We start from the raw sequence: 57671 nt of genomic DNA, 5'->3' as shown, positions 1-57671 counted from the left end.
AGAAAGACACTCAAAATCTGTTCCTTCAAGAGCACGTTTTGCTAAAGTGTTACGAACAACTTTCATCCATACACCAGCTTCACGAGCTTCTTTACGAAGGGCAGTGATTGCGCCAACTGTTACACCACGAGAATCTGCAACAACTGCAGATAGAGCACCATTGGCTGCTTCGTTGACTTCAGCAACTATTGCTTTTTTGCCTTGAAGATTTAAAGCCATGGGTGTTACTCCTGGTTTAATGGGGTTACCGACAATCGGTTTCCCCTGTTCTACTCTTCCCTACCAAAAAGGTAGAGATGCTTTTTACGGCGAGAGCCAGAAGGATTAGGAAAAATCTATCTGGGGTCTACACCGTCTACGTAGGTAAAATTAAGGCCTAAGCCGCCTACGGTCTTGGACGGAAGCCCAATTTATCGCTTTGCCAGAGGCGCACCGAAATTATGGACTTCAACCCGAATTCTTTATTTTGCTAATTAATAAATTAATCAACAAAATGGCGCGAAATTATAGTACAAATTTCGTGCCATGTAAACACTAAATTAAGCAACTACTGTGTTTAAAGTAGCTTGGTCAACAGAAACACCTGCGCCCATTGTTGTAGAGATAGTTACTTTTTTCAAGTAAACACCTTTAGCTTGAGAAGGTTTAGCCTTCTTAAGTGCAACAATTAGAGCTTCAAGGTTTTGTTGAAGTTGCTCAGCTGTGAAATCAACCTTACCAATAGTAGTATGGATGATGCCGTTTTTGTCATTGCGGTAACGCACTTGACCAGCTTTAGCATTTTTAACTGCTTCTGCAACGTTAGGTGTTACAGTACCAGTTTTAGGGTTTGGCATTAGACCACGTGGACCTAAGATTTGACCTAGTTGACCAACAACACGCATAGCGTCTGGAGATGCAACAACAACGTCAAAATCCATCTCGCCTTTTTTAACTAGCTCAGCAAGATCTTCCATACCTACTAATTCAGCACCGGCTTCTTTCGCAGCTTCTGCGTTAGCGCCTTGTGTGAATACTGCAACGCGAACGTCACGACCAGTACCGTTAGGTAGTACAGTTGCACCACGAACGTTTTGGTCAGATTTACGAGCATCGATACCAAGGTTAACAGCAACGTCAACACTTTCTACGAATTTAGCTGTCGCTAACTCTTTTAAAAGAGCAACTGCTTCATTGATTTCGTAATCTTTAGTTACTTCCACTTTTTCGCGGATAGTACGCATACGTTTAGTTAATTTAGCCATTTCTTAGTCCTCTACGTTCAAGCCCATCGCACGCGCAGAACCTGCGATAGTGCGAACCGCTGCGTCCATATCGGCAGCTGTAAGGTCAGTTCGTTTTGTCTCAACAATCTCTTCAAGTTGAGCACGAGTTACTGTGCCTACTTTGTCAGTGTTAGGACGGCCTGAGCCTGACTTGATACCAGCAGCTTTCTTAAGTAAGTAAGCAGCAGGTGGCGTTTTCATGTCGAACGTAAATGAACGGTCACCGTAAACAGAGATCACTACAGGAACTGGAGCGCCTTTTTCGATAGACTCTGTACGTGCGTTAAACGCTTTACAGAATTCCATGATGTTTACACCGTGTTGACCTAGTGCAGGACCTACTGGAGGACTAGGATTAGCCATACCAGCGGCAACTTGTAGCTTGATTAGAGCTTCAACTTTTTTAGCCATTATAAATACCTCATTTGGTGGGTCTTAGCCTTGTGCGCGCGAGGACGCGTACTCTAACGGCTTCCCAGTTTAAAAATTGGTTTCGTACTTTTTGTACTGTAAAAATAAATTTTTACCTTTATACAAAAAGGCCGCTGATTATAAGATAATCAGCGGCCTTTTTCAAGCTTCGTGCCAAAATTTAAAATTTCAGCAGTGAAGCTTTTTTAATCAATTACTTATCTTGTTCAACTTGACCAAATTCAAGTTCAACTGGCGTAGAACGACCAAAAATAAGTACAGATACTTTAACGCGGCTTTTTTCGTAGTCAACTTCTTCAACTACACCACTGAAGTCTGCAAATGGACCGTCAGTTACGCGTACCACTTCACCTGGTTCGAATAATGTAGCAGGCTTAGGTGCTTCAGCATTTTCTTGTAAACGGTTAAGAATACGATCAGCTTCTTTAGAGCTAATTGGCGCTGGACGGTCAGATGTACCGCCAATGAAGCCCATTACACGCTCAGTGCTATTTACTAAGTGCCAGCTAGCGTCATTCATATCCATTTGTACTAGTACGTAGCCTGGAAAGAATTTACGCTCAGATTTACGCTTTTGACCTGCGCGCATCTCAACCACTTCTTCAGTTGGTACTAATATTTCACCAAAGCTCTCTTCAAGACCTTCGATTTTAATGTGTTCAGTTAACGTTTGAGCTACACGCTTTTCATAACCAGAAAATGCTTGTACTACGTACCAACGTAATTTAATTTCTTTGTTCTCATCCGACATGGGATCAGATCTCCAATCCAGTTAAAAAGCCAACAGCGCGGAATAAAATGCCATCTAATCCCCAAAGGATAAGTGCCATAATCACGGTTGCAACCATTACAATTAATGTCGTGTGGGTAGTTTCTTGACGCGTAGGCCAAATAACTTTGCGTACTTCAATTCGCGCTTCTTTAGCAAAAGCAAGGAAAGTACGTCCCTTAAAAGTTTGTGAGGCAATGGCTAATCCGGCCGCTATTGCAACAACAACGCCGATAGCACGTAGTAATACAGACTGATCTGCATACATATGGTTACCAACAACTGCGCCTGCAAGTAGCGCGATTGCTACTAACCACTTCACTGACTCCATCCCGCTTGATGGTGTTTCTACATTCGTGCTCATAATATTATTACCTTAACTACAGACACAACAACCCTACACGCCGGCAGGGTTAATCCATTAAAATCTAAACTTAAAAACAGACTTATTTAAACCGATTTTTAACCCCAGACTTACTCATATTAATGAGTAAATTGGCAGGGGCGGAGAGATTCGAACTCCCAACCGTCGGTTTTGGAGACCGCTGTTCTACCAATTGGAACTACGCCCCTGCAAAGTGGATGCCTATTATACTTACGCAAATCATTTACACAAGCCTAAAAGATACCCGCAATGCAAAATCTCTATAAACAATTAAGTACTTAATATTAAAAAGGCTTAATTCGCCCCTTTAACAAGTGGCACGCCATTATTACCCACAGGAATATAAACCGTTGTATGGTTTGGCGACTCGGCCATTTTTATTTGCGCATTTATGGCTTCATGTTGTAAATAATTAGCCGTAAGCGTAGCGTTAATAATTTTTTGTGCCTGCGCTATACCTTTTGCTTCTTCAACACGTATTTCTGCATCTTTACGCGCAATTTCTTTTTGTGTTTCTTTTTCAGCAAGTAACTGCTGCGCAGCTAGTTTTTTCTCTACCGCATTAGCAACAATATCGGGGTAGTTAATATTACCTACAACCACATTGGCAAGCTTAAAGGGGGTGGTTGATAAATAATTTTGTAAACGCAGTGTGACCTCTTGGGCTATTTTTTCGCGGTTTGTTTTAAGTTCACCACTGTCATATTTCTGCACCGTATCTCTTACGTAAGTTCTGAACGTTTCACGCACAAAACGTTTGTACCAGTTTTCTGCTCCATATTGTTCAACAACGGTTTGCACTGAACCACTTTGAATGGCAATCACAGCATGAAAATCAAATTTTATGTTTAAATCATCATTAGCTAATATTCTAAATGTTTCGGTATACGTATTGGGCCGCATATCTATGTTTACCACTTCATTCCGCAGTAACGACATACCATAATTAGCAGGCCCTATCATGGTGCCTTGGTAACCACCTTCACCAAATACTCGTGGTTTTTCGTAAACATAGCCCTCTTCACCCGCTGGCGTACTTGGGTTAGTGCATGCGGTTAATCCAAACCCAATTACACCAACAACAAAGGCACCTTTAACTAAATTATTAACCAAACTTTGCATCCCTGAATTTCTTGCTCTCATTATTTGTCCTTTATTTCTCTAATACTTTATATACATCGCTTAATAGGCTTGAAGCACCAAACCTAAATGTGGTGGCTTGAAGGTAGTCATCGCTCATTATTGAACGGGCTAGTGCTAAATATTCACTGGCATCCGCCACCGTTTTAACACCGCCGGCAGCTTTAAAACCAACACGTTTACCTGAATTTTTAATGGTTGTTAACATTACCTTAGTTGACTCAAGCGTCGCATTTATAGCGACTTTGCCTGTACTCGTTTTTACAAAATCAGCGCCGCCTTTAATAGCCAGTTCGGTCGCTTGAGCAATCAACGACTCTGTTTTTAGCTCGCCGCTTTCTAAAATTACTTTTAGCTGAGCTTTAGTGCCGCACGCTTTTTTACTTTCACTTATGTACTTAAGCGTGGCTTGCGTATCCCCTGCCGTTAATTTTTTATAGGGGATAACAAGGTCGATTTCATCTGCGCCGCGCTCAATGGCTATGAGTGTTTCGTTTATCACATCGCTCAGCAGGGCGTCACCCGTTGGAAAGTTAGTCACCGTTGCTACTTTAACGTGGCTAAGCTCTCGTGCAGCAAGCGCTATTTTTGCATCGTCTACAAAATCACTATACACACACACCGCAGCTGGCGTGCCTAGTGCAGGCCTAATACTATTGATCAGAGCTTGAATGTCATTTGTAGTGTCGCTGGTGTTTAAGCTAGTTAAATCCATAAGCTCTACTGCGAGTAATGCGTCTTGTTGTTTTGTCATACGGACTCCCTTGCCCTGCTTGGGTAAAATTAATATGCCTCATATTAACAAATTAAAAAAAACTCGCTATAGCTCATAACCAAACACTCTAAGCTTATTATTTTACTTGTAACTAGTCGCAATCCCTTGTTAACTCAGTCTTAGGCTTAAAACCGCTACCCAATATAACTTTTGGTTATATCAACTTGGTTTTAATTATTTTTTACTTACACATAGCCGCTATATTCTGCGCAACAGATTAAAGCGTTTTATAAAATTGTTTAGGGGTGTTACCAACGTGCAATATTTACCTATCTTTACCAAACTCGACAACAAACCTGTATTGGTTGTTGGCGGTGGAGAGGTCGCATTACGCAAGTGTCGCGCGTTTTTAAAAGCCCGTGCTGCAGTAACCTTAGTGGCGCCTTGGTTTTGTGACGAATTGAAAGAACACGCACAACACAACGAAGTGACCCTAATAGACGCTTACTTTGACGAATCACACCTAGACGGAAAAATGCTAGTTATTGCAGCAACCGATCGAGACGAAGTTAACAACACGGTGTTTGAGCTTGCCAATGCTCGCAATGTGTTTGTAAACGTGGTTGATGATCAACCTAAATGTACGTTTATATTTCCTTCTATTGTTGACCGTAACCCTATTACAATTGCTATTTCGAGTGCGGGAACAGCCCCTGTACTGGCGCGCCGTCTACGCGAAAAGTTAGAGACATTAATACCACAACACATTGGCCCACTTGCTACATTGGTGGGTGGCTTTAGAGATAAAGTAAAACAGCGCTTTAAGCACTTTTCTGACCGCCGCCAATTTTGGGAAGGCGTGTTCGACTCATCAGTTGTGAGTAAAGTACAAACCGGCGACACCCAAGGTGCTGAGCAACAACTTGAACAAATGCTAGACGCTAAAGCCGAGCCCGAGGGCGAAGTTTATGTGGTAGGGGCAGGTCCTGGCGACCCAGAACTTTTAACACTTAAAGCACTGCAACTTATGCAACAGGCTGATGTCGTTGTTTACGACTTTTTAGTGTCTGACGAAATTATGGAGCTTGTTCGTCGTGATGCAGACCTAATTTGTGTTGGTAAACGCTTAGGCGATCATAGTGTTGTTCAAGAAGATACTAACCAAATGTTGGTTGACCTAGCTAAACAAGGTAAAAAAGTATGCCGAATTAAAGGAGGAGATCCCTTTATTTATGGCCGCGGCGGTGAAGAAGTACAAGTATTGGCTGCCAACAAGGTAAATTACCAAATAGTACCGGGCATCACAGCTGCAGCAGGGTGTAGTGCGTATGCAGGTATTCCGCTTACGCATCGCGATCATGCCCAAGCTATTCAGTTTGTAACAGGGCACTGTAAAAAAGACGGCCAAGAACTTGATTGGCAATCACTGGCTAAACCAAACCAAACACTTGCTATATATATGGGCGTAATTAAGTCACCACACATTCAAGCAGAACTATTACAGCATGGCCGTAAAGCCGACACGCCAGTTGCCGTGATCGAAAATGGCACGCGCAAAAATCAACGTGTAGTAACAGGCCAATTAGGCGAGCTTGCCGATTTAATTGAACGCAACAGCATTGTATCGCCAGCATTACTTATTATTGGTGAAGTAGCCGCCCTACACTCGCAGCTTGCATGGTTTGGGCAAAACAACCAAACAAGTAGCTATGCGCAACCGTTAACCGATATAGCAAATTAGTAACCAAATTTAATTTTATAACTTTTAATCATTTTAGTAGGACGACTAACAATGGCTTTAACTCATCTTCAGCAACTTGAAGCTGAAAGTATCAAAATCATGCGCGAAGTCGCCGCTGAGTTTGAAAACCCAGTAATGCTTTACTCAATTGGTAAAGACTCGTCGGTACTTTTGCACTTAGCGCGTAAAGCGTTTTACCCTGCAAAAATTCCGTTTCCGTTATTACACGTAGACACCGACTGGAAGTTTCGTGAAATGATTGAATTTCGCGACCGAATAGCAAAAGAGTACGACTTTGACCTACTGGTACACAAAAACCCAGAAGGCTTAGCAATGGGCGTTGGCCCCTTTACTCATGGCTCTGGTAAGCATACCGACATAATGAAAACCCAAGGGTTAAAGCAAGCTCTTAACAAATACGGTTTTGATGCAGCCTTTGGTGGCGCTCGCCGCGACGAAGAAAAATCACGTGCAAAAGAACGTGTGTACTCGTTCCGCGACAAGCACCATCGTTGGGATCCAAAAAACCAACGTCCAGAGCTTTGGAATACTTATAACAGTCAAGTAAACCCAGGTGAAAGCATTCGTGTATTCCCGTTATCTAACTGGACTGAGCTTGATATTTGGCAATACATTTATCAAGAAAACATCGAAATGGTTCCGCTTTACCTAGCTAAAGAGCGCCCTGTAGTTGAACGTGACGGCACACTTATCATGGTTGATGACGAACGTATGCCACTTGAAGAAGATGAAGTACCACAAATGAAATCGGTCCGTTTTCGTACATTAGGCTGTTACCCACTAACCGGCGCCGTTGAATCTACAGCCAGTACACTAACCGAAATTATTGAAGAAATGCTGCTATCTACATCATCAGAACGCGAAGGCCGCGTTATTGACCATGACTCAGCAGGCTCAATGGAGAAGAAAAAACGTGAGGGGTATTTCTAATGTCTAGCCAAAATAACGATACATTTAACGAAGTAAAAGAAATAGGCATAGACGCCTACCTAGCACGTCAACAAGACAAAAGCTTATTGCGCATGCTTACCTGTGGCAGTGTAGACGACGGTAAATCAACACTGATTGGCCGCCTATTACACGACAGCCACCAAATTTATGAAGATCAGCTAGCAGCCCTTCACAAAGACAACGAAAAAGTAGGTAACGCAGGTGAAGATCTTGACCTTGCATTACTAGTAGATGGCCTACAAGCTGAACGCGAGCAAGGCATTACCATTGACGTAGCGTACCGATACTTTTCAACGGCTAAGCGTAAATTTATTATTGCCGACACACCAGGGCACGAGCAATATACACGCAACATGGTAACGGGTGCATCAACAAGCGATGTCGCCATTATTTTGGTTGATGCGCGTTACGGCGTGCAAGTACAAACTAAACGCCATAGCTTTATTTGTGACTCGCTAGGTATTAAACAGTTTGTTGTAGCCATTAATAAAATGGATATCGTTGATTTTGACGAAACCGTTTATGAAAAAATCAAAGCCGATTACCTTAAATTTGCTGAGCAACTAAATGTAACAAACATCAAGTTTGTGCCTATGTCGGCACTTAAAGGCGACAACGTAGTAACGCGCTCTGCACATACACCGTATTACACCGACAAACCACTGCTTGAGCTTTTAGAAGACTCGCCAGCGGCACAAACCGATACCGGTTTTGAAGCACGTTTACCCGTACAATATGTAATACGCCCTAACTTAAACTTTCGTGGTTTTCAGGGCACATTAGCATCGGGCAAGCTACAAGTAGGCGACGCTGTAAAAGTATTACCTTCGGGTAAAACATCAAGCATTAAAGAAATTGTCACTTTTAATGGCAACCTAGACACAGCAGAAGCAGGCCAAGCAATTACTATTACGCTAAACAGTGAAATAGACATTAGCCGCGGCGACGTAATCGTACCGGCAAGTTCAACTGCCGCTGTTACTAATCAGCTTCAGGCTAAAATTGTATGGATGCACGAATCGCCATTAGTGCTAGGTAAAAACTACAACCTAAAACTAGGCAGCAAAAACACATCGGCTGTGGTTAAAAAGATTGACCACACTATTGATGTAAACACGCTTGAACATGGCTCTGCCGATTCATTACAGCTAAACGAAATTGCTATTGTAACGCTTGAGCTAACCGAAACTATTTTGGCCGACGAGTACCACAATAACCACGAAACAGGCTCTTTCATTCTAATTGACCGTTTATCTAACTTAACGGTAGCAGCCGGTATGATTGAACACGTACTACAAAGCGAAAAAAGCAAAAGCGATTTCAGTGAGTTTGAAGTTGAGTTTAATAGCTTAGTACGCAAGCACTTCCCGCATTGGCAAGCGCTTGATATTTCGAAACTGTAAGTTTATTAATGTCTGTTAGGAATAATAAAGCATGGTAGAGCAGCTAGTTTTAACAGGCATAATGCTTACCTTAGTCGGGTGCCTTTTTGGCACCCGCATTAATCCAGCATGGTTATTTGTAAGCGCTATTGGCACCAGCTACTTAGCCGGGCTTATTGACCTTGAAAACATGCTAGTTAACTACGCCAATCCGTCACTTATTACCTTAGTGCTCCTCGTATTAGTGTCGATTGCAATCGAAAAAACCACGTTAATTCAAAAGCTATCCATGTCGTTATCTAAAGGTAGCTTAGTTAAGTCGGTAACAAAGCTGGGGATTTCTACGGCATTTTTATCGTCGTTTACTAATAATACGGCGGTGGTTGCCTCACTCATTACCGCAATAAAAGATAACCCAAACCATTCACCCTCAAAGCTATTATTACCGCTGTCGTACACTGCTATTTTAGGTGGCACCATTACACTCATAGGTACTTCAACAAACCTCATTGTTAACGGCTTTGCGGTAGATGCAGGTATGCAGCCACTGGGCTTTTTCGACTTTACCTTAGTGGGTTTAGGCGCGCTTAGTATTGGCCTTATTACTATTTTGGTGATGCTTAAATACTTGCCTGACAACGGCAAAAGCGATCAGGAAGTTGTTCCTTTTTACCTTGAAGGTAAAGTACAAACAGGCTCAAAATTAATAGGTCGCACAGTAGAAGAAAACGGCCTACGCGATTTAAAAGACTTGTTCCTAGCTGAGATAATTCGTAATAACGAACGCATATGCGCAGTAACGCCTCAGCAAATTATTCAACAAAACGACATTTTATTATTTGTAGGCGACATTAAATCAGTCCCCCTATTAACCCGCTTTGATGGTTTAAAAGTAGTACACGATAACCACGAAAAAGACATAGAACACTTAGTTGAAGTGGTCGTAAGTCAGTCGTCTAAATTTATAGGCAAAACCGTAAAAGAAATACGTTTTCGCGAGCAGTTTCACGCTGCTGTTATTGCTATTCGCCGTGGGCACGACCGCCTTCAAGGCGGCCTTGGCCAAGTACAATTACAAGCAGGCGATTCACTTATTTTGGCACCCGGCAAAAACTTTTACAGCCTACCTAATTTAAAGCGTGAGTTTGTATATATTTCAGGCCTTGATTTACAAACCCACCTTGCGCCCAAACAATCTAATATTGTATTACTCAGCTTTGCGGGTGTATTGGGTTTAAGTATTTTTGGGGTAGTGCCGTTAGTAAAAGGCTTATTGGTATTACTTATTGGCTTAATGCTCAGCGGCACCATAAAGCTAAACGAAATCAAACGCCGATTCCCGCTTGAGTTACTTGTTGTAGTTGGTAGCGCCATTGGGCTTGCAAAATTAATGATAGGCACGGGGCTTGCTGGGCAAATATCGAGTGCGCTATTTATGGTACTTGGCGACTTTGGTCCTTACGGCGCATTTATAGCCATATTTTTAATGACCGTACTATTTACCGAACTTATTACAAATAATGCAGCAGCGGCACTTTCATTTCCGGTTGCTTACTCATTAGCTGTTGGCTTTAATGTAGACCCGCTACCCTTTATTATGGCGGTTGCTTTTGGCGCATCGGCAAGTTTTATATCGCCATTTGGGTATCAAACAAATTTAATGGTGTATAGCGCGGGTAATTATCGCTTAAAAGATTACATTGTTATGGGCTTGCCCCTTTCTATTATTTATTCAATCACGGTATTAACCCTGATCCCGCTGGTATTTCCTTTTTAATACTGGCGCAAACAGCATAAGAGACACATCACTATGGATGAAAATATAGTTTGGCATAACTACGCAACCACTAAAGCACAACGTAGCGAGCAAAAAAAACATAAGCCGGCTATTTTATGGTTTACCGGTTTTTCAGGTTCGGGTAAAAGCACCGTAGCCAACGCACTCGAAGCGGCGCTTAATCAGCAAGGCGTACACACTTACCTGCTCGATGGCGACAACGTACGCCACGGCTTATGTAAAGACCTAGGCTTTAGCGATGAAGACCGCATAGAAAACATTCGCCGTGTAGGCGAAACCGCAAAACTAATGACCGACGCAGGCTTGTTAGTACTTACTGCGTTTATATCGCCTTTTAGAGCTGAACGGGACATGGTGCGCAATTTAGTAGATGACGGAGAGTTTATTGAGGTATTTATAGATACTCCGCTTGACGTATGCGAAAGCCGCGATCCAAAAGGGCTATACAAAAAAGCACGCGCAGGAGAGATAAAACACTTTACTGGCATCGACTCAAACTACGAAGTACCCACAAAGCCTGAAATAATTTTAGATACAAGTAAAAACACCCTAGACCAATCGGTTGCCCAACTGATAACGTATCTAAAACAAACGCATATAATAGGTTAGCCCCAATGAACCAAACCGAACTGCTAGAAGAAACCCTCATCCTTGCCCGCACCGCAGGCAAAGCCATTATGGGGATTTACGAAAAGGACTTTAACGTTGAATACAAAGCCGATGAAAGCCCAGTAACCGACGCCGACTTAGCAGCTCATAAGGTCATTGTAGCGGGGCTACTTCAGCTTACGCCCGACATCCCCATCCTTAGTGAAGAAAACGCCGACATAAGCTGGGCGATTCGCCAAACGTGGAAAAGCTACTGGTTAGTCGATCCAATCGACGGTACCAAAGAGTTCATTAAAAAGAACGGCGAATTTACCGTAAACATTGCCCTAATAGAAAACGGAAAACCGGTACTCGCGGTTGTTGATGCCCCTGCACTTGGCGTATCGTACCTTGCAAGCGATGCCATTGGCGCGTTTAAAGACACGGGCGATGAGCGCATAGAACTTAAAGTAACTACCAAGCCTAACAAAGGTTTAATACGTGTTGTAGGCAGCCGCTCGCACCCATCACCCGATTTAGCCGAATTTGTAAAACGCTTTGATGACGTAGAAATGGTCTCAAAAGGCAGCTCACTAAAACTGTGTTTAGTAGCCGAAGGCAGCGCCGATATTTACCCGCGCTTAGGCCCAACCTGTGAATGGGATACCGGCGCAGGCCATGCAATCGCCGAAATAGCCGGTGCAAAAGTCACTAAGCTTGATGGCAGCCCGCTTATTTATAACACCAAAGATGAGTACTTAAATCCGTATTTTATTGTAAGTGCGATAGAAGAATAAAAGTTAAGAGCTATCAGTTGTCAGCAAGATAAGTGATAGCTTTAGCTCTGTAAATTATCTATAGGTTACCACTACACATCGAGGAAACCATCGTCTAGTATAAAGCGCTTGTTGTATGCTTTAATTAGCAGGCTTATTTCTGTATCTTCGCAACTTTCTTAATAAGTGTTCAGGATCTTCGTCTGAGCCTTTAGCTCTCAAATATTCTTCAGCTACTTCATATTGCGAACGTTTTTTCTTACTAATAGCTTCCATAGATAACGTCATCTCTAAAAATTTAACGTCTTGCTTTTTTGCTTCTCGCCCAGAAAAGTTTCCAATGCCTTTAATGGGCTTTCCATAAAATGATTCTTCAAGATCAACTTTACCAGCTTGTAACATATACACTTCATAAATCTCTGATATTTTTAGAAGTAATTCAGGTGGTGGGTAAATCCCAAATTCCATGAAATATGCAAGTTTACCAAGTGGGTTTTCCGACTCTAAAGGGCGACTGCTTTCTAAATTTAACTCATTATAAAAATGTTTATTAAGGTACTCCCACGCGTCCTCTAATTCATTAATAGTTTGCTTATTAATATCTAGATATTTACTCTTCATAGCCAACCTTTAAAATATTAATGTAAAAATGAGAGCAGCAACTATGCTACCTAAAATATTTAAAGCTAATATACCACTTGGTTGCTCATACCACTTTATTGAATTATTACTCATACTATTCCCCCTTAATTAGTTAAGTAATAATTATTAATTAAATAAACCTAATAAGTAAGGACACTCAAGCTTCTAGATATCCGTTGCCACACCTACTCAGATAAAATCTAAAAAACTATAAAATAAAGTAAGAATTGACGGGAGCTATGGCGTGTTGGGTTTTATTACTTTAGGTCTTGTTTTTAGTTTAGGACGAAAGCCAAAAAGAATGATCTAATCCAATTTACTAAGTACTTACCCCTCATTGCACACTTTTTAAAAGCAACAACCCTTAACGATTTTGCTGGGCGATAAACGCAAGCGAGTGCTGGTTGAATAAGTCTGGGCGTTCCACATTACAAACATGGCCGCAATGGTGAATAGTTTGCAGTACGCTATTTTTATGGCGTTTAACCATTTCTTTAACAGGGCCAAGGAACATATGATCTTCTTTACCCATAATGTAAAGAATGGGGATATCGATGTCTTTTTCTTTGAAATACTGCATTAAGGGGTTTACATCCATGGCTAATTTAAACCATTTTATAAACTCCTTTTGGCACAAACGTTTTGCTTCACGAACAAACAAAAGCCGAGATTCTTTATGGCGCTTTTTGGGCATCATAATAAAAGCAAATAAACGGTATAGCCACATATACGGCAAGAAGTGCTTAAACGTATTACCTAAATAAACCAAGGTATTGCTGCGAGTATTAAAGCGGGTTACCGCGCCACCTAGCACCATGCTAGAAACATATTGCGGCGCAATTTCTGCAATATTGCGAATGAGTATTGTGCCCAATGAAATACCAACAAAGTGTGCGCTGGTGATATTGTTATGGTCTAACACATCAATAATATCTTTAGAGACGTTATTAAACGAATAATTATTATCAACAAAATTTTGTACTAAGTTATTTGATTTACCGTGACCACGAAGATCTAGCAACAATACATTGTATTCTTTTTTATAAGCTTTGAGCTGACGAAACCAAATTGCCGAACTTCCCCCAGCGCCATGGACAAATACAACCCATGTTTGACTGGTTTCGTGCGGAAAAATAGTATGAAAAAGAATGTCTGTGCTCATTGCTGTTAGCGGCCTATTTACTTCATTTGGCATATTCAATTGTAAGAAGTATAACGGAGTTTAATAAAAATCTCTCATTAAGTTCAGAACAATAGCGCCTACTTAACAACTTTTCGGAACATGTTTTAATTTTTAAATAAAAACAAATAAGAACAACCTTTACCAATACTCAACGTATTTGAGGCGCTTGCCCATGAAAATTTAAGTACAGCTTTTTTAGTTTATCGGGAACAAGTGGCCAACCCATTTCAATTCCGATGGGAGTCGCTTTCCAAAACAAGTGCTCAACATAATAGGTATCTATGTATTCAAACTCGGCAGGGCTTGCAGTCTCTAGTTTTAGATTCATATACGACAAATGCTTTAGGCCGTCGGCGTTTTTCTGTTCGTTGAATGCAAACGTTGTTAAATTTGCGAACTCCTCCATGCGAAAAGCGAATTCACATTCTTCGTGTTTATCCATTAACGGTATGACATCTGGAAACTTAGATTGTATATCCTCAATAAATTGTCTTATTTCTTGGTCTGCCATATATTCCCTGTTAATACATAGTCATTCACATGCCGATGTAAAATGTAAGCTAGATAAGGTTTCAGATACTTATATTAAAGCCACAGAAAGCCTTTCAATTTTGCTTTACTTGCCTTTGTTCAAAGCATATATCGCCATTAATAGTGTCTTAGATTGAATAGAATTTTCTAGCTCTTCAGTTTCATCTAGACTAGAGGCAGTAGAAATATAACCTTTAAAAATAACATTATCACCCACCTCAACTACCTCTTTACCTTGAGCTTTTACAAAACTCGTTACCCAAATATTGTTGATAGATGGAGTTTTTAAATCCAACAAGTACAAGTTATTGTTGTTTACTGTAATATGTTCTAATACTGTTCCCCCTAAAGCTGTTGCCTCTCCTTCATATTTTGCGTTTAACTCCCCATTATGAAATGGATTCTCATTAGCTTGATTTGCATACTTTCCAGCAAATGCTTGAATAGGTGTTAAAAACAATAAAATTAATAAATACTTTATCATCGGTTTATTCCTTAGTTGGGGTGTTTCTTGTTATGGGTTATAGATGTAAGTCATAGAGAGAGGCACAACCCTATTATTTATTATTTATTATTTTTTGGTTTGTTAGCGGCCCACAACATCTGTAATCCAATTGTAGTAACTAGATATTCTAGTTTGATAAGCAGTTGTACCATATAAACCGCCTTTAAATGCCGAAATATCTCCAGTTGCAAATTGCCAACTAGACAATCCCACTAGGGAGGGTTCACCGCTTTGATAAATGATAGAGGCGCCCCCGCTATCTCCAGAACCATGCATCCCTTCTAGAGGGAGCGCGTTGTGCGGTGAGTCAAATTTGAATGTCAGCCATTTGCCATTTGCGCTTTCTACAACATTTTGAAATTTATTTGGCTGATATAAATATTTAGTATCTAAATTTTCACCTGATAATCCATTTCCCATAGCACCTTTACCGAATACAGTTATGACTTTGCCTTTTTCGTCAGATTTTGAATAAATTGAAATTGGCTTAATGTCTAAAACAGGGGTGGATAGTTTTATTAAAGCAATATCACTGCTTGATTCCAAAACTTGCATAAGCGGCGCTAAGTCGCCACTAAGTATATTGTTGCTAGGTTTAACATATTCCGGATGGATATATACTTTTTCAATTTCATATTGTTTCGAACCGACGTTTAGCTTAGACCCTGCATAGTCGTGAAAGATAGTATGCGCTACTGTGACTACCCATTTTTCAGCAATAAGGACTCCATGGCCTTCCTGTGGCATATCGACAATATATTCTGGTATTTTTTCAACACGATAACTGTCTATTGGAACATCATGTCTCATGACCACTGCATAGGAACCGATGCAGTAAAAGGCTAATGCTATAAAAATGAAAAGTTTCATATCACTCCACAGTATAAATTGAGTAGGTAACAATTTAACAAAAGAACACTTTCACCATTTTTGTATGAAAACATCCTTATTTTATGAACGCCTATTAATAACAAACCGTGTAAGTGTTTGCCAATTATAAATATTATATTTTAGAGCGTTATTTTGCTGTGCTAGAAATAGTAAAGCGTGTCATTACTACATTTTTAAACACCTTGTGCTGGCTTTGTTTACTTTTACACCGCTGTTTCGTATTCATGACACTTGGGGGCTATTTTAACGCAGTTAATTGCGCCTCTAGGGCGCTAAAAACATGAAAAAGTGGGCCAAAAACTATATCCTTCGGCGCGGTTATTATTATAAATAATGGACGGCACACACACATGACAACACCTTTAGATGCAACGCATTCAAATGCATCAACACACACGCATTCAAGTGCAAATTCAAACGCTAAATCTAAATGGAACCTGCACGATACGCAGTGGACCTTAAGCCTTTTTGGTACCGCCGTTGGTGCGGGTATTTTATTTTTACCTATTAACATTGGTATTGGCGGTTTTTGGCCGCTGATTATTATGGCGTGTTTAGCGTTTCCGATGACCTTTTTAGCCCACCGTGGTTTAGCACGCTTTGTATTATCGTCTAAAAATAAGCATGCCGATTTTACCGATGTAGTTGAAGAACACTTTGGCGTTAATGCTGGGCGATTAATCTCATTGTTATACTTTTTATCTATATTCCCTATTTTGCTTATTTACGGTGTAGGCTTAACCAACACGGTAGACAGCTTTATGGTAAACCAGCTGGGTATGGAATCGCCGCCACGCATAGTGCTTTCGGGTATTTTGGTAGCCGGTATGATAAGCCTAATGATGGGTGGCGAGCGCCTAATGCTGCGCGCGTTTTCTATTTTGGTGTACCCGCTTGTGGGTATTTTGTTTTTTTTATCCTTGTATTTAATCCCTAGCTGGCAAATGCCAGACATGAGCCTACCTGAAGTGGGCAGCTTTGGTAAAACGCTGTGGTTATCTATTCCTATTATTGTGTTTTCGTTTAGCCATGCAGCGGCTATTTCAAGCTTTGTGCATATACAACGCGAACACTATGACGACCTTGCTACACGCAAATCAGAAGCCATTTTAAAGCGCACAAGCTTACTGTTAATTGTGTTTGTATTGCTGTTTGTATTTTCGTGCGTGCTGTCGCTTACAGGTGAGCAGATGGCACAAGCAAAAGCCGATAATGTCTCGGTTTTATCGTACCTTGCTAACATTACCCATAACTCGTTTATTGCGACGCTTGGACCTTTAGTTGCCTTTATTGCCATTACGTCGTCGTTTTTAGGTCACTTTTTAGGAGCCCGCGAAAGCTTTACAGGTTTGGTGACTAAGCAAACACAGCTTGGTGCTAAAACGGTAGATAAAATTGGCGTAGTTATTATGTTTTTTGCAATTTGGTTTTGTGCAGTTAAAAACCCAAGCATACTCGATATGATGGATCAGCTGTCGGGCCCTATTATTGCAATGATATTATTTATCATGCCTATGATTGCAGTTTATAAAGTACCGGCTCTGCATAAGTATCGTAACCGTTTAAGTACTTTGTTTGTGTTAGCGGTAGGTGCGCTTGCGGTATTTGCACTTATTTACAGCATGATTAAATAATATCCCTATTCATGCTGAAGCCCGGCGAGTTAGCTGGGCTTTTTTGTGTGCTGTTTATCTCAAAATGTTTTTTTATGGCTGCCATTAAGGCATGTTATAAATTAACTAGCCTAAAAATAAAACAATTATGCACCTTACAAAACAACTCCTACTTTGCGTGAGCTTACTTACTACGCTTGTTTTAAGTCCCTTAGCTAAGGCCGATGGCGTGCCTGCTATTTTATCGATGAAAGAACGCGCTGCGTTTATAGATAATATAACCGAGCTTAGGGTAAACACATTAATGCCCAGCTTAATGAAGCAACACAACATCGATATGTGGCTGCTTATTAGCCGCGAATACAACGAAGATCCCATATTAAAAACAATGCTGCCAGCAACCTGGTTATCGGCAAGGCGTACCACCATTTTGCTCTTTGCCTTAAATGAACAAGGCAATGTGGATGCTTACGCTATTGCGCCCTATAAAATAGGTAACGTATTTACAAAAGGCTGGGACAAAAAGGCGCAGCCAAACCAGTGGCAAGCACTGAACGATATTATTGAACGCTACAATCCAGATAACATTGCACTCAATACGTCTACCGATTGGGGTCATGCCGACGGCTTAGTGTTAGGCGATTACAATACCTTAATGGCCAACTTACCTAGCGCTTATAAAAATAAAATAATATCGGCCGAGCCGCTGGCAGTTGCCTGGTTAGAACAGCGTATTCCCCAAGAAATAGACATGTATAAACACATTGTTGCTATTGCGCACGCTATTATTGCCGAGGGTTTTTCAAGCAAAGTAATAACGGTGGGCAAAACAACCAGCGACGATTTAGTGTGGTGGTTTAGAGAGCGCGTAAAAGAGTTAAAACTGCAAACATGGTTTCACCCAAGTATTGCAATACAACGCGCCGACAGCCAATCGTTCGATCACGAAGACAGCTTTACTAATGGTTACGCCGATAACGTTATTCAAGCGGGTGACTTACTGCATGTCGATTTTGGTATTACGTACTTACGCTTAAATACCGACACCCAACAACATGCCTATGTTTTAAAGCCTGGCGAAACCAATGCGCCCGCTTACCTTGTTGATGCGCTTAAAAAGGGCAATAAACTCCAAGACATTTTTACCGCTGAATTTAGCGAAGGTAAAACGGGTAATCAGGTATTAAAAGCCGCTCGCGAAAAAGCCATTGCCCAAGGTTTAAAACCCACTATTTATACGCACCCGCTTGGCTATCATGGTCATGCTGCGGGTACCACACTGGGTATGTGGGATTCACAACAGGGTGTACCCGGCGATGGCGACTACCCACTGCATTTAAATACCGCTTACTCTATTGAGCTTAACAATGCCGTGTTTATAAAACCATGGAATAAAGAAATACGCATAATGTTAGAAGAAGACGCTATTTTTGATAAAACCGGCGTGTGGTACTTAAACGGCCGACAAACCGAGTTGTTACTTGTTAAATAACCTAAACTCTGATGTAAGTGATTTATAGGTATATTTATTAACGCATACAAAAACGGCGCTTAATAAGCGCCGTTTTTATTTAACTAACGTGACTATTATTCTGTTTCTGGCAGGTTACGACCATAGAATATTTCTTGCATTTCACGGTTTAGCTTAGAGCGAATCTCTTCTTCTTCATTATCCGATAAATCAGTTGTAGAAAGACCAAACAAGTATGTGTTCAGGTCGGTTTCTTTTAACATCATTTTGGTATGGAACAGGTTTTCTTGATACACGTTTACGTCCATCATTTGGTACGCTTCTTTGGTATCGTCTGTCATGAAGTTTTGAATTGAGTTAATCGCGTGGTCAATATAATGCTTAACGCCGTTTACGTCGCGAGTAAAACCACGAACACGGTAGTCAATCGTTACCACGTCAGACTCTAAACTATGTATTAAGAAGTTTAATGCTTTAAGCGGCGAAATAATACCACACGTAGATACTTCAATATCAGCACGGAATGTACAAATACCATCATCAGGGTGAGCTTCTGGGTATGTGTGTACACAAATATGGCTTTTATCTAGGTGTGCAACCACTGAGTCAGGTAATGGGCCTGGTGCTTCGTCAGCATCGTAATTTTGCTGCTCTTCTACAGGCTCTTCCGAAACCAAAATAGTTACACTGGCGCCCTGTGGTTCATAATCTTGGCGTGCAACATTTAAAATATTGGCACCAATAATATCAACAACTTCACCTAAAATGTCGGTTAGCCTATCTGCACTGTACTGCTCATCGATATATTCAATATATTCTTTACGTTGTTGCTCGGTTTTTGCGTAGCAAATATCGTAAATACTAAAGCTTAAACTTTTGGTTAAATTGTTAAAGCCATGAAGTTTAAGTTTATCGAAGGGTTTGTTCATAATAAACCAACCTATAAATTAGTGAAATCTGCACCTGCAGAATGAAAAGTTCGCGGATTTTATACGAATTTTCCTTATGGAAAAAGCGTTATTTTACCTGTTCTTGCACAACTTCATGGCTATGAGTAATTTCTACTGTTTTATCAAGCATTAATGCTACTGAGCAATACTTTTCAGCAGACAAAGAAACAGCGCGTGCAAGGTGCTTTTCAGACACATTTTTGCCTGTAACAACAAAATGTAAATTGATTTTAGTAAATACGCGAGGAGCAGTTTCGGCGCGTTCGGCACTTAATTGTACTTGAACGTCTGAAAAGTCTTGTTTGGCTTTTTTTAAAATACCCACAACATCAACCGATGAACAACAGCCAACCGACATCAATACCATTTCCATTGGGCTAGGTGCAGCACTGTCGCTACCGGTATCAAATACAACGTTGTGATTAGAATTAGAACGACCTACGAATGTGTCGCCATCAACCCATTTTACATTTGCTTGCATGTTTTTATCTCAAAAATATTTTTCTTGATTGTAAGCAAGTTGGCCGCAGTTGCAAACGAAATGCGATACGCGGCGCTATAAATTGGGGATTAATACTGCTGCGAAACAGCGCTGTCGAAGAGGTTTTTAATTAAGCTTGCAAATTCGTCAATAAACTCATGTTGTTCAACCGTAACTGGCTGTGACGTAATGCTACTAAGCACTTCTTGTAAGTCGTAAACAATGCCATCAACCTCACGCACAATTAAGCTGCGTTGCTCTGTGTTAAGGTTTGTGTGCTGTTCACAAATTAGCATGACGTTTGCGGCAATAACATCTTCTATGAGTTCCATTACCGTTGGAGCGCCTGGTTTTATAACACCTGGCTTCTCAAACAATGCTAAATTTTGAGTTAGATACATGATTAAATCATCGTACCCTTGCCTATCTAAAACCATGATATTTACCACCTAATAATATTACTTACGCTGATTTAAGCAGAAAGCGCGGTTGATTGCTAGCTTTGTGATTTAAGCATACAAAAAAAGCAGCCGAAGCTGCTTTTATACTAATTAAGTATTATTAACTTAATCTATTTTTAAGCCTGGGCTTAATGTTGCTGGCATGGCTACTTTTTCAAGCTCTACTGAAGCTACAGGGTATGCGCAGTAGTCAGCTGCGTAGTACGCGCTTGCTCTGTGATTGCCTGATGCGCCAATACCACCAAATGGTGCAGCGCTAGACGCACCCGTAATTGGGCGGTTCCAGTTAACAATACCGGCACGAATACGACGTAAAAAGTGGTCGTAATCGGCTTCATTATCGCTAAGTAAACCCGCAGATAAACCAAAGCTTGTGTCGTTTGCTTTATCAATTGCGCTGTCAAAGTCGTTAAAGCGGAACACTTTTAAAAGTGGGCCAAAATGCTCTTCGTCTGGGAAGTCGCCAATTGCTGAACACTCAATAATACCTGGTGTTACAAAGCCTGTATTTGCTGTGTGCTCTAGTTCTACAAGGACCTTACCGCCAAGCTCAACAAGCTCGCTTTGTGCTTTAACCATACCTGCTGCTGCCGCTGATGAGATCATTGAACCCATAAATGGCTGATCTTCATCGTCGTAGTTGCCTACTTTAATGGCTTTAGTTGCAGTAATTAGGCGCTCTAATATTGCATCGCCTTTACTACCTGTTGGTAAAAATAACTTACGAGCACAGGTACAACGCTGACCGCTAGAGATAAATGCTGATTGCACAATATCGTGAACAACGGCTTTAGTATCTTCAACATCAGTAATAATAAGCGGGTTATTACCACCCATTTCGAGAGCTAAAATTTTACCCGGCTGGCCTGCAAACTGTTCATGTAAAATATGGCCTGTGCGCGATGAACCGGTAAAGAACAAGCCATCAATGCCTTTATGAGCAGCAAGGGCTTTGCCCGTTTCAACTTCACCTTGTACAAGGTTAATAACGCCTGCTGGTAAACCCGCTTTTTCCCACAATTTAAGGGTAAGCTCAGCCACTTTTGGTGTTAGTTCAGACGGTTTAAATACAACCGTATTACCCGCTAGTAACGCTGGCACAATATGGCCGTTTGGTAAGTGGCCCGGAAAATTATACGGGCCAAATACTGCTACAACACCGTGTGGCTTGTGGCGAATCATCGCGCGGCCCAATGGCATTGCATTTTCAACATCGCCCGTGCGCTCTAAAAATGCTTTTTCAGAAATGGCAATTTTACCAACCATCGCACCCGCTTCAGTGCGTGTTTCCCATAATGGCTTACCTGTTTCTTGTGCAATAGTGATTGCAAGCTCTTCACTGTTTTCTTTTAATTGTACTGCGAATGCTTTTACTATTTCTAAACGCTCAGTAAAGCTTTTATCAGCCCATGCGTAAAACGCTTCACGCGCAGCGCCAACAGCTGCGTCAACTTGCTCTGCAGTGGCTGATGATGCTTGCCAAATAACATCGTTATTTGCTGGGTTTACTGAGTTAAAGTCTGAGCCTTGGCCTTGTGACCATTGACCATTAATAAATTGTGCAGGATGAGTCATATACTTTCTCCTAAATTAAACTGGGGTTGCGCTAACAGTATCGCCCGTTTGTAATTGCAGGGCGTCGGCTACTTGTTGTGATAACACAATGGTTTTAGCGCGTTCGTCGAAACTCATTGATGCAACGGTCGCTCTGAAGTTTTCGAGCTTGTCGTTTGCTAATAACACCATGGTGTCGCCCGTTTGCTCACCAATTTCAACAATAAAGTCGTGTGAGTTACGTACTGTAGCTATATTATCTACTTTTGCTTCAACTGTTGGACCTGCGTCAAAAATATCAACGTAGCCGTTAAACGTGAAGCCTTCGCTTTTTAATAATTCAATCGCTGGGCGAGTATTGTTGTGAACTTGACCGATTACCGCTTGCGCATCTTTACTCAATAAATTGACGTAAATTGGGTATTTAGGCATCAGTTCAGCAATAAATACTTTTTGGCCAATACCCGTTAAGTAATCTGCTGTTGGGAAGTCCATTGAGAAAAAGTGTTCTTCTAACCACTTCCAAAACGGGCTATTGCCGTTTTCATCAGACACACCGCGCATTTCTGCAATAACGGTTTCTGCAAAGCGTGCTTGGTGTTGTTTAATAAACATAAAGCGTGCTTTAGACAGTAGTTTGCCGTTACAGTTTTTGCGATATCCGTCTTTCAAAAATAAGGTGCACAGCTCTGTTGCGCCAGTGTAGTCGTTACATAGCGTTAAAATATCAACCGCTTTGTACACGTCTAGTGTGCGCGAAGAGTGAATCACTTTACTTAAATGGTAATGATAAAACGCATCATCTAAGCCCACAGCAGCTTCTATTGCCGAGGTACCTACTACTTCACCTGTTTCGCTATCTTCAAGAACAAACAAGTAGCCTTCGTCACCGGGTTGTGACGTTTGTTTAGCAAATGAGCTTACTGAATGATCAATCTTCTTTTGTAATAGCTCTTCGTTTAAAGGCAAAGATGTAAAACCATGGCCCGATTCGTGGGCGATTGTCAGTAATGCTGAATAATCATTTTGCTGGATTGGGCGAAGGATCATCATGAGTCCGCTTGCTCCCTTATAAATAACGGTAAATAAAATTCGTAGGGCAAACAATGTTTGCCCTCGGTAAATTGGCTAAAACAGCTTATGCGTTTACTACGCTTGCAACTGCTTTTTCAAAACGTGCCATACCTTCGCGAATATCCGCTTCTGGGATAACAAGAGACGGTGTAAAACGAACAACGTCAGCACCTGCCACTAATGACATTAGACCTTGTTCAGTACCGGCTACTAAAAACTCTTTAGCGCGGCCTTTGTATTGCTCATTCACAACAGCACCAATTAACAAACCTTTACCGCGAATTTCGCTAAATACGTTGTATTTTTCGTTTACCGCTGCAAGAAGTTCGTTAAATAAAGCTGCTTTTTCTTTTACGCCGGCAAGTACGTCGGGTGTGTTAACAGTATCAAATGCGGCTTCGGCAACAGCACATGCAAGCGGGTTACCGCCGTAAGTAGAACCATGAGTACCTACTTTTAGATGCTGTGCAATATCTGTTGTAGTCAACATTGCGCCAATTGGGAAACCACCGCCTAATGCTTTTGCTGAAGTTAAAATATCAGGTACTACATTTAAACCTTGGTATGCGTACAAGTCACCTGTACGGCCAACACCTGTTTGTACTTCATCGAAAATAAGTAGCGCATTGTGTTTAGTACATAAATCGCGAACTTGCTGAGCAAACTCGTCAGTTGGTGAAACAATACCGCCCTCACCTTGCAGTGGTTCCATCATTACGGCACATGTTTGGTCGCTAATTAGCGCTTCAAATGCGGCTAGATCGTTGTAATCACAATGTACGATGTCACCCGGCTTAGGACCAAAACCATCTGAGTATGCCGCTTGGCCACCAACAGTTACAGTAAAGAATGTACGACCGTGGAAACCTTTATTAAATGCGATGATTTGTGATTTTTCTGGGCCAAACTTATCAAGTGCAAAACGACGCGCTAATTTAAGTGCGGCTTCGTTTGCTTCTGCGCCAGAGTTAGCAAAGTAAACTTTTTCACCAAAAGTGGCATCAACCATTTTTTTAGCTAGGCGAAGCGCCGGCTCATTAGTCATAACATTTGATAAATGCCAAATTTTTTCGCCCTGTTCTTTTAATGCACCTACTAAAGCAGGGTGACAGTGGCCAAGACAGTTAACAGCAATACCACCAGCAAAGTCGATAAACTCTTTGCCTTGTTGATCCCATACGCGAGAGCCTTCGCCTCGAACAGGAATTACGCTTGAAGGTGCGTAGTTAGGAACCATTACGTGATCAAATAATTCGCGATTGACTGTCATTTTATTTCCTCTTAATTGTGATCTACACAAAGCATAAATAAGTGTTTGATTAAAATATTAACCAAGCTTTTGAGTACGTTCAGGTGTCTGTTGGGTACAAAAAATTGCTTTGTGGTTCAATTTTCAGACGCCCATTATTTCAGAATTAGTGGTAGCTGTCTCGTTAAAAACTTTCATGTAACCCTTGAAAATAAAGGGCTTAAGATATTATTTCATAGATAGTGAATAACTATTTGCATACCTAAACACACTTATTTTTTATCAACTAACCGCATCAGTAGTGACCTGCATAGGCTTTTACCACTAAATAACTTTACGGATGAATCAGTGGGAATGAATGAATAGTCGTAAAAAAATTAACAAAAAATTTAATTTTTTAGTCAATTTGAATAGCAAGATTGGTAAAATTGCTTGTTTGAAGGGTTTTTAGTTCCGTTTTAGTGAACTGAAAATACGAAAACCACGCTGCCGTTTCGTCGGGCTCAATTAGTTGGTGTTCTTTTAAAATTAAGTACTGGGAGTAACACCGCGCTTTTAACATGACCTGCGTTAACGGTAAGGCACTATCGCCTTTATTTACGCCATTTTGTAGCTGTTCCATCACGCCTTTAAATGGCAAATATTTAAAGGCCATTTTGTCGATGACTCGCGCACTGACCTGAATTGACTTATTGCACAGCAGTGTAGTTAAAAATAAAGGGTCGGGCTTTAGCTCTAATAATGCTGTGTGGAGGTCTTTTTGGTTTTCTTGACGTGCTATTTGTACTTTTCGTTGCCAAACCTGCTCAAAGGTTTTTAAGTACAAACGTACTAACGTAATACGTCCTACATCTAATAACATACCCAAGGTAAATGCGTGTATCTCGTTTACGTCGTTTATTTCTGCAATTTTTTGCGCGGCAATGGCGTTGGCCATTGCGCTGTCTCTGAGCCTACGTTTTAGTAACGAAAAAGGCTCGGTACTATGGGGCATCCAATGGCGAACTGCAAATGTGGGGATCACTAACTGTAAGTTATCAAGCCCTATGTAACGCAGAGCAAGTGCAGGGCTGTCTACTTTTACCGCGGTATTTTTTTTACTACGCTGGTTTCGGTAATACGGGAGGTTAACCAACGTGACCAATTCGCGCCCTAGCCAACTTAAATCGTTTACTAACGGCTCTAAACGGCCAACTGAGGCCGACTTTACAGCTAATATATCTAAAATAGTGGCAACGCTGTCTTCAATCCCTATTGTTGTTTGAATCACTGCGTCCATATCTTCGAGCTGTTTAAATATAGCTGTTTCAATTACTTTATGAAGCTGTTCGCTGGCTTGTGCACGGTACTTATGATGAGCGGTACTTGTTTGCTTACGCTTTTGTTGCGCTGACACTTCAACCTGCAACAAGGTACGCTGCTTCATAGGCTCGCCGTAATCAATATCTAAGGTATGAATAAACCCAATTTGCTGATGCGCAAAACTATGACCCAACAGCAAATCGTGTGCCCGTTGATCAAGTATTTTTGCTGTACGCTGTTGTTGTGCAAGTTCAGTCATAGTGCTCGTTAAATAGTAAGTATTGAATACGTTCAGTGTTATTAGACTAGAAGCGAGTTAAAAAGTTATCAAGCAGCGTTAATCCCTGCTCAGTTAAAATAGCTTCCGGGTGAAACTGCACCCCTTCAATTGCTAACTCTTTGTGTTGCATGCCCATTATTTCGTCAAACTCACCTTGCGGTGTTTGTGTCCACGCTGTTATTTCAAGTTCGTTGGGCAACGACTGCGCTTTAACCACCAGCGAGTGGTAACGACAAACCGTTAACGGATTAGCTAATCCTTTAAAAACACCTTTATTGGTGTGTGTTATGGGAGATGTTTTACCATGCATTACTTTTTTAGCGCGCACCACATCCCCGCCTAACGCTTGGGCAATCGTTTGATGTCCCAAGCAAATCCCTAATATAGGAAATTGGCCTTTTAGGTGTTCAACTACACTTAACGATATACCAGCTTCATTCGGTGAGCAAGGACCCGGAGAGATAACTATATGCTCCGGATTAAGTTGTTTAATTTGCGCAATGCTCAACTCGTCATTACGTTTTACTAATACGTCTTGATCCAATCGCTGAAAGTACTGCACTAAGTTATAGGTAAACGAATCGTAGTTATCGATCATTAATAGCATGTAATTAAGTACTCAATAAAGATAGTTATCGGGAGTATTTAGGCGTGTTGCATTCTAACCCAAGCCGTTATGAGTGTCAGTGATTTGCAGCTAGATAAATAGTAATTCCCTCTTTAGCATGACGTAACACTTACTTACCCTATTAAATTTTTCATGCGAGTGGTTGAATTCCCCTTATTTAAACCCAAGCTCATTAAGTGACAGCTTATTTTGTATAAGCTTATTTTTTACTAAGGAGCGACTATGTTAGGCGAAGACCATTCATTAACAAACGACTTTCCTGAGCACATAAACACGATAAATACGTTGAACAAAAGTGATGCTGACTTTGCAGAAAAAGCCGAGCAGTACAATAAACTAGATAAAGAAATAAGAATATTAGAATTGGACGGTGCGCCTATTAGCGATGAGCAAATGCACCAGCTAAAACACGACCGTTCTGAATTAAAAGATTGGTTGTATCAGCGTTTAATAAACGCACAATAAATATAAAATTCCAAAAACAAAAAAGAGTTCGCCATTTTAAAGTGGTGAACTCTTTGTTTGTCTTCAATGAAACTTTATACGGTGTATAACTAGGTAATACACTCTATAACCAGCGCTCAAATTGCGTTAGCTATATTGCTAGCTGTAATAACTTTAAATCGAGTGCATCTATTAGCTGTTGATTTTTAGCGTCATTCAATGCATCGGCGTGAGGGGCTGAAAAGCACTCAGCGTCATTATCAAAGTAAAGCCCTGTTGAATTACTAAACTCATCGCTTAGTGCAGCGCGGCAAAATATATCGGCACCTAACTTTAAATCGCCGCCATTAAGGCCATATGCGTCTTTAACCATTTTGCTGCCTAGTAGTGACTTAGGGTTAACCGATACCACCAATGGACCATTACCTTTAAGTTTTAAACCCATATGACGCGACCACATTGTAATTGCCAATTTGCTTTGTGCGTATGCTGCGTTATCTGACAAAAAGCTTTGCCCAATCAGTGCATCTAGGTTGACTGTTGCTTGCGCCGCTGACGACACATTAACAATTCGCCCTTGGGTATCAAAAAGCGGTAATAGTAAAGTTGCTAATAAATAAGGCGCTAATGTGTTTACTGCAAATCGTGCATCAAGACCATCTGCAGTTTCAGGGTTGTCGAGCTTAAACACACCTGCATTATTAATAAGTACATCTAGGTGTTTATGCTCGGCTGTAATTTGTTTAGCCAGATTACGCACCTGCGCCATTTCACTCAAATCGGCCACGTAAGTTTGTGTGCTTGCTTGCGGATAATCGTTATTGAGTAAAGTGTGTACTTTATTGAGCTTTTGCGCATTACGCCCGTGAAGAAGAACGGTATGACCTTGCGCTAGCAGCATTTTAGCTGTTTCAAACCCAATGCCATCTGTTGCACCTGTGATTAAAATTTTTTTGTTCATACCTAGCTCCATGTTATGTAATACAGCGCTTACACATTTAACGAATTACGATTGTGAAATAATAGCATTGCCATCTTTGAATGATAATTAGACCGTTGTTGAATCAGTTTATAGAAAATATTAATAAAGTGACGGCGATAGCAGTGAATGTTTTTTAATCATTTATTTGAATTTTGAACAATTCATAACTATTGTTTTTAAACTTCCTTAATAGTAGTATTTATCATATAAATATATTTTCGAGAAAACACATGAAAGTTTTAGTGACTGGCGGCATGGGTTACATAGGTAGCCACACATGTATTGCATTACATGAAGCAGGCATTACACCTGTAATTTACGATAACTTATCTAATGCGAGCCCTCGTGTACTTGATCAACTCGAAAAAATTACAGGTACACGTTTTGAATTTATTTTAGGTGATATTCAAGACGAGCAGCAGTTTAAGCTTGCGCTTAAGCATACTCAGGCTGAGGCTGTATTTCATTTTGCAGCATTAAAAGCAGTAGGTGAATCGACCGAGCAACCACTACGTTACTACCAAAACAATGTATCGGGCACATTAAGCATGCTACAAAACATGCAAGATGAAGGTGTTAATCATATAATTTTCAGCTCATCGGCCACTGTTTATGGCGAGCCAGACTACCTGCCTATTGATGAAAAGCACCCAATACGCGCTACCAATCCTTATGGTTGGACTAAAGTCATGGTAGAACAAGCCATGCAAGATGTATGTAATGCCAACAGCAACTTTATGGGCATAGCACTGCGTTACTTTAACCCAGTAGGCGCACACCCAAGTGGTTTATTGGGCGAAAGCCCAAATGGTATTCCAAATAATTTAATGCCATTTATAGCTCAAACTGCGGTAGGTAAACGTGAGGTCGTTAATATTTTTGGTGACGACTACGATACCGAAGATGGTACTGGCGTGCGCGATTACATTCACGTTTTAGATTTAGCTAAAGGCCATGTAGCGGCATTTATGCAACATAAATCAGATACCGCCTTTCATGCATACAACTTAGGCACAGGCCAAGGTTATTCAGTGCTTGATATGATCAACGCATTTAGCGCATCAGCAGGTAAAGCTATTCCTTATAAAAGCGCACCGCGCCGAGCAGGTGATATTGCCTGCAATTACGCTGATGCCACAAAAGCGCAAACTACCCTTAACTGGCACGCAGAACTAACATTGAGCGACATGACCACCGATACATGGCGCTGGCAAACTAATTACCCAAGTGGGTTGGAGAGTTAATATGGCTTTATTAGAAAGTACTCACAGACGTAAAAACCCGCTAACGGGGCGCTGGGTATTAGTTTCACCGCATCGTAATAACCGCCCATGGTTAGGCGCAACCGAAGCCGTTAACGAAACAGTATTGCCAAAGCATGACGAAAGCTGCCCGCTTTGCCCAAGCAATACACGAGCAAATGGCGACAGCAACCCAGATTACAAATACACCCATGTTTTTAAAAATGACTTTGGCGCACTAACGCCCAATGCCAGCGAACAATCACAAATCGTAGAGTCAGATAGCGATTTATTTATTGCTGATGAAGCAAGCGGCGAATGCCGCGTGATTTGCTTTTCGCCAGAACATAACAAAACATTACCAGAGCTTGAGCACGATGCCCTGCATGCCGTGGTAAAAACGTGGAAAGACAACTATACCGAGCTTGCACAGCAATACGAGTGTGTTCAGGTATTTGAAAACAAAGGCGAGATCATGGGGTGCTCGCAGCCCCACCCGCATGGCCAAGTATGGGCGCATTCGCACCTATCTACCGAAATAGAAGCCGAAGATACTCAGCAGCGTGCTTATTTTGATAAACACGGCACTGCTATGCTTGCCGACTATGTAAAAAAAGAACAAGTCGATAAAACCCGTGTCGTATTTGAGAATGAACACTGGCTTGTTGTGGTGCCTTTTTGGGCAGCATGGCCATTTGAAACCTTACTAGTAACTAAAGATAACATTCAAAACTTTAGCCAGCTTAGTGATGTACAAACCGATTCACTCGCTCAGGCATTAAAAGTATTAACCACTAAATACGACAACGTATTTAACTGCAGCTTCCCGTATTCTATGGGGTGGCATAATGCACCAGCAAATCGTGGCTCTGATGAGCAACACTGGCGCTTACATGCCCATTTTTATCCGCCACTACTTCGCTCTGCCACCGTTAAAAAACATATGGTTGGCTACGAAATGTTAGGCGAAAGTCAGCGCGATTTAAGCGCAGAAACAGCCGCATCTATTTTAAAAGCAGCAAGCACCACACACTATAAAAATACAGCAGGACACACAGATGAAGCTTAATGAATTTCAACACCACTTTTTATCACTGTACGGTGCCCCTGCTCAGGGTATTGCAGCTGCACCAGGACGTGTAAACCTAATCGGTGAGTTTACTGACTACAACGACGGCTTTGTATTTCCGTGCTCATTAGAGTTTCGTACCCAAGTGATGTTTAAAGAGCGCGACGATAATACGATTACCGTGCAGTCACTCAATTACCCAGGCGAGCAAGACAGCTTTAACGTTGACGAACCGATTAGCGAAGGTCAGTCGCAATGGGGAAATTATATTCGCGCCGTTGCATTCGTATTAAAACGCGCAGGCCACACCTTACGCGGTGCTGATTTACTTATTGATAGTAACTTACCGCAAGGTAGTGGTTTATCATCATCGGCAGCATTAGAAGTGGCTGTGGGTGGTATGTTTAACCATATTGCACAGCTTGGTTTAAGCGAAGAAAAAATTGCACTACTAGGCCAAGAAGCTGAAAACGACTTTATGCATTGCCAGTGTGGCATTATGGATCAGCTCATTTCGGCAAAAGGCGAAAACGGCCACGCATTACTAATAGATTGCGAAAATTTGGCAACTAAGTCTGTGAAAGTGCCTGATGACTTAAACATTGTTATTGTAAACTCTAACTACCCACGTAAATTAGTAGACAGCGAATACAATCAACGCCGTATTGATTGCGAACAAGCTGCTGAAAAAATGGGAGTTAAAACACTTCGCCAAGCAACGATGGCTAAACTAGATGCTGTTAAAGCACAACTTAGCAATAACGAATACAAACGTGCGCACCATGTAATTAGCGAAAACGACCGTGTTATCGCCGCAACTACAGCATTGCAAGCCAATGATATGGAGCAACTTCGTGAATTGATGGCTGCATCGCACCAATCACTTAAACACGACTTTGAAGTAACGGTACCCGCAACGGATGGCTTAGTAGAAATATGTAAAGAAGCCATGGGTGAGCGCGGCGCAGTGCGCATGACCGGCGGTGGTTTTGGGGGAGCAATAGTGTGTTTATGCCGCGATGCAGAAGTACCGCTAATTAAAGCCGCCGTTGAAAAACATTACTTTGAACGCTTTAACTTATACGCAGATATTTATGTGTGCTCAGCAGGTTCAGGGTTACAAATAACGTCTTTTTAAAAGTAGGTATCAATATGGCAAAGGTTAACTGGGGTATTATTGGGTGTGGCAATATTGCTCACACCTTTGCTAAAAGCATTGCGCATTGCGCTGATGCTCAGCTTATTGGCGCAGCCTCAACTAGTGAGCAGCGCACAAACGAGTTTGCCGCACATTATTCAATTAAAGGCTATGAGAGCTACCAAGCCCTTATGCAATGCCCAAACATTGATGCTATTTACATTGCAAACACTCACGACCAACACTTTCAAAGCATCGCCCAATGCTTGATGCATAATAAGCACGTACTAAGTGAAAAACCTATTACCGTTAATGCACAGCAGTTAAAAAACTTAACCGCACTGGCCAAGCAAAAAAATTGTTTTTTAATGGAAGGAGTGTGGATGCGCTTTTTACCCGCCATTATAAAATTAGAGCAGCTACTAAGCGAAGCAGCTATTGGTAAAGTACATACCGTGCAGGCCAACTTTAGTTTACCCGGCACCTTTGCCAACACCCACCGCTTAATGAACCCAAATACAGCCGGTGGCGCTTTGCTTGATTTAGGGATTTACCCGCTATCGATTGCTGATGTGGTTTTTAATAAAGCACCTGAAAAAATCAGCTCATTTGTGCATAAGGCAGATACAGGTGTAGATGCGCGAAATATTACCATGCTCGATTATGGTAATGGTCAGTTCGCACAACTTAGCAGCGCACTTGAGCAAAACGGTCCAACCGAAGCATGTATTACCGGTGAACATGGCTTTATACGCATACCTTGGTTTGTAGGTGCAAAAGGTCTTGAGCTTCATATTAATGGGCAAGCTATTCAACATTTTGACTACCCATTTAGTGATGATGAAAACTTTAAATTTGAAATTGATCACGTTACTGAGTGCATACTAAATAAACAAATACAAAGCTCTATATTACCACTGAGCACAAGCTTACGCGTTATGACGATGATGGATAACCTGAGAGCCCAATGGCAGCTTGAATATAGCGCGACAGTCGAATCTCATAACATAAATTTATAAAAATACACGCAACAAGGATACAAAATGACAACAACACACCGTATAAAAACGCTTTCAAAAGCAATGTTATTAGCCACGGCCAGTTTAACTACCGGTGCGGTAATTGCCGAATCAAATAAGCCTGAGCAACTTTATCCGCCAATAACCAGCGAAGTGCTCCCTGAATTAGCAGCTAAAGGCACCTATAAAGTAGGTGTAAAAACCCTAGACTTAGTTAATCCAGCGCAGTTTGATCCCACAACGCAAAGCCAAAAAGATCGCCCTTTAAAAGTTGAAGTGTGGTATCCAGCAGATAGTAAAGCAAACAAACCACTAACCAGCTACACAGATATAACACGCTCAGGCAAACAATTTACCTTACAGGCTGATGCACAGCGTGATGTTGATATAAGTAACGCCGATAACTACCCAGTTGTAGTACTTTCGCACGGTTATACCGGCTACCGCACAATTATGTACTACCTTGGCGAGCACTTAGCCTCGCATGGCTACATAGTTGTTGCGCTTGATCATACAGACTCCACAAACGCCCATGTAGATTTTAAAAACGCGCCCTATGCGGGCTTTTTTAGCACCTTGATTAATCGCTCACGCGATCAGCAATTTGTGATTAATTATTTTAACGAGCAAAGCAACTTTGCAAGCGAGCAAGTGGATCAAACTAGCGCAGGTGTTATTGGCTACTCTATGGGTGGGTTTGGTGCAGTTAATACAATTGGTGGTTGTTATGCCTTTAACGAGCAAACTACAGCCATGTTTACGGGAATGACTGACCCTGCTCAAATTAAACAAGTACAGCAACTACTCAATAGCTGTGCAGGCGGGCAATATCAAAACCCGCAAGTAGACCCTCGTATAAAAACAATGGTGGCTATCGCACCTTGGGGTGGACAACATAACTTATTTAACGCTAAAGCAATGAAAAACATTAAAGTACCTTCACTTTATATTGCAGGCGACTTAGATGATATTTCTGGTTTTGAAGGTATTAAAAACCTTTACAACCAAACTGGCAGCGCCGACAAGTACATGCTTACTTATAAAAATGCCCGCCACAATATTGCACCACACCCAGCCCCTGCTATTGCCCAAAGCAGCAGTGAATTAGACTTAGGTCATTACTACGAGCCATCGTGGTCGTTGCGCACCATTAACGAAATAAATAAGCACTTTGTACTTGCGATGATGGATTGCCACGTAAAAGGCGTAAGCAGCCAGTGTAAATACCTAGACTTACCTCAAAATGGCGATCAAGCCATTGTTGATGGTAAACCGTTACCGCAGTGGTACGGCTTTGATAACCGCTTCTCTTCAGGTATGGATTGGCAACAAAGTAAGCCTCACAGTAAGTAATACCTGATTTAAGCGGCTATAAAACTTGATAGCCGCCTTCGCCTTAAAATATTGCCAAATAAAATAGCTTTTATATTAAAGGGTTAACTACAAAACGAGAATGTTTGTTTTTTAACCGGCTATTTTAAGAAAAAACCATTGCCATTAACCTTCGTTAAAGGCAATCTAGTCATATATAAGATAAGATAAATAACATAAATATCATGTCAAAATACATACTCTCAATTGATCAAGGAACCACAAGTTCTCGGGCCATCTTGTTTACAAAAGATGCAGACGTTTTTGGGTCAGCACAACAAGAATTTTCACAGCATTTTCCAAAAAACGGTTGGGTTGAACATGACCCAAACGATATTTGGCAAACCGTGCTTAGCACAAGCCGTGAAGTGTTATCTAAAAACGACGTGAAGCCTGATGAAATTATTGCTATTGGTATCACCAACCAACGCGAAACAACCTTGGTATGGAACAAAAAAACCGGTAAGCCAGTGTATAACGCCATTGTTTGGCAAGACCGCCGTACCAGTGATTATTGCGAAAGCCTAAGCACTGACGAACTTTGCCAAACGATTAGCGACAAAACAGGCTTATTGCTCGACCCTTATTTTTCTGCAACTAAAGTACGCTGGATTTTAGACAACGTAGAGGGCGCACGTGAACAAGCCGATGCTGGCGAACTGGCCTTTGGTACCGTTGATACTTATTTATTATGGCACCTAACAGGTGGACAAGAGCATCGCACCGATGCCACTAATGCCTCGCGCACCATGTTATTTAATATTCATACACAGCAATGGGATCAAGAGTTACTCGACTTATTTGGTATTCCTGAATCTATGCTTCCACAAGTAATGGATTCAGCAGACGAGTTTGGCTCAACCAGCGAAGATATTTTTGGCGCGCCAATACGCGTATGTGGTATTGCAGGCGATCAGCAAGCTGCGCTTGTTGGTCATGCTTGCTTTGAACAAGGTATGGCTAAAAGCACCTATGGTACGGGCTGTTTTTTAATGTTGAATACGGGCGAAAAAGCCCTTACATCTGAGAACCGCTTACTGACTACGGTTGCTTATAGATTAAATGGCAAACCCACTTACGCCATTGAGGGCAGCATTTTTATGGCGGGTGCCACTATGCAGTGGATTGTTGAAGGCTTAAAACTGTTGAGTCATGCAGGCGAAAGTGAATCACTAGTGAAAGATGTACCACTTGATCATGGGGTATTTTTAGTGCCTTCGTTTACAGGTTTAGGCGCACCCTATTGGGACCCTAACGCACGTGGTGCAATTTTAGGCTTAACCCGCGACTCTGGTATTAGCACTATTGTTGCCGCAGCTTTGCAATCGGTGGGTTATCAAACCAAAGACTTACAAAAAGCAATGGAACGTGATGGACTTCGCCCAAGTGTACTACGCGTAGATGGCGGTATGGTTAAAAATAACTGGGTACTCACCTTTTTATCTAACATTTTAGGTGCAACCGTAGAGCGCCCAACGGTCACCGAAACCACCTCGTTAGGCGTTGCTTATTTAGCCGGCTTACAAGCAGGTATTTACGAGTCAACTGAGCAACTCGCTAAAATGTGGACCTGTGACCGTCGTTTTGAGCCAACAATGAGTGCTGATGAACGTAATGATTTATACGCAAAATGGCAGCACTGTGTAGCGCAAGTTCGGCTATCTAGCGACGATTGCCAACAACAGTAATGTATGCAGCCGCTAATGAAATTTAGCGGCTTTTAAAGCAGGCCTAACGCTATTTAAAGGCGCGTTTTACGCAGTTTGATTTTAAAAAGATCAGGCTAAAAAATTTAAAATCAAAAAGCACGGTTAGCTATTGTCAAACACTGACGGTCGCTTTATGATGATATATGTCTTATTTATATTACAAATAAAAAGGTTAGCTCACAGTGGAATTAGCAGATAACGAATACGACCTACTCGTCGTCGGTGGTGGTGTAAACGGCACAGGAATAGCAGCTGATGCAGCTGGCAGAGGTTTAAAGGTACTTTTGTGTGAACAATCGGACCTTGCTTGTGCGACATCGTCAAATAGTTCTAAGTTAATCCACGGTGGTTTACGTTACCTTGAGCATTATGAATTTAGATTAGTAAAAGAAGCTTTAGCTGAACGAGAAGTGCTGCTTAAAAATGCCCCTCATATTATGTGGCCACTTACTTTTAGATTACCACATCAGTCGCATTTACGCCCTGCATGGATGATCCGCATTGGCTTGTTTATGTACGACAACCTAGCCAAGCGCGAAACACTGGCCGGTTCTCGAGGTATTAAATTTGGCGAAAATAGCGTGCTAGAGCCGTCTATTGTAAAAGGTTTTGAATACTCAGATGGATGGGTTGATGACTCTCGTTTAGTTATTTTAAATGCCCTTTCTGCACAAGAAAAAGGCGCTACCATTGCGACACAAACCAAATGTGTAAACGCTAAACGTGAGCAAAATAAATGGCAGGTAACGCTTGAGCAACAAAATACTAAAAGTAAATACACTGTATCGGCTAAAGGCATTGTTAATGCAGCAGGTCCGTGGGTTGCAAAATTATTTGATGAAGCGCTAATTGAAAAATCACCACAAAATATTCGCCTTGTAAAAGGCAGCCATATTGTAGTGCCTCGCATTCACGACGAGAAAGAAGCCTATATTTTACAAAATAAAGATCAAAGAATTGTATTTGTTATTCCATTTGAAGATGACTATTCGTTAGTTGGCACCACCGATGTAGAGCATAACGGCGCAGCACAAGATGTTAAAATTAGTGATGAAGAAATCGATTACTTAATCGATATTACTAACAGCTACTTTAAAAACCACATTAAACGCGAAGACATAGTTCATACTTTTTCGGGTGTACGCCCGCTATTAGATGACGAATCTATTAATGCGCAAGCCGTAACACGTGACTACAAGCTAGAGCTTTCAAGTGAGGGTAAACACACTCCATTATTAAGCGTATTTGGTGGAAAAATTACCACTTACCGTAAACTGGCAGAAGCCGCTGTTGATAAGTTAGAAGACTTTTATCCACAAATGGGTAAAGCATGGACTAAACACAGCGCATTACCTGGTGGCGACTTTGATAATGTTGAAACACTGACTCAAGAGCTTAAATCTTTATACAACTGGCTACCAGAAGTGACGTTGAAGCGTTTTGTGCGTACGTATGGCACACGTACAAAAATTATTTTAGGTAATGCCACACAGCTCGGTGATTTAGGACATGACTTTGGCCATGGCTTATTTGCTGCTGAAGTTGATTACTTACTAAAACAAGAGTGGGCTGGTAATGCTTACAACATTTTATGGCGTCGCAGTAAACTGGGTTTACGTTTTAGCGATGAGCAAATTACAGTTTTAAATAACTATATTGAAACACGCTGATTAATAAGCTGCTTCATTATCACTATTTCCCGTTTTCCCCTTTATGGTTAACAAGCTATAAAGGGGTTTTTATTATTAACTATTATGCCGACTGGTATAAATAGTTAAACCCACTAAGCGTTGCCGATTTAATATCAAACTCACTACACTGTACCCCTATTTTTGTAAGCGCCTTGGTAAAACACGTGTTAAGTTGCTTAGTACCAATAACCACAACCTGTGTGTTGCTAAGTAGTTGCCATTCACTTGCATAACGTGCTGCGCGTACATCACTGCCTATTAGCACGCCCGATAGGTATGCTTTAGCTTGAACTGGGGTTAGTTCTTTGGACAATTGGCGTGTTCTTACACTAAAAATGCCATGCGCTAAGTTACCGCTATCACTGCCCAAAGTTAAATCGCAGCCTTGTTCAAACGCTTGCCAATCAAATTCACCTTCAGCGCAATCATCAGGAATTAATACGCTTTGATGACATAACAGGTCGTATAACTCACCGGTCATAGCGGTTTTAAAACATATTATTTTACCATTGTTAATTAGTACCCACTTGGTATGTGTGCCAGGTAAACACAGTAAAACTTTACCCGTTTGATACTGCTCGTTTTGTTTTAAAAAACCCAGTATTTGTAATTCTTCACCTCGCATGACATCAATTAGCGTGTTTTGTAACGTGCATTTTGTGCCTGGTAAAGCATTAATGGTGTGCCCTTCACATTCAAAGCTAACAGCAGCATCAAGCAAGCCTTCAGGGTTAATTGGGCACTCTAGATAAGGGGTTTCATGCCAGCCAATCGTTGATGTAATTTGGCCTGCAATATAAATAGGTAGTACACCATATTGCGCTGTCCAAGGTGTAATTGCGTGAATGAGTGTTTGTTGAAAGTGTTGATTAACTTTTACAACGCCAGGCCCGTCACGTTGTTCAATTAGCGTTAACTCACTGCCCTCACCTACTTTACACAAGTAAGCACGTAAATGACTTGTGCCCCAGTCAACGGCTATAAACAAAGTTGAAGTAGTCAAACTTTAAAGTCTCCCACCGTCAATTTTAATGCCTTGCCCGGTGATCATACTGCTTTCATCGGCGGCTAAGAAAAGCGCTAAATTAGCGACGTCGTCTGGCGTTACTAATTTTTTAAGCGCCATAGCTTCCATCCATTTGACTTGCTCTTCCTCGGTGAACCAGCTTGCTAATTGACGCTCGGTTGCAACCCAGCCTGGTAATATGGCATTAACGCGAATACCAAACTCACCATAGTCACGAGCGAGTGCTTTGGTCATACCTATTAAACCCGCTTTGGCGGTTACATAACCTGCCATTTGCGGTTGGCCCATAATGGCATTGATAGAGCTAAAATTAATAATACTGCCAGCACCTTCTTGCTGCATAAACGACATAGCCACTTGAGAGGCAAAAAAAGCAGGATTTAAATTAATTTGTAAACACTGGTCCCAATCTTTAACCGTCACGTCTTCACTGGCTTGACGACGGTCGTTTGCCACATTATTTACAAGTACATTTACGCTACCAAGGGCAGCACACGCATCGACCAGTGACTTTTGCAAATCGTTCGAATCAGTGACATCAACTTGCCTGTACCATAAATTAGCATCGGGTAAATCGCTAATGAGTGCTTGCGCCGCTTCATCATCTATATCAATAAATGCTACTTTGGCTTGCTGTTTAACAAACGACTCAACCATGGCTCTGCCAATGCCTGACGCACCACCAGTGATAAAAATAACCTTGCCAGAAAGACTGTGATATTGAGCTTGAGTGTTCAAAATTAAATTTCCTTGCAGCATGTTTTCAGTTCAACTTAAACCCTTTAAAAACGATTACTTAGAGAAAAAGAGCCAAACCAAGTTGTTATTGCTGTGTTAAAATAATTAGCGATTTAAAAGTTTATACCATATCCTTACGTACATTAATATGATATATGATATATAATTAAGCAATAATGAACTCGGAAATTCGCACGATGAAAACTCAACCTCGCCAAAACTTAACTCACCAACTAACCCATGATTTAGGGTTTGCAATAGTGCGGGGCGTGTATCCTGTAAGCGAAGGGTTACCATCGGAAGCTGATTTATGCATTAAGTACAATGTAAGCCGCAGTGCAACGCGCGAGGCAGTAAAAATGCTCTCTGCTAAAGGGCTTATTTCATCGCGTCCAAAGCAAGGTATTCGTGTATTACCAGAAAGCAGTTGGAATATGTTTGATACCGACGTGCTTCGTTGGATTTTAAGCAGTAAACCGTCACTATCCTTATTAAAAGAATTTACCCAAGTACGTGTTGCACTTGAACCACAAGCAGCCGCGTTAGCCGCAATAAGCGCTACGCCAGAGCAGCTTGCAGAAATTGATAACGCACTTGCGCGCATGGCTGATGCCGATGAAGGGTTAGACGATCCGTTAGAAGCCGACATCGCTTTCCATACCAGCATTTTAGTAGCCAGTAACAACCGATTTTTTGTACAGCTGACTGAGTTTATTAGTACAGCTCTTAGAGTAAGTATTCGTTACACTAACCATATTAAAGGTGTACCAGGCGCTGACGTAACTAAACACGCTGATATTTTAGACACAATTAAATCAGGGAACCCCGAGCGCGCTAAAAAAGCGGTCGAAACAATTTTAGAAGAAGCGCTAGAGCTCATCGAATCTAAACTCGATTGATGACTAAAAAAATATCATTAAAAAAGGGAGCTACTTAGCTCCCTTTTTACTGCTTAATATTTTAAGCTTTAGTAAGCTCAAAAATAAGTGATGTTTGCGGGAATGAAATTGGCATTTGTAGGCCAAATTCCATTAACGCTTCACCCGTAAAGGTTTGCCCGTTGACGGCGGCAATAGACGAAGGGCGGTATTCTTCAAACTTAACAGGCCACACTAAATTAAGTGTGTACTGTGTATCTGCATCCAAACCAACAAAACGAAGCTTATTAGGCGCAGTACGCGGTGTTTCGCGCACGCTGTTATACGCAAATAACGCTTTTGATTTTTGCTCGTCGATTAAACCAAAGTTAATAGATAAATCGTCGCTATCTAGGCGGTATAAATCGGCAGCATGAATAAAGTCACGGTGCTCTTTATGCAGCGCAATAGCCGCTTTAAGCGCATTGTATTCGTGATCGGTGAGTTCACGTGGATCCATTTCAATTCCCATGTGGCCAAACATGGATACCGCAGCACGCATTTCAATGCTCACATTACGCCCTGTAATATGACAATCACGTGGGCCTACGTGTGCCCCCATAACCGACGATGGGAAGAAGAACGAACAACCACGTTGAATTTCAAGACGGTCAAGCGCATCGTTAGAGTCTGACGTCCATACACGGTCTGTGTGTTCAAGCACACCATAATCTACACGTGCACCACCTGAAGAACAGCTTTCTATTTCAAGGCCTGGGTGCGCCGCTTTAATGCGATCGATTAAGCGATAAAGTGCCAGTGTTTGCTGATGTACCGCAGGCTTACCATCAAAGTTACCCGCATGGTTAATATCGCGGTTCATATCCCATTTAATATACTTAATTGTTGGGTACTCAACCAAAATATCGTCAATGGCTTTGTATAAATATTCAACCACCTCAGTGCGCGTTAAATCAAGCACAAGCTGGTTTCTAAAGCTCAGTTGCTCGTTATTTTCTGAGCCTAAGACCCAATCAGGGTGAGCGCGGTATAAGTCGCTATCTGGGTTAACCATTTCTGGTTCAAACCAAATACCAAATTCCATACCTAAGCTATTTACATGATCAATGACTGGCGATAAACCATCTGGGTAAATTTCGTAATCAACTGTCCAATCACCTAAGCCTGCAAAATCACCGCGGCGACCTTTAAACCAACCATCGTCCAGAACAAAACGCTCAATACCTAATGGTGCGACTTTATTGGCTAACTGCTTAAGCGTATCTACATCGTGGTCAAAATAAATACCTTCCCACGTGTTGTAATGCACCGGGCGTGTTTTTTCGCGCTGTGCTTGGCTAAGTAAATTAGCCTTAACAAACTGATGAAAATTACGCGAAAGCGCGCTAAAGCCGTCGCTCGAAAACGAGCCATAAATACGTGGGCTCTGATACGTTTGGCCTTTAGCAAGGGTTAGCTCGCCCGGTAATAATAACTCACCCATTTGCACATAACGGCGCCCTTCTGGTAGTAGTTCAGCGCGTAACTTGTTGTTACCACTCCATCCTAAATGAAAGCCATAGCACTCACCGTGTTGCTCGCCTGCGCCTTCGCAATGAACTAATAAACCAGGGAATACGTCGTGCGATGTTTTACCTTTACGGTTTTCACGTACAAAGCTACCTAGTACTAAATCGACAGATTGACGTTGAAATTCGTTTGACCAACGCCCTTCAAAACTTACAATTTTGTTAACGCTATCGGGTAGCTGAAATGTGGGTGCTGCACAAAAATTAACGCTTAGTGGAGAATCACTTAAATTAGTTAATACCGTATGCGCGCTTAACACATTGGTATTGTTATCAAGCGTAATACTATGAACGACTTCAATTCCACGTAATGTATCTTCACTTACAAACTCAAGCGTTGATGATGATGGCTGACGAACCTCTTTTAACATTGGCCCTACAGACCAAGCAATAGAGTCGTTTACAAGCTCAAGGCCAGGTGCACCAGTAAAGCCCTCACCTAAAAGTGGAGAAAGAGAAATAGGCGCTTCTTCAACTGAGGCACATTTTACCTCTTGACGGGTAGCAAGCTGAGCAAGCATCAACTCAGTTGTTTGCTCTGATAGGCGTTTACCAAAATACAGTAACGCAGGTGTTTTACTTTGGCAGTTGAAAATAACGGTGCTGTTTACACTGTCTAATCGATAAAATGATTTAGTGTTGGCCATGATTTTCCTATCCTCTTATTCATTGTGTGAGTTATTAATATACCGAGATGATGTTAGCGATAGGCGTTAACGCGATCTCTAAAGTGTTCAGGCACAACCTGCTAGATGGCGAACATCAATAATAGTATATATCATATAAATTTAGTTTTAATAGTTTTTCTATCGCAAATACTGAGATAAAACCACTGGATATACCACTTAGGTTTCATTTGATGGTTAACTATAGTGATAATCACATTGTTTAAAATAAAAAATCGGCCAAAGCTATACTTTGGCCGATTATATTAACGTCGGTTAGTTAACGTTTATTGTTTTACTGTGTCGTCAATTGCTGAAGATTTACCCGCCCATTGCGCGTTTAATCCAAACACGACTTTATTCACAGTTAATGCAAATGCCACACACACAAACAACGTCACTGGCATTAAATGAATATAGTGAATAGTAGTGTGAAGAGGTGAGCTTTCAAATGTCAGCATGCCATACATAACAACACCTAAAATTACAGCGGCAATACCCGCTCGTGCATCTACATTTTTAAACAACAAGCCCACTACAAAAATTGAGAATATAGGCATACTTAGTAAGCCGTTTAGCTGCTGTAGTAAGTTAATAATGCTGTCAGCTTGCTGGTAAATAGGTACAAGCACCAGCGTCAAACTAGTTAATAATAATGTGACATAACCACTTAGCTTTACAACACTTGGTTCTTTATTAAAATATGCTTCGTGAATATCACACACATATAATGCCGTAGATGAGTTTAGTAAACTGTTATAAGTTGAAAGCACTGCTGCAGCCATTGCTGCGGCAAACACACCTGTTAACCATGTAGGCATTACATCGCCAACAATTCGTCCGTATGCGGCATCACCAATATCGCCATACAACTTGTAAGAAATAATACCAGGTAGCACCACGATTGCCGGAACAATCAAAAGGCGAATACCTGCTGCCGCAAATATCCCTTTTTGCGCCTCTTTGACATTAGGTGCTGCCATAGCGCGCTGTGTAATCGTTTGATTAGTTCCCCAGTAAAACATCTGAATGAATATCATACCAGTCAGTAGCGTTGGCCAAGGGATAGGCGAATCAGGCCCGCCAATTAACGTTAAGCGCTCTTGTGGGATACCGCTAAAGTCGTAATCAATTGCGTTAAGCGCTAAGAACACGACTAGTATTGCCATACCTAGCACGAGTAGCCCGTTGTATGTATCTGACACCGCAACTGCACGTAGCCCACCAAAAAAGGCATAAATGGCGCCTACAATAGCAAAAGCGGTTGCTATGTACATTAATGGTATATCAACTTTAAACATGGTTTGCATAAATAGCGAACCCGAGTAAATAACCGCAGGCATATAAATTAATGCATTTCCTGTAAAAAACAAACTACCAATAACGGCACGGATATGCTTATTGTTGTAGCGCTTTTCTAATAACTCAGTGGTTGTTGTGCAGTTATATTTGTAATAAACAGGAATAAACACTTTAGCCAATAATATTAGACCTATAATCGCCGCAAGCTCCCACCAAACTAATAAAGCCATTTGGTTCCCATTCATGCCAACTAACTGGTCTGTACTTAAATTAGTAAGCGTGATTGAGCCTGCAACAAATATCCAAGTTAAACCGCCTCCTGCTAAAAAATATTCTTTATTTTGAGTTTGCTCACTACGCCCCTGATCGCGGCATTTTAAGTATGTAAATAAACCAATTAGGCCCGTTACAATAGCAAAAACTAACACTTGGATCATACTATCAGACATTTTTACTCTCCTGCATTAGCGCGCATTTGCACACCTAATATCGTATTTTCTGAGCAATGGTTATGGTGTTTAATTAAGCGGTTAACTTGAACTAGCGACGATAACATTGCATGGATAGGTAATAAGTAATTTTGTTTATTAAGCTCAACAATATCAGTGTCTGGCAATTTTCTTAGGGCTTCTTCGTCGATTGTGTAGATGCCTTTTACTCGTTTTTTCTTTCCATCACTAAAATTAATAACCAATTCTATTTCTTTAAGTAAGCTCAAAGAGAGTAACTTTTGGGTAAATTCATGTGAAACCTGTTCCTGCTGATAATACTCACTCATTTTATCTTGAACTTGATGCAAAAATTGGCTCGGTTCGCCATTTTGAAATAAAGCTTCGCCCTGTGAATTATTCACATAGTCGCTTTGTTCATTTATGTAAATAGTGAGTGTTTTATCTTTTTCTGGATCTGGCCCTAACTCAAATGGGGCTCTTAAAAACGCTGAAGGAACATGAACTGCTAGCCACTCTTGTTCTGTGAAGAACACATTATGGCCAGCGACTAAACCAAGCAATCCGACAGCGCGAAATTGCCCTTGAGTTGGCTCTTTCATATAAACAACAGGAAAGCTACTCGCAGCTGCGCCAAACTCATGAACAACTAATGATGCGTGGTGCTGATTTTTTGAAAAGCCGAAATTGCTATGTGGTTTTATTTTTATATCCTGATGTTTTGCAGGATCAAGTAGTACATAGTTAGACATGTTTATCTCTCATCAAAGGGAATTACAGTTTTGCAAAACCCAATGAATTTACTTTATTAATAAGATCTCTGTGAGTGGGCAAATTATATTTCAGCTGATCTATACGTATTTTTGTCATCTGTAGCTGTTTTTTTGCTAACTCACCTTGATTATAAATATGTTCCATTTGACTAAAGTCAGACTTAAACCCAACACCATATAAGATGTACTGATAGCTAGCAGCACTAAATGCTTCTACATTATCAGTAAAGTCATACTCGCTTGGGGAGCTATAACGCCAAATAGACAATAACTCTTGCAAAGAATTAGGAATACTCTGTGTATCGCGATGCTCAAGCCAAAACGGTTCAGTACGCTCACTCAAAGCATAATGCAACTTAAGAAAATCAATTACACCGCGCCACTTTTTCAACATGATCGCATTAAAACGTTTTGCAGTAATAGGCATCAATTCTTTATTTGGAGGCAATTGATCCGCGATATAATTTGCAGACGCTTCAATAAGCATGAGCGCTGATGCCTCTAGTGGTTCTAAAAAACCTGCAGCTAAGCCAACAGCAACACAATTATTCTTCCAGAAAATTTTTCGATGCCCTGGTTTGAAATTTATTTTTTTAGCTGTTTTTACCTCTTCCAAGCCAATGTAATTCGCAAGTGTTTTGCGAGCTTGTTCTTCTGAACAATGTTTACTCGAATACACATAACCAACACCACGACGTTCTTGTAAGCCAATATCCCATATCCAACCCGCCTCTTGAGCTGTTGAAATAGTATGACAAGCAATAGGGTCATTTTCATTGATATAAGGAACTTGAGTGGCTATGGCCGTATCAGCTAAAAAAACATCATCGCATGGAACAAACGGAACTTTTAGAGTTTCACCAAGCAACAAACTTCGCATACCTGAGCAGTCTACAAATAAGTCAGCTAGTTGTGCGCCATGTTCTTTGGTCTGTAAACAACTGATATCACCACATGGAGCTTGCTCAATACGATCAACGGTATCGCTAATGTGCTCAACACCAAGTTCACTAATACAGTGCTTTCGTAATAAAGCGATAAACTTTGCCGCATCTAAATGGTAGCCATAATTAGCTATCACTTCGTACTCTTTATTCGCAATAGTTTTCGGGGCTAAACCCTGTTCACATAAATATTGCTGAAAGCTGACGGCTTCAGAAAACGAGCAAGTAGGCTCAACTACAGACTGCCAGTAAGGTGCTGGATCAACTTTATTAAACCCTTGTGGTTCTGTAAACGGGTGATAATAGACATCATCTTTTGCATTTACCCAGTTAACAAACTTACTAGCTTGTTTGAAAGTAGCTCCGCATTCACGCATAAATTGCGTTTCTGAAATTCCCAACTGCGATAATGTTTTACGCATCGTTGGCCATGTCCCCTCACCAACGCCAACTACTGAAATTTCAGGCGATTCAATTAGGGTAACTTTAATGCCTTGGTTGGATAGATTGCTAGCGTGTTTCTTTGCAAGAATGCCTGCAGTTATCCACCCTGCTGTACCACCACCCAGGACAATAATTCGATTAATAACACCAGACAAAGCGTTTACCTTTTCATTGCATGTTAAACTTTAAGAAAAAAGGGGGGTAAATCCCCCCTTTAAACTTACATCATAACCTGACTAGAACGAGCCTCGAATACCTAGTGCATAGCGAGAACCTGAACGAACTTGTTCAGTAAAGTGACTTGCTAAGCTACCGTGTTTAGACGTGTACTCATCAGTAATATTGATACCTTCAAGAATAACTGTAAGGTTGTCGTTTATGTCATAACTGGCGCTAATATCCCACTGTCCATAAGTATCTACGTACTCAGGCTCACCAGTATCACCGTTACGAAGAGTTTGTAAAAACGATTCACGGTTATTGTAAGCAATACGAGCTTGGAAACCGTCTTTTTCATAGAAACCAATTAAGTTTTGTGAATCACCTAATCCTTCTAACTGAAAGCCATCTTCACTATCACTATTAACAATAGTTGCATTTGCTTGGAAACCAAAACCATTTTCAAACGTGTGAGTCCAGGCCATTTCTAGACCTTCAACTTGTGCAGTCGCACCATTACGTGGACGACTTACTTCAAAATCATAGCTTCCACTTGCTAAAGAGAAAGACTCTGTAGCCGGTGTTACTGTGATAAAGCCTTCAACATCTTTGCTGAAAATACCAAAAGATACGGCGCTTGCATCATCATAGTACCACTCGTATGACATATCCCAGTTTGTTGATAGGAATGGAGTCAAATTAGGGTTACCACCGCTCGCCAGTAAAATATCTGGACGGGTTGTGCCTATATTTGTAACTGGACGCATTGCTTCTAATGTCGGACGAGTAATCGTTTCTGAGTAAGCAAAACGTAACAACATATCATCTTCAACTTCAAACTTAGCGTTTAAGCTAGGAAGTAAGTTGGTGTAAGAGTTTTTAAGCGTAATTGGAACAGAAGCTCGTTGGCCGTTTGCATCTTCAATGTAAACTTGGTCAAGGATTGTACCGTCTAGTGGGTTTTGAGCAATATCAACTAATGTAGCCTGGTTACCCGATGCTGTAGTTGTAGTTTCACTGTAGCGAACACCAACATTTACAGTCCATGGTATATCACCTAAATCACCTTGGAATACAAAGTCAGCATAAGCAGAAAATATTTCTTCTTCTATTTCAAAACTTGTACCTAACTCAACCGGCGTATAACCATTTAACGCTGCAAACGCTGCAATATTTGCATCTGCATCATCACCGCGGTTGGCTGACTGACCAGAAATAGCGGCATCAGATTCTAGGTACGATAAGTAATCATCTACGTTGTAACCAAAGAATGATGATGGAATACCATTAAACCAACCATTTGGTGTAACTAGATATGCTAAGTCATCTGGAACATCTAGACCGTAACCACAGTAGAAACAATTTGGTAAGCTTGGCGATTGGAATACTTTAGCTTCTTTTGTTCTATCTTGTGTATACACACCGTAGCGTAACTGAGTAAACGTTTCGCTATTTGGTGTATAGGTGAAATCTGCACGCATTTCTGTGATTTCATCTGTTCGTTCATCACCTCCACGCTCTACGTAGTGAGCACGAAGTTTACTTGAGTCTGCTTGAGTGAATGGGCCGTTAATTCCATCAGAAGATAACCCCGGTAAATCACCACCACCAGTGAAGTCATATGTATAACCGTTTGCGTAACCCATTACGGTGAAAACACGACTTTGATCGCCACTTAAATCTTCAGCTTTAGAAGTAGAAATATCAATATCTACTTTTAATTGATCTGTTAATTTCCAATCAGCATTAAAGCCAAAAGATTGAATTTTAACATTGCGGTCTAAACCTTGTTGAACAAAGTCAGTTGCACCTGAACCACCACCATTTGGATCGTCAAACGCATTGTGTGACCAATAAGTTACTGTTTCTGTTGATGGATCTACCTGAAAATCACGGAAGTTACCTGGAGTAAACCAGTTTGCATAGTTACTTACTTGAGACTCAACTTCAAATTTTGAATAAATACCGTCAAACGTTAAAGTTAGATCATCGCTAGCAGCGTATTGAAATACCAGTGTACCACTTGTGCGTGTGCGGTCTTCAACGTTTGATGTTAAATCTAAATTACGTGGTACCCATACATTAAATGCTTCTTTACCTGTGCCTGCAGCAGCATCAAAGTCATTTGTTTGGATACGATCGACACGGTAAAAGCCACGTGTATCAGCTTGGTTAATTTGTGCATCACGCTTTTGTACTGATAAAGAGGCTAGTACGCCTAATTTATCTTCCATAAAGGTGTCACTTATGAGACCTGAAAATGCAGGGGTTGTGCTTTCAGATAAGCTGTCGTAAGTTGCTTTTACATTACCCACAGCTTTGAAACCGTCCAAATCAAAAGGCTTAGCTGTATTTAAATTAATGTATGAACCAATACCACCTTCTTGATTAGCAGCATTTGATGTTTTGTAGATATCTGCACCTGAAATTAGCTCTGAAGCAAGTGTGTCGAAGCTAAACTCACGGCCAGCTCTTTCCGACGCCATTTGACGGCCATTAACAGTAACTAGGTTAAACTGAGGGCCAAAACCACGCACAGATATAAGCTGACCTTCACCACCGCTTCGGTCAATAGCAACACCTGTAATACGTTGTAGTGACTCTGCTACGTTTTGATCAGGAAATTTACCAAGATCTTCCGCCGAAATACCATCAGAAACGATGAGCGCTTCTTTCTTATCAGAAAAAGAACGCTTAAGGCTACTTATTAAGCCGCGTACTTCAATGACTTCGATATCTTTTTCTGCTGTAGCTCCCTCTGCCTCTTGAGCTGCAACATGGCCGCTTGCCAGTACACCAGCGATAGCTAAACTGAGTGCGGTTTTCTTGTTGAACGATAACTTATTGTTAATTATCATTTTTTAAAAACTCCTGATTGTGTGTAGTTATTTTGTCGTTATGTTGATTGAATAGCTTCAAAATTATTTCAAATACTATTTATATTATAAATACTTTAAACAAAGCAAAAGTGCAACCTTTTCCTTAATAATACGTATCACTTCATTACTATTGGTTTTCTTTTTGTTTTCTTTTAATTAACATTAAAATCAAATTAAGGTGTTGAGTTTAATTACGAAAATGCATAAATAATAACCTGATTATATTCTTCATCAGACAATAAATTAGCTTTAGGATAATTTTCGCGATTTGGCGCATCAGGCCAATTTTGCGCTTCAAGGCACAGTGCTTGTCGCGGCTTAAAAGGAGCACCAACAAAGTTTGCTGTGTATAACTGCATGCCTGGCTGAGTGCTTTTGAGTGTTAAATTAATACCGGTTTGCTGCGACGTTAAAGTAGCCATGGTATGAAGGCTGTCGTCGTTTTCAAATACATAGCAGTGATCTAAACCATTAGCTGCATCTAATTGGGTGTGACTTTGCGTTAATGCATCTTTAACTAATTTTGGCTTAATGAAATCAAAGCAGCTATTTGCAACGGGGGCAGGCCCGTCCAATGGGATGCTGTGCTCATCAATGGGTAAATAGTGAGTCGCATTTACCTGAAGTAAATGGTTCTCAATAGTGTCGCTGCTCTCAAGATTAAAATAGCAATGGTTAGTGAAGTTAACGAGAGTTTCTTTATTGCAAGTCGCTTTAAACTTAAGTAGAAGCTGCCCATTTTCTGCAGTAATGGTTTGCCATACATTTAACTCTCCAGGAAAACCCTCTTCGCCATCCACTGAGCAATAATAAAGCTCAACCTCACTGTCGGTTTGTTTGGTTACTTGCCAAAGTACTTTATTAAAGCCTTTAACGCCGCCGTGTAGGCTATTAGGGCCGTTATTTGCTTCCAGTTGATACTGCGAGCCAGATAAGTTAAAACGCCCTTCAGCGATACGATTAGCGTATCGACCTACTGTAGCGCCTAAATAAAATGGGTTTTCAAGATAGTACTGAGGATCGTCGACGCTAAGCGTCATTTCTTGGTTTTTAAATTTAATGCTTTTAATTATTGCACCAAATGGCAATATTTCGGCAGTTAGATTCTTAGAGTCACTAAGCTGTATAACCCGCATTGGTTCATCAATGGTTGTCATCGTCACGCACATTCCTCAAAAGTTACCTAGAAAACTATATTAGTTAGATAAGGCAGCTATATATATTATAAATAGTATATAACTCATATTGGTAACTCAATTAAAAAACGTTAAATTTTTTAATAAAATTTACAATTGCGCTATTTATTTAACGTTAATACTGACTACCTTTTTATAATTGGCTAAGTTGAAATGTGCGTAACACCGCAGTATCGGTTTGTAAATTAAGCCATATGCTTCTCAAGTGCTGCTTTTTCTTCAGTGCTCAAAGCTTGCTTAGCTCTTTCAGCAAAGTTATATCTGACCATTACAACCTTTCCAATTGCACAGCATTTATCATGCTGAAATGCCTCTTGCTTGAGTACAAAAGAGCTTGTGCCGATGTGATCTACAGACGTTTTAATCGTGATCTCGTGGCCATAAAATAACTCCCCCACAAACGACACTTCTATTTTGGCAATGATTAGTTTCCAGTCATGTGGGTTTAAGTCTGGCGTAAAAAATTTAAAAATAGGGACGCGAGCGGCTTCAAACCACACGGGGAGTACGGTATTGTTGATGTGTCCGAGTGCATCTGTTTCGCTAAAGCGCGGTATCACTTTTTCAATAAACATATTAATCCAAAAATAATTATACAAAGGTAAACCATGACGGACTTTATTCGCGTTTATGAAAACGCATTGAGCGATGATTTTTGCGATAACTTTATTAATACGTTCACGCAAAGCCCGCATGTAAAACAAGGGGTTACTTCAGGCGGTGTTGATTTAAAGAAAAAAGACAGCCACGACCTGCACCTAAATAGTCACCCCGAATATGCAGAGCAATTAAAACATATACAACAAACGACTGCACAACATGTTTTTAACTATATTGAAGAACATATTTTTATGATGATTGGCGCATTTGGCTTAAAGGTTTATCATCCAAAAACGGGGGAAGTAGTAGATTTAACTCAAGAAAATTTTGATGAAGTGGGTAAGCCACAGCTCCCTGTCCTTGTGCAGCAAATATTTAGATTAGGTAATATCCAAGCGCAGAAATACGAGGTAAATAAAGGGGGTTATCCTTACTGGCACAGCGAAGTGTATCCTCAGTTACAACACAATGAAGCCCTGCATCGTGTACTTTTATTTATGTTTTACTTAAACGATGTCGAGGAAGGTGGAGAAACGGAGTTTTATTATCAAAACCGTAAAATAGCCCCTAAAAAAGGCACCATGGTGATAGCGCCTGGCTACTTTACGCATACACATAGGGGTAATAAGCCAGTATCAAACGATAAGTATATTTTAACCTCGTGGGTGCTATTTAACCGTGCAGAGCAAATATATGGTGCACCTAAAAGCTAAACCAATAAATAAGCCATAAGTAACACTTATGGCTTATTTATATATTTAGTAGACGACCTATTTAACCAAGTAGCTCGTCAAACATATCAAACAGCTTATCAAGCTCTTCGACTGTGTTGTAATGCATACAACCAATACGTACTACACCGCCTGTATCAAGCACGTTTAATTGCTTACACAAACCTTGCGCGTAAAAATGTCCATCCCACACACATATATGCTGTTTGCCTAAAAACTCTGAAACGGCGCGTGGCTCTAAACCTTCAAACGTTAAAGCAAACGTAGGGGTACGTTCGTTTAATCGATCAAAGTCGTCAATACCGTACAATTTTATACGAGGGTAATTAACTAAGCGCGTTAAAAAGTGTTCACTGAGCGCCATCTCGTGCTGTTTAGTTTTAGCAAACGCAGCTGTTAGCTTTTCACGGCGTGTATGGTCATCATCAAGCTCGCTAATTGCAGCAATGTAATCAACAGCGGCAATAAAGCCTGCCATTGCTTCAAAGCTTTGGGTACCTGTTTCCCAACGTCCCGGCGCTACATCTTTAGCAGGCTCTACTTTGTAAGGCGTAAAACCTTCAAGATGCTCTTTTTTACCGTACACCATCCCTAAGTGTGGGCCAAAAAACTTATACGCTGAGCAGGCTAAAAAGTCGCAATCAAGGGCTTGTACATCAATAAGCTCGTGCGGCGCATAATGTACCGCATCAACGTACACAAGAGCACCGACAGCATGAGCTAGCTCTATAATGCGTTCAATATCGTTAATTGAGCCTGTAGTATTTGAAGCATAGGTAACAGCCACCAACTTAGTCTTGCTGTTTAATAAGCTTTCAAACTGCGTCATATCTAGGCTGCAATCGGCTTCATTAATCAAGGCAGTATTAACCTTAACGCCTTTATCTTCTGCGGCTTGCTGCCATGATGACACGTTTGAGAAGTGATCGGCGTTAGTAACAATGATCTCATTACCGGCTTGCCAATCGCGCGATATAGCTCGGCTAAAACTAAAGGTAAGGCTTGTCATGTTAGGGCCAAACACAATATTTTGAGCACTTGGCGCATTAAGTAAATCTGCTGCAGCTTGGCGTGCATTTGCCATTAGCTCAACAGTTTTATCGCTTGAAAAAAACGCGCCACCTAGGTTTGAATTGAAGTGTCCTAAATAAGCAGACATTGCATTAAGCACTGACTGCGGCACTTGAGAGCCACCAGGGCCGTCCAAAAATATCGGCGATTTACCATCAACGCTTTGCATTAATGCCGGAAACTGCTCACGTAATTGCGCTATATTCATGCTCATCCCTTAAGACGTAAGTACAAAACAATCCAGGTAACCTGGTTTGCTGGCATCAACTTTGTTCATTGGTGTTGCATTGTGCCAAACTTGGCGGTCGTTTATAAGCGCAAACATGCCGTCTTTAATTTCCATTTTGAAACATGGCTCAGCTTGTTTGTTTTCGTATACAAGTAACTCGCCACCTTCTAAGTTTTCGTGCGAAACACCGCATATACATACATGATCAAAACCGTCTTGATGCACGCCTTCTGGCGCTGCTGGCGTATCGCTATCAATGGCTAACATTCTAAATTGATGTATTTCAATATCGCGATCTTCATCAATACCGGTAAGCTGGCAAAACTCACTGACAATACTTTTCATGCCATCTGATTCAAGTAGGCTTTGCTCTAAATTTTCGTAAGTACGTTCAACGTTACCTTGAAACGTATTAATCGAGTCGTCTTGAACAAATGCTTTGGCAGCTTGCAATTTTAGCTCACCATCTTGAAATTTAATTACTGAATAACGACGCTTACGAAATTCGCCATCTGCATATGGATTTGCAGGTAGGTTATCAAAAGAAGGCTTAACCAAATCAATATTTGCTTGGTTAATAAAACGAAGTTGCAGTAAATTCTGGTTGTTTAATGCAGTCATGAAATCTCGCCTAAAATAATGAGAATATTAAAAGAGATTTTAATGCATGTAGCGAGGAATTATTGCTTTATTATCCAACTTAAATGTGAAAAATACTTAATTTTAATTCAGTATAAGGCTATTAAAGCATGAATAATCTAAATTATATTTAAACAATAAAAAACCCGCCGAAGCGGGTTTTTTATTCAAACTCTATAAATTAAACAGCTTGCTGAATAATTACGTTGTCTGCTTTTTTAGTGTACTGAGGCATACGGTGGAAGTTCAAGTAACGGTAAGTATCTGCTGCCGTTGCATTGATTTTCGCTGCATATTCCTGGTACTCAGCCGGAGTAGGTAATTTACCTAAAATTGCCGCCACTGCAGCAAGCTCTGCTGATGCTAAGAATACGTTTGCGCCTGTACCTAAACGGTTAGGGAAGTTACGTGTTGAAGTAGAAACAACTGTTGCTTTATCTGCAACGCGTGCTTGGTTACCCATACACAGTGAACACCCTGGAGTTTCAATACGTGCACCAACACGACCAAAGATACCGTAGTAACCTTCGTCTGTAAGTTGGTCTTTATCCATCTTCGTTGGTGGAGCAACCCAAAGCTGTGTTGGAATACGACCAGTAAAGCCATCTAATAATTTACCTGCGGCACGGAAGTGACCAATATTAGTCATACAAGAACCGATAAATACTTCATCGATTTTCTCACCTGTAACGTCAGATAGTAAACGCGCATCATCTGGGTCATTCGGAGCACAAAGTACCGGCTCTTTAATATCAGCTAGGTCGATTTCAAGTACGTGCTTGTATTCTGCATCCGCGTCAGCTTCCATAAGTTCTGGGTTAGCCAACCAATCTTGCATTGCAGTAATACGACGCTCGATTGTACGAACATCGCCGTAACCTTCAGAGATCATCCACTTAAGCATAACAATGTTAGACTCAAGGTACTCAGAGATAGACTCTTTAGAAAGCTTAACAGTACAACCTGCAGCTGAACGTTCTGCTGATGCATCTGATAGTTCAAATGCTTGCTCAACAGTTAAGTGCTCAACACCTTCAATTTCTAGTACACGGCCAGAGAATTCGTTGATTTTACCTTTCTTCTCAACCGTTAATAAGCCTTCTTTGATACCGTAGTAAGGAATTGCATGAACAAGATCACGTAATGTGATACCTGGCTGCATTTCACCTTTAAAGCGAACCAAAATAGACTCAGGCATATCAAGTGGCATAACACCTGTTGCTGCTGCGAATGCTACTGCACCTGAACCCGCTGGGAACGAAATACCTAATGGGAAACGAGTATGTGAATCACCACCAGTACCTACGGTATCTGGTAATAACATACGGTTTAACCACGAGTGAATTACACCGTCACCAGGGCGAAGTGAAACACCGCCACGGTTCATGATGAAATCAGGAAGCGTATGGTGCGTGTTTACGTCAATTGGTTTAGGGTAAGCAGAGGTATGACAGAATGACTGCATTGTTAAATCTGCAGAGAAACCTAAACATGCTAAGTCTTTAAGTTCATCACGTGTCATAGGACCAGTAGTATCTTGCGAACCTACAGTAGTCATTTTAGGCTCACAGTATTGGCCTGGGCGAATACCGGCTACGTTACATGCTTTACCAACCATTTTTTGCGCTAGTGTAAAGCCTTTGTCTGACTCTTCAGTCACTGCTGGTACTTTAAATACATCAGTAGCACCTAAACCTAAAGATGTACGTGCTTTGTCTGTTAAACCACGACCAATGATAAGTGGAATACGACCACCAGCACGAACTTCATCAAGGATTACATCTGATTTAAGTTCGAAAGTAGAGATAACATCATCAGTACCATGGCGTTTAACAACACCTTCGTATGGGTAAATATCAATTTGATCACCCATGTTGAACTCGTCAACATTTAATTCGATTGGTAATGCGCCAGAATCTTCCATTGTGTTAAAGAAGATAGGTGCTATTTTGTTACCTAAACATACACCACCAACACGTTTGTTTGGTACAAATGGGATATCATCACCCATAAACCAAAGCACAGAGTTAGTAGCAGACTTACGAGAAGAACCAGTACCTACAACGTCACCTACATAAGCAAGTGGTAAGCCTTTAGTTTTTAATTCTTCAAGCTGTACGATAGGACCTACTTCACCTGCTTTATCTGGGTTTATGCCATCACGCTCATTTTTTAGCATTGCCAAAGCATGAAGTGGGATATCAGGACGTGACCATGCATCTGGTGCAGGTGATAAGTCATCGGTGTTTGTTTCACCCGTTACTTTAAATACAGTAACAGAGATTTTTTCAGCTACTGCTGGCTTATTTGTAAACCATTGCGCTGCAGCCCAAGATTCGATAATTTGCTTAGCAAACACATTGCCTGCTTTGGCTTTTTCTTCTACGTCGTAGAAAGCATCAAACATAAGTAATGTGTTTGAAAGGCCTTTTACTACGATTGGCGCTAATGATTCGTCATCAAGTAGGTCAATCATTGGCGCAATGTTGTATCCGCCTAGCATTGTTCCTAATAATTCAGCTGCTTTTTCTTTAGAAATAAGAGAAGTAGTCGCTTCACCTTTAGCAACAGCGGCTAGGAAGCCTGCTTTGATGTAAGCAGCGTCATCAACACCTGGTGGTACACGATTGATTAATAAATCTAAAATGAATTCTTCTTCACCTGCCGGTGGGGTTTTTATTAATTCAATAAGATCAGCAGTTTGCTGAGCATCTAATGGCGCTGGTACGATACCTAACGCGGCACGTTCTTCTACGTGTTTACGATATTCTTGTAGCACAATATTGCCCTCTTGGTGACGTGAAAGTATTCGGTAGCGCTTCATGCGCACTTGTTACCCAATACTTATAGTATTCTAACGCGTAATTATAAAGCTTTTATAGATAGATGAAAATCCATCCAGTTACACAACTGATTATACCGACTATAAACACTATGAATAGTAGTTACGGGAAATTCTATTTCCATGAATACTTGTTAAGTAATAATCATTACTATTTAGGTAGGCAAGCATAAATAGCGGCCATAAAAAAACCCAGCATAAGCTGGGTTTTTATAATCAAAATAATCTATTAACGTAAAACTTTTACTGTTTTGATTGTTTTGATGTGCGCTTCAACACGACGATTCTCTGCGTGTGCAGCTGCTGTGTTAGCTTCATTTTTAAGGCGCTCTTCACCTAAACCTACCGTAGTAATGCGGTCAGATGCAATACCGTCAGCTATTAATTGCTTAGCTACCGAATCAGCACGCTTTTTAGATAGCATTTTGTTGTAAGTCGCTTTACCTACTGCTGAAGTATGACCTTCTAAAAGCACTGTTGTATCTGGGTAATCTTTTAAGAAAGATGCAACTTGATCGATGTCGTCTAAGTAACGCTGTGATACAGCAGCTTTGTCGTTAGGGAACGTTACTAATAAGCTCACAGTTACTTCTTTATCTTCATATAAAGTACAACCAGTACCATCGACAGCATCTGTCATTGGTGTATTAGGACACTTGTCATCAGCATCTAAAATATTGTCATTGTCGCTGTCTACTGGCTCAACCATAACTTCAACAACCTCTGGCGCAGGCTGTACCGGCTCAGCAGGCATAGTGTTTTGTCCAAAGAAATAGTTAATACCTAATTTAGCGCCAACATCTGTGTAACCTTTATCAATACCTTGGTATACAGCAGTTTCAACGTTAGCGAATAAGTTGTCAGTAATGAAGTGTCTGTAACCAACACCTGCATTTAAGAACGTGTTGTCATCAACAACGTCCATTGATTTTATACCAACTAAACCGTAGAAAGGACCGCCATCTAAATGGTAAAGCGCATCAATACCAAAACGGCTACCGTCGATATTGTTACGGTTACCAGCGGCTTTGTCGAATGCATTGAAATCAAGATCTGCATACTCTAAACGAGCACTCCAAAAATCGCTGAAGCGGT

52 protein-coding genes and 1 tRNA gene (2 of these 53 cut by a window edge) are annotated in these 57671 nt (G+C 41.0%); 18 read left to right on the top strand and 35 right to left on the bottom strand.

Going from position 1 to position 57671, the window contains the following annotated elements; translation table 11 throughout:
• The 8 genes from rplJ to deoC all read right to left on the bottom strand — a co-directional run.
• On the bottom strand, nt 1-219 hold the beginning of the coding sequence (rplJ, locus tag R0J88_RS11395) for a 50S ribosomal protein L10 (protein WP_006791262.1). 276 nt of this gene lie to the left of the window's left edge; the window shows 219 of its 495 coding nt (coding positions 1-219); the start codon lies at nt 217-219; the stop codon falls past the left edge of the window.
• A 320-nt stretch (nt 220-539) separates the two neighbouring features.
• Nucleotides 540-1244 carry a 50S ribosomal protein L1 gene (gene rplA, locus R0J88_RS11390; RefSeq protein ID WP_006791263.1) on the bottom strand — a complete coding sequence of 235 codons (705 nt, stop codon included), beginning with the start codon at nt 1242-1244 and terminating at the stop codon, nt 540-542.
• A gap of 3 nt (nt 1245-1247) precedes the next feature.
• Complete coding sequence (rplK, locus tag R0J88_RS11385; RefSeq protein WP_002958879.1) at nt 1248-1676, bottom strand: 50S ribosomal protein L11; 429 nt, start codon at nt 1674-1676, stop codon at nt 1248-1250.
• Between the two features lie 214 nt (nt 1677-1890).
• Nucleotides 1891-2448, bottom strand: coding sequence for a transcription termination/antitermination protein NusG (gene nusG, locus R0J88_RS11380; RefSeq protein ID WP_006791264.1), 558 nt, complete (start codon nt 2446-2448; stop codon nt 1891-1893).
• A 4-nt stretch (nt 2449-2452) separates the two neighbouring features.
• Nucleotides 2453-2830 carry a preprotein translocase subunit SecE gene (gene secE / locus R0J88_RS11375; RefSeq protein ID WP_006791265.1) on the bottom strand — a complete coding sequence of 126 codons (378 nt, stop codon included), beginning with the start codon at nt 2828-2830 and terminating at the stop codon, nt 2453-2455.
• Nucleotides 2831-2962: 132 nt separating this feature from the next.
• Nucleotides 2963-3039: transfer RNA gene (locus R0J88_RS11370), tRNA-Trp, on the bottom strand.
• A 106-nt stretch (nt 3040-3145) separates the two neighbouring features.
• Entirely contained in the window at nt 3146-3994 is an 849-nt protein-coding gene (locus tag R0J88_RS11365; protein ID WP_010557707.1) for an SPFH domain-containing protein, read from the bottom strand.
• 10 nt (nt 3995-4004) lie between these two features.
• The gene (gene deoC / locus R0J88_RS11360; protein ID WP_410899940.1) at nt 4005-4745 is read right to left on the bottom strand and encodes a deoxyribose-phosphate aldolase; all 741 of its coding nucleotides are present in this window, start codon (nt 4743-4745) and stop codon (nt 4005-4007) included.
• 277 nt (nt 4746-5022) lie between these two features.
• Here deoC and cysG point away from each other — a divergent pair, with 277 nt between their 5' ends.
• Genes cysG through cysQ form a run of 6 tightly spaced genes read left to right on the top strand, consistent with a single transcriptional unit; the run spans nt 5023 to nt 11984 of the window.
• Entirely contained in the window at nt 5023-6447 is a 1425-nt protein-coding gene (cysG, locus tag R0J88_RS11355) for a siroheme synthase CysG (protein ID WP_058430020.1), read from the top strand.
• 51 nt (nt 6448-6498) lie between these two features.
• Nucleotides 6499-7398: a sulfate adenylyltransferase subunit CysD gene (gene cysD / locus R0J88_RS11350; protein ID WP_410899939.1), complete on the top strand. Its 900-nt coding sequence runs from the start codon at nt 6499-6501 to the stop codon at nt 7396-7398.
• A complete protein-coding gene (gene cysN / locus R0J88_RS11345) occupies nt 7398-8822 on the top strand; it encodes a sulfate adenylyltransferase subunit CysN (RefSeq protein WP_008127185.1) in 1425 nt (474 codons plus the stop codon). The genes cysD and cysN overlap by 1 nt, the downstream gene beginning before the upstream one ends.
• Nucleotides 8823-8853: 31 nt before the next feature.
• Entirely contained in the window at nt 8854-10578 is a 1725-nt protein-coding gene (locus R0J88_RS11340; RefSeq protein ID WP_058430019.1) for an SLC13 family permease, read from the top strand.
• Between the two features lie 33 nt (nt 10579-10611).
• On the top strand, nt 10612-11208 hold the full coding sequence (cysC, locus tag R0J88_RS11335) for an adenylyl-sulfate kinase (RefSeq protein ID WP_008127182.1): 597 nt from the start codon (nt 10612-10614) through the stop codon (nt 11206-11208).
• Nucleotides 11209-11213: 5 nt separating this feature from the next.
• On the top strand, nt 11214-11984 hold the full coding sequence (gene cysQ, locus R0J88_RS11330) for a 3'(2'),5'-bisphosphate nucleotidase CysQ (protein WP_006791273.1): 771 nt from the start codon (nt 11214-11216) through the stop codon (nt 11982-11984).
• A 120-nt stretch (nt 11985-12104) separates the two neighbouring features.
• Here cysQ and R0J88_RS11325 read toward each other — a convergent pair whose 3' ends face one another.
• The 5 genes from R0J88_RS11325 to R0J88_RS11305 all read right to left on the bottom strand — a co-directional run bounded on the left by R0J88_RS11325 (nt 12105) and on the right by R0J88_RS11305 (nt 15694).
• Complete coding sequence (locus R0J88_RS11325) at nt 12105-12584, bottom strand: hypothetical protein (protein ID WP_410899938.1); 480 nt, start codon at nt 12582-12584, stop codon at nt 12105-12107.
• 385 nt (nt 12585-12969) lie between these two features.
• Nucleotides 12970-13767: an alpha/beta fold hydrolase gene (locus tag R0J88_RS11320; protein ID WP_006791277.1), complete on the bottom strand. Its 798-nt coding sequence runs from the start codon at nt 13765-13767 to the stop codon at nt 12970-12972.
• A gap of 169 nt (nt 13768-13936) precedes the next feature.
• On the bottom strand, nt 13937-14299 hold the full coding sequence (locus tag R0J88_RS11315) for a hypothetical protein (RefSeq protein ID WP_305472392.1): 363 nt from the start codon (nt 14297-14299) through the stop codon (nt 13937-13939).
• A 105-nt stretch (nt 14300-14404) separates the two neighbouring features.
• Nucleotides 14405-14803 carry a hypothetical protein gene (locus R0J88_RS11310; protein ID WP_008127096.1) on the bottom strand — a complete coding sequence of 133 codons (399 nt, stop codon included), beginning with the start codon at nt 14801-14803 and terminating at the stop codon, nt 14405-14407.
• A gap of 102 nt (nt 14804-14905) precedes the next feature.
• Nucleotides 14906-15694, bottom strand: a complete 789-nt coding sequence (locus R0J88_RS11305) for a trypsin-like serine protease (protein WP_410899937.1) — start codon at nt 15692-15694, stop codon at nt 14906-14908.
• Nucleotides 15695-16065: 371 nt separating this feature from the next.
• Here R0J88_RS11305 and R0J88_RS11300 point away from each other — a divergent pair, with 371 nt between their 5' ends.
• A complete protein-coding gene (locus R0J88_RS11300; protein ID WP_410899936.1) occupies nt 16066-17349 on the top strand; it encodes an aromatic amino acid transport family protein in 1284 nt (427 codons plus the stop codon).
• A 127-nt stretch (nt 17350-17476) separates the two neighbouring features.
• A complete protein-coding gene (locus R0J88_RS11295; RefSeq protein ID WP_039038332.1) occupies nt 17477-18820 on the top strand; it encodes a M24 family metallopeptidase in 1344 nt (447 codons plus the stop codon).
• A gap of 95 nt (nt 18821-18915) precedes the next feature.
• Here the strand turns inward: R0J88_RS11295 and speD are convergent, their stop codons facing one another.
• The 8 genes from speD to R0J88_RS11255 all read right to left on the bottom strand — a co-directional run bounded on the left by speD (nt 18916) and on the right by R0J88_RS11255 (nt 26757).
• Nucleotides 18916-19728 (bottom strand): adenosylmethionine decarboxylase, encoded by an 813-nt coding sequence (speD, locus tag R0J88_RS11290; protein WP_410899935.1) that lies wholly within the window; start codon nt 19726-19728, stop codon nt 18916-18918.
• Between the two features lie 88 nt (nt 19729-19816).
• Nucleotides 19817-20230, bottom strand: a complete 414-nt coding sequence (locus R0J88_RS11285; protein ID WP_006791284.1) for an OsmC family protein — start codon at nt 20228-20230, stop codon at nt 19817-19819.
• Between the two features lie 89 nt (nt 20231-20319).
• A complete protein-coding gene (locus R0J88_RS11280; protein ID WP_410899934.1) occupies nt 20320-20667 on the bottom strand; it encodes a DUF3802 family protein in 348 nt (115 codons plus the stop codon).
• Nucleotides 20668-20796: 129 nt separating this feature from the next.
• The gene (gene astD, locus R0J88_RS11275) at nt 20797-22266 is read right to left on the bottom strand and encodes a succinylglutamate-semialdehyde dehydrogenase (protein WP_410899933.1); all 1470 of its coding nucleotides are present in this window, start codon (nt 22264-22266) and stop codon (nt 20797-20799) included.
• Nucleotides 22267-22281: 15 nt separating this feature from the next.
• Nucleotides 22282-23298, bottom strand: coding sequence for an arginine N-succinyltransferase (gene astA, locus R0J88_RS11270; RefSeq protein WP_410899932.1), 1017 nt, complete (start codon nt 23296-23298; stop codon nt 22282-22284).
• 85 nt (nt 23299-23383) lie between these two features.
• Nucleotides 23384-24589 carry an aspartate aminotransferase family protein gene (locus R0J88_RS11265; protein WP_006791288.1) on the bottom strand — a complete coding sequence of 402 codons (1206 nt, stop codon included), beginning with the start codon at nt 24587-24589 and terminating at the stop codon, nt 23384-23386.
• Nucleotides 24590-24965: 376 nt separating this feature from the next.
• A complete protein-coding gene (locus R0J88_RS11260) occupies nt 24966-26129 on the bottom strand; it encodes an HDOD domain-containing protein (protein WP_006791289.1) in 1164 nt (387 codons plus the stop codon).
• Nucleotides 26130-26175: 46 nt separating this feature from the next.
• Nucleotides 26176-26757, bottom strand: coding sequence for an anthranilate synthase component II (locus R0J88_RS11255; protein WP_010557686.1), 582 nt, complete (start codon nt 26755-26757; stop codon nt 26176-26178).
• Between the two features lie 243 nt (nt 26758-27000).
• Here R0J88_RS11255 and R0J88_RS11250 point away from each other — a divergent pair, with 243 nt between their 5' ends.
• Nucleotides 27001-27243, top strand: coding sequence for a YdcH family protein (locus R0J88_RS11250; RefSeq protein ID WP_058430008.1), 243 nt, complete (start codon nt 27001-27003; stop codon nt 27241-27243).
• Nucleotides 27244-27373: 130 nt separating this feature from the next.
• On the opposite strand, the gene R0J88_RS11245 is transcribed toward R0J88_RS11250, so the two are convergent.
• A complete protein-coding gene (locus tag R0J88_RS11245; protein WP_410899931.1) occupies nt 27374-28183 on the bottom strand; it encodes an SDR family NAD(P)-dependent oxidoreductase in 810 nt (269 codons plus the stop codon).
• Nucleotides 28184-28434: 251 nt separating this feature from the next.
• Here R0J88_RS11245 and galE point away from each other — a divergent pair, with 251 nt between their 5' ends.
• From galE to glpD, 7 genes are all read left to right on the top strand, one after another.
• Nucleotides 28435-29448: a UDP-glucose 4-epimerase GalE gene (gene galE, locus R0J88_RS11240; RefSeq protein ID WP_039038327.1), complete on the top strand. Its 1014-nt coding sequence runs from the start codon at nt 28435-28437 to the stop codon at nt 29446-29448.
• Nucleotide 29449: 1 nt separating this feature from the next.
• Complete coding sequence (locus tag R0J88_RS11235) at nt 29450-30514, top strand: UDP-glucose--hexose-1-phosphate uridylyltransferase (RefSeq protein WP_410899930.1); 1065 nt, start codon at nt 29450-29452, stop codon at nt 30512-30514.
• On the top strand, nt 30504-31652 hold the full coding sequence (gene galK, locus R0J88_RS11230) for a galactokinase (protein WP_006791295.1): 1149 nt from the start codon (nt 30504-30506) through the stop codon (nt 31650-31652). Before R0J88_RS11235 ends, galK begins: the two co-directional genes overlap by 11 nt.
• Before the next feature lie 14 nt (nt 31653-31666).
• Entirely contained in the window at nt 31667-32671 is a 1005-nt protein-coding gene (locus R0J88_RS11225) for a Gfo/Idh/MocA family protein (protein ID WP_410899929.1), read from the top strand.
• A 24-nt stretch (nt 32672-32695) separates the two neighbouring features.
• Nucleotides 32696-34024: an alpha/beta hydrolase family protein gene (locus R0J88_RS11220; protein WP_410899928.1), complete on the top strand. Its 1329-nt coding sequence runs from the start codon at nt 32696-32698 to the stop codon at nt 34022-34024.
• A gap of 203 nt (nt 34025-34227) precedes the next feature.
• Complete coding sequence (gene glpK, locus R0J88_RS11215; protein ID WP_033035268.1) at nt 34228-35730, top strand: glycerol kinase GlpK; 1503 nt, start codon at nt 34228-34230, stop codon at nt 35728-35730.
• A 203-nt stretch (nt 35731-35933) separates the two neighbouring features.
• On the top strand, nt 35934-37421 hold the full coding sequence (gene glpD / locus R0J88_RS11210) for a glycerol-3-phosphate dehydrogenase (RefSeq protein ID WP_410899927.1): 1488 nt from the start codon (nt 35934-35936) through the stop codon (nt 37419-37421).
• A gap of 82 nt (nt 37422-37503) precedes the next feature.
• On the opposite strand, the gene R0J88_RS11205 is transcribed toward glpD, so the two are convergent.
• Both R0J88_RS11205 and R0J88_RS11200 read right to left on the bottom strand, forming a co-directional pair.
• Nucleotides 37504-38445, bottom strand: coding sequence for a 2-dehydro-3-deoxygalactonokinase (locus R0J88_RS11205; RefSeq protein ID WP_033018828.1), 942 nt, complete (start codon nt 38443-38445; stop codon nt 37504-37506).
• Between the two features lie 3 nt (nt 38446-38448).
• Nucleotides 38449-39207 (bottom strand): SDR family NAD(P)-dependent oxidoreductase, encoded by a 759-nt coding sequence (locus R0J88_RS11200; protein ID WP_010557676.1) that lies wholly within the window; start codon nt 39205-39207, stop codon nt 38449-38451.
• Nucleotides 39208-39404: 197 nt separating this feature from the next.
• Here R0J88_RS11200 and R0J88_RS11195 point away from each other — a divergent pair, with 197 nt between their 5' ends.
• The gene (locus R0J88_RS11195; RefSeq protein WP_010557675.1) at nt 39405-40106 is read left to right on the top strand and encodes a FadR/GntR family transcriptional regulator; all 702 of its coding nucleotides are present in this window, start codon (nt 39405-39407) and stop codon (nt 40104-40106) included.
• Between the two features lie 61 nt (nt 40107-40167).
• Here the strand turns inward: R0J88_RS11195 and R0J88_RS11190 are convergent, their stop codons facing one another.
• The 7 genes from R0J88_RS11190 to R0J88_RS11160 all read right to left on the bottom strand — a co-directional run bounded on the left by R0J88_RS11190 (nt 40168) and on the right by R0J88_RS11160 (nt 51039).
• The gene (locus tag R0J88_RS11190) at nt 40168-42300 is read right to left on the bottom strand and encodes an alpha-galactosidase (protein ID WP_410899926.1); all 2133 of its coding nucleotides are present in this window, start codon (nt 42298-42300) and stop codon (nt 40168-40170) included.
• Nucleotides 42301-42605: 305 nt separating this feature from the next.
• Complete coding sequence (locus R0J88_RS11185; RefSeq protein WP_058429999.1) at nt 42606-44069, bottom strand: SLC5 family protein; 1464 nt, start codon at nt 44067-44069, stop codon at nt 42606-42608.
• A gap of 2 nt (nt 44070-44071) precedes the next feature.
• On the bottom strand, nt 44072-44821 hold the full coding sequence (locus R0J88_RS11180) for a SapC family protein (protein WP_410899925.1): 750 nt from the start codon (nt 44819-44821) through the stop codon (nt 44072-44074).
• 22 nt (nt 44822-44843) lie between these two features.
• Nucleotides 44844-46385, bottom strand: coding sequence for a tryptophan halogenase family protein (locus tag R0J88_RS11175; RefSeq protein ID WP_058429997.1), 1542 nt, complete (start codon nt 46383-46385; stop codon nt 44844-44846).
• Between the two features lie 81 nt (nt 46386-46466).
• Nucleotides 46467-49247 (bottom strand): TonB-dependent receptor, encoded by a 2781-nt coding sequence (locus R0J88_RS11170; protein WP_010557670.1) that lies wholly within the window; start codon nt 49245-49247, stop codon nt 46467-46469.
• Nucleotides 49248-49459: 212 nt separating this feature from the next.
• Nucleotides 49460-50425, bottom strand: coding sequence for an aldose epimerase family protein (locus R0J88_RS11165; RefSeq protein WP_410899942.1), 966 nt, complete (start codon nt 50423-50425; stop codon nt 49460-49462).
• A 224-nt stretch (nt 50426-50649) separates the two neighbouring features.
• Entirely contained in the window at nt 50650-51039 is a 390-nt protein-coding gene (locus R0J88_RS11160; RefSeq protein ID WP_138740548.1) for an acyl-CoA thioesterase, read from the bottom strand.
• A 33-nt stretch (nt 51040-51072) separates the two neighbouring features.
• Here R0J88_RS11160 and R0J88_RS11155 point away from each other — a divergent pair, with 33 nt between their 5' ends.
• Complete coding sequence (locus tag R0J88_RS11155; protein WP_006791311.1) at nt 51073-51777, top strand: 2OG-Fe(II) oxygenase; 705 nt, start codon at nt 51073-51075, stop codon at nt 51775-51777.
• Nucleotides 51778-51838: 61 nt separating this feature from the next.
• Here the strand turns inward: R0J88_RS11155 and R0J88_RS11150 are convergent, their stop codons facing one another.
• The 4 genes from R0J88_RS11150 to R0J88_RS11135 all read right to left on the bottom strand — a co-directional run.
• A complete protein-coding gene (locus R0J88_RS11150) occupies nt 51839-53074 on the bottom strand; it encodes a cysteine desulfurase-like protein (protein WP_410899924.1) in 1236 nt (411 codons plus the stop codon).
• 9 nt (nt 53075-53083) lie between these two features.
• The gene (locus tag R0J88_RS11145) at nt 53084-53716 is read right to left on the bottom strand and encodes a 2OG-Fe dioxygenase family protein (protein ID WP_006791313.1); all 633 of its coding nucleotides are present in this window, start codon (nt 53714-53716) and stop codon (nt 53084-53086) included.
• 199 nt (nt 53717-53915) lie between these two features.
• Nucleotides 53916-56513: a bifunctional aconitate hydratase 2/2-methylisocitrate dehydratase gene (acnB, locus tag R0J88_RS11140; RefSeq protein ID WP_410899941.1), complete on the bottom strand. Its 2598-nt coding sequence runs from the start codon at nt 56511-56513 to the stop codon at nt 53916-53918.
• A gap of 292 nt (nt 56514-56805) precedes the next feature.
• Nucleotides 56806-57671, bottom strand: the 3' portion of a protein-coding gene (locus R0J88_RS11135) for an OmpA family protein (RefSeq protein WP_006791316.1). Its footprint extends 190 nt past the window's final position; only the last 866 of its 1056 coding nucleotides appear in the window; its start codon lies off the right edge, out of view; its stop codon occupies nt 56806-56808.

This window comes from Pseudoalteromonas sp. SIMBA_162, assembly GCF_046535955.1.
Taxonomy (GTDB): domain Bacteria; phylum Pseudomonadota; class Gammaproteobacteria; order Enterobacterales; family Alteromonadaceae; genus Pseudoalteromonas; species Pseudoalteromonas marina.
This window is presented reverse-complemented; position numbering and strand designations above follow the sequence as displayed.

Bases quoted from the DNA above. Each gene is read 5' to 3' on its own strand.
- R0J88_RS11185 (WP_058429999.1), bottom strand. From the start codon at position 44,069: ATGTCTGATAGTATGATCCAAGTGTTAGTTTTTGCTATTGTAACGGGC.
- R0J88_RS11170 (WP_010557670.1), bottom strand. From the start codon at position 49,247: ATGATAATTAACAATAAGTTATCGTTCAACAAGAAAACCGCACTCAGT.
- R0J88_RS11300 (WP_410899936.1), top strand. From the start codon at position 16,066: ATGACAACACCTTTAGATGCAACGCATTCAAATGCATCAACACACACG.
- cysQ (WP_006791273.1), top strand. From the start codon at position 11,214: ATGAACCAAACCGAACTGCTAGAAGAAACCCTCATCCTTGCCCGCACC.
- R0J88_RS11365 (WP_010557707.1), bottom strand. From the start codon at position 3,994: ATGAGAGCAAGAAATTCAGGGATGCAAAGTTTGGTTAATAATTTAGTT.
- R0J88_RS11235 (WP_410899930.1), top strand. From the start codon at position 29,450: ATGGCTTTATTAGAAAGTACTCACAGACGTAAAAACCCGCTAACGGGG.
- R0J88_RS11265 (WP_006791288.1), bottom strand. From the start codon at position 24,589: ATGACAGTCAATCGCGAATTATTTGATCACGTAATGGTTCCTAACTAC.
- R0J88_RS11320 (WP_006791277.1), bottom strand. From the start codon at position 13,767: ATGAGCACAGACATTCTTTTTCATACTATTTTTCCGCACGAAACCAGT.
- R0J88_RS11285 (WP_006791284.1), bottom strand. From the start codon at position 20,230: ATGCAAGCAAATGTAAAATGGGTTGATGGCGACACATTCGTAGGTCGT.
- rplA (WP_006791263.1), bottom strand. From the start codon at position 1,244: ATGGCTAAATTAACTAAACGTATGCGTACTATCCGCGAAAAAGTGGAA.
- glpK (WP_033035268.1), top strand. From the start codon at position 34,228: ATGTCAAAATACATACTCTCAATTGATCAAGGAACCACAAGTTCTCGG.
- astA (WP_410899932.1), bottom strand. From the start codon at position 23,298: ATGATGATCCTTCGCCCAATCCAGCAAAATGATTATTCAGCATTACTG.
- astD (WP_410899933.1), bottom strand. From the start codon at position 22,266: ATGACTCATCCTGCACAATTTATTAATGGTCAATGGTCACAAGGCCAA.
- speD (WP_410899935.1), bottom strand. From the start codon at position 19,728: ATGAACAAACCCTTCGATAAACTTAAACTTCATGGCTTTAACAATTTA.
- rplK (WP_002958879.1), bottom strand. From the start codon at position 1,676: ATGGCTAAAAAAGTTGAAGCTCTAATCAAGCTACAAGTTGCCGCTGGT.
- cysD (WP_410899939.1), top strand. From the start codon at position 6,499: ATGGCTTTAACTCATCTTCAGCAACTTGAAGCTGAAAGTATCAAAATC.
- secE (WP_006791265.1), bottom strand. From the start codon at position 2,830: ATGAGCACGAATGTAGAAACACCATCAAGCGGGATGGAGTCAGTGAAG.
- R0J88_RS11160 (WP_138740548.1), bottom strand. From the start codon at position 51,039: ATGTTTATTGAAAAAGTGATACCGCGCTTTAGCGAAACAGATGCACTC.
- R0J88_RS11255 (WP_010557686.1), bottom strand. From the start codon at position 26,757: ATGCTATTAATGATCGATAACTACGATTCGTTTACCTATAACTTAGTG.
- R0J88_RS11225 (WP_410899929.1), top strand. From the start codon at position 31,667: ATGGCAAAGGTTAACTGGGGTATTATTGGGTGTGGCAATATTGCTCAC.
- R0J88_RS11250 (WP_058430008.1), top strand. From the start codon at position 27,001: ATGTTAGGCGAAGACCATTCATTAACAAACGACTTTCCTGAGCACATA.
- cysC (WP_008127182.1), top strand. From the start codon at position 10,612: ATGGATGAAAATATAGTTTGGCATAACTACGCAACCACTAAAGCACAA.
- R0J88_RS11340 (WP_058430019.1), top strand. From the start codon at position 8,854: ATGGTAGAGCAGCTAGTTTTAACAGGCATAATGCTTACCTTAGTCGGG.
- R0J88_RS11310 (WP_008127096.1), bottom strand. From the start codon at position 14,803: ATGATAAAGTATTTATTAATTTTATTGTTTTTAACACCTATTCAAGCA.
- R0J88_RS11150 (WP_410899924.1), bottom strand. From the start codon at position 53,074: ATGAATATAGCGCAATTACGTGAGCAGTTTCCGGCATTAATGCAAAGC.
- R0J88_RS11190 (WP_410899926.1), bottom strand. From the start codon at position 42,300: ATGGCCAACACTAAATCATTTTATCGATTAGACAGTGTAAACAGCACC.
- galK (WP_006791295.1), top strand. From the start codon at position 30,504: ATGAAGCTTAATGAATTTCAACACCACTTTTTATCACTGTACGGTGCC.
- R0J88_RS11260 (WP_006791289.1), bottom strand. From the start codon at position 26,129: ATGACTGAACTTGCACAACAACAGCGTACAGCAAAAATACTTGATCAA.
- R0J88_RS11280 (WP_410899934.1), bottom strand. From the start codon at position 20,667: ATGGTTTTAGATAGGCAAGGGTACGATGATTTAATCATGTATCTAACT.
- R0J88_RS11195 (WP_010557675.1), top strand. From the start codon at position 39,405: ATGAAAACTCAACCTCGCCAAAACTTAACTCACCAACTAACCCATGAT.
- R0J88_RS11295 (WP_039038332.1), top strand. From the start codon at position 17,477: ATGCACCTTACAAAACAACTCCTACTTTGCGTGAGCTTACTTACTACG.
- R0J88_RS11325 (WP_410899938.1), bottom strand. From the start codon at position 12,584: ATGAAGAGTAAATATCTAGATATTAATAAGCAAACTATTAATGAATTA.
- cysN (WP_008127185.1), top strand. From the start codon at position 7,398: ATGTCTAGCCAAAATAACGATACATTTAACGAAGTAAAAGAAATAGGC.
- R0J88_RS11220 (WP_410899928.1), top strand. From the start codon at position 32,696: ATGACAACAACACACCGTATAAAAACGCTTTCAAAAGCAATGTTATTA.
- R0J88_RS11145 (WP_006791313.1), bottom strand. From the start codon at position 53,716: ATGACTGCATTAAACAACCAGAATTTACTGCAACTTCGTTTTATTAAC.
- R0J88_RS11180 (WP_410899925.1), bottom strand. From the start codon at position 44,821: ATGTCTAACTATGTACTACTTGATCCTGCAAAACATCAGGATATAAAA.
- R0J88_RS11165 (WP_410899942.1), bottom strand. From the start codon at position 50,425: ATGACAACCATTGATGAACCAATGCGGGTTATACAGCTTAGTGACTCT.
- R0J88_RS11155 (WP_006791311.1), top strand. From the start codon at position 51,073: ATGACGGACTTTATTCGCGTTTATGAAAACGCATTGAGCGATGATTTT.
- R0J88_RS11315 (WP_305472392.1), bottom strand. From the start codon at position 14,299: ATGGCAGACCAAGAAATAAGACAATTTATTGAGGATATACAATCTAAG.
- R0J88_RS11245 (WP_410899931.1), bottom strand. From the start codon at position 28,183: ATGAACAAAAAAATTTTAATCACAGGTGCAACAGATGGCATTGGGTTT.
- R0J88_RS11305 (WP_410899937.1), bottom strand. From the start codon at position 15,694: ATGAAACTTTTCATTTTTATAGCATTAGCCTTTTACTGCATCGGTTCC.
- deoC (WP_410899940.1), bottom strand. From the start codon at position 4,745: ATGACAAAACAACAAGACGCATTACTCGCAGTAGAGCTTATGGATTTA.
- nusG (WP_006791264.1), bottom strand. From the start codon at position 2,448: ATGTCGGATGAGAACAAAGAAATTAAATTACGTTGGTACGTAGTACAA.
- galE (WP_039038327.1), top strand. From the start codon at position 28,435: ATGAAAGTTTTAGTGACTGGCGGCATGGGTTACATAGGTAGCCACACA.